This is a genomic window from Klebsiella sp. JN_Kp127, assembly GCF_040062505.1.
GTDB lineage: Bacteria > Pseudomonadota > Gammaproteobacteria > Enterobacterales > Enterobacteriaceae > Klebsiella > Klebsiella quasipneumoniae.
On sequence record NZ_JBEAHS010000035.1, the window covers coordinates 55,384 to 111,334 of the forward strand.

A 55,951-nucleotide genomic window follows, 5' to 3' on the forward strand; every position below is an offset into this window, starting at 1 on the left:
CAACTTCCGCGTGAAGCGCTACATCGCCAAATACACCATCAACCCGGCGCTGACCCACGGCATCGCACACGAAGTCGGCTCCATTGAGGTGGGTAAGCTGGCGGACCTTGTGGTCTGGTCGCCTGCCTTCTTCGGCGTGAAACCGGCCACCGTGATCAAAGGCGGCATGATCGCCATCGCGCCGATGGGCGATATCAATGCCTCAATTCCAACCCCGCAGCCGGTGCACTACCGCCCGATGTTTGGCGCGCTGGGCAGCGCCCGCCATCACTGCCGCCTCACCTTCCTGTCGCAGGCGGCGGCGGACAACGGCGTTGCCGAGCGGCTGAACCTGCGCAGCGCGATCGCCGTGGTGAAAGGCTGCCGTACGGTGCAGAAAGCCGACATGGTGCACAACAGCCTGCAGCCTAACATCACCGTCGACGCGCAGACTTATGAGGTGCGGGTGGATGGCGAACTCATCACCAGCGAGCCGGCAGAGGTTCTGCCGATGGCGCAACGTTATTTTCTGTTTTAAGGAGAGCGGATGCTTTATTTAACTCAACGTCTGGAGACCCCCGCCGCCGCGACCGCCAGCGTTACGCTGCCGATTGATGTTCGCGTCAAAAGCCGGGTAAAAGTCACCCTCAACGATGGCCGGGAAGCCGGCCTGCTGCTGCCCCGCGGGCTGCTGCTGCGCGGCGGCGATGTGCTCAGCAACGAAGACGGCACCGAATTTGTGCAGGTGATTGCCGCTGATGAAGGGGTGTCGGTGGTGCGCTGCGACGATCCGTTTATGCTGGCGAAGGCCTGCTACCACCTCGGCAATCGTCACGTACCGCTGCAGATCATGCCGGGCGAGCTGCGCTACCATCACGATCACGTGCTGGACGATATGCTGCGCCAGTTCGGCCTGACGGTGACCTTTGGCCAGCTGCCGTTCGAGCCGGAAGCCGGCGCTTACGCCAGCGAAAGCCACGGTCATCATCATGCTCATCATGACCACCACGCTCACAGCCACTAGCATGTCGACAGCGGAACAACGTCTGCGGCTGATGCAGCTGGCCAGCAGCAACCTGCCGGTAGGGGGTTACAGCTGGTCCCAGGGGCTGGAGTGGGCTGTGGAAGCCGGCTGGGTGCCGGACGTCGCGGCCTTCGAGCGCTGGCAGCGACGGCAGATGACGGAAGGCTTTTTTACCGTCGACCTGCCGCTGTTCGCCCGCCTGTACCGCGCCTGCGAACAAGGCGATATCGCCGCGGCCCGGCGCTGGACGGCTTATCTGCTGGCCTGCCGGGAGACCCGTGAACTGCGGGAGGAAGAGCGCAACCGCGGCGCGGCGTTTGCCCGCCTGCTTGGCGACTGGCAGCCGGACTGTCCACCGCCGTGGCGCACGCTGTGCCAGCAAAGCCAGCTCGCCGGGATGGCCTGGCTCGGCGTACGCTGGCGCATCGCGCTGCCCGAGATGGCCCTAAGCCTGGGCTACAGCTGGATTGAGAGCGCCGTGATGGCCGGCGTTAAGCTGGTGCCCTTCGGCCAGCAGGCCGCTCAACAGCTGATTTTACGTCTTTGCGACCACTACGCGGCGGCGATGCCCCGCGCGCTGGCCGCGCCGGACGGCGATATCGGTTCGGCCACGCCGCTCGCCGCCATCGCCTCTGCCCGGCATGAAACCCAATACTCCCGATTATTCCGTTCCTAGGAGAAGCCATGAATTCTTATAAACACCCGCTGCGCGTCGGCGTTGGCGGCCCGGTCGGCTCCGGTAAAACCGCCCTGCTGGAAGCGCTGTGCAAAGCGATGCGCGATACCTGGCAGCTGGCGGTGGTCACCAACGACATCTACACCAAAGAAGATCAGCGCATCCTCACTGAAGCGGGCGCGCTGGCGCCTGAACGCATTGTCGGGGTGGAAACCGGCGGCTGCCCGCACACGGCGATCCGTGAAGATGCCTCGATGAACCTCGCCGCGGTGGAAGCACTGAGTGAAAAGTTCGGTAACCTCGACCTTATCTTCGTGGAAAGCGGCGGCGATAACCTGAGCGCCACCTTCAGCCCGGAGCTGGCGGATCTGACCATCTATGTTATCGACGTGGCCGAAGGGGAGAAGATCCCGCGCAAAGGCGGGCCGGGGATCACCAAATCCGATTTTCTGGTGATCAATAAAACCGACCTTGCCCCCTATGTGGGCGCTTCACTGGAGGTGATGGCGAGCGATACCCAGCGTATGCGCGGCGATCGCCCATGGACCTTCACCAACCTGAAGCGTGGCGACGGCCTGAGCACCATTATTGCCTTCCTCGAAGACGAAGGCATGCTCGGCAAATAGGCCTTTTGCACCAGCCGGGCGCAAGCGCGTCCGGATGGTGCAGCCCCTGCCCTCTCTTCTGTCACCCTGCACCACCCTCCCCGCCACGCCTGCCCTGCAATATGGCATAAGGTTTGCTAATTCAAGTCATGCCTAACCATTAAGGAATGACTATGTCATCACTGGATCTCAACCCTGAATTACCCGCGACCGCGCGGACTTCCGGCTCCCGGGAAACCTTAGAAGATTACACCTTACGTTACGCCCCGCTGAGCTTCCGCCGCTGGGGACCGGGCGTCGTCGCGGTCACGGCGCTGGGCGGCATCGCCTATCTGGCGGACTTTTCCATCGGCGCCAGCATCGGTATGGCCTGGGGCACCAGCAACGCCATCTATTCGATCCTGGTGGCGGCGCTGGTGATCTTCCTCACCGGCATTCCGCTGGCGATCACCGCCGCGCGCTACAACATTGACCTTGACCTGATCACCCGCAGCGCCGGCTTCGGCTATTTCGGCTCGGTGATCACCAGCATTATTTTTGCCGGCTTCACCTTTATCTTCTTCGCCCTCGAAGGCTCGATCATGGCCCAGGGGCTGCTGGTGGGCCTCGGGATCCCGCTGTGGATGGGGTATCTGATCGCCACCCTGATGGTGCTCCCGCTGGTGGTCTATGGCATGAAAGCCCTGACCCGCCTGCAGGTGTGGACCACTCCGCTGTGGCTGGTGCTGATGGTGGTGCCGGTGGTGTGGCTGATTGTCAAAGATCCGCAGCTGGTGGACGGCTTCCTGCATTTCGCCGGTAAAAACAGCGCGTCGACGGTGGATATCACCGCCATCATGCTCGGCGCCGGGGTATGCCTGTCGCTGATCATGCAGATTGGCGAGCAAATTGATTACCTGCGCTTTATGCCGCCTAAAACCGCTGAGAACCGTAAAGCCTGGTGGCTGGCGGTCTTTTCCGCCGGCCCGGGCTGGGTGGTGCTAGGCGCGATCAAACAGATTATCGGCGCTTTCCTCGGCTTCTATCTGTTGACCCGTTTCCCGGCGGTACACAATACCGAACCGGTGCAGCAGTTCGTCAGCGTCTTCGATAACCTGGTGCCCGGCTGGCTGGCCCTGACGCTGGCGGTAGTGCTGGTGGTGATCTCGCAGATCAAAATTAACGTCACCAATGCCTATTCCGGCTCGCTGGCGTGGACCAGCGCCTGGACCCGCACCACCAAACGCTATCCGGGGCGGATTATTTTTGTGGTGGTCAACCTGGCGATTGCCCTGGCGCTGATGGAAGGCGATATGTTCAGCGCCCTGTCGTGGATCCTCGGCTTTTACTCCAACTTCGCCATCGCCTGGGTCGTGGTGGTGGCGACCGACATCACCTTTAATAAAGGCTTACTCAAGCTGGCGCCGGCGCAGCCGGAGTATCGTCGCGGCATGATCTACAATGTGAACCCGGTGGGCGTAGTCTCCTTTGGCCTGGCCGCCGGGCTGTCGATCTGCGCCTTCTTCGGCCTGCTGGGGACGACGCTGGCGCCGTTCTCGCCGCTGATTGCGCTGGTCGTCGCCTTTGTCATGACCCCGCTGATGGGGATCCTCACCCGCGGGCGCTACTACATTAAGCAGAGAGATGACGGGATCGCCGAACCGCGCTATGACGCGGCGGGGAACGCCTCGACCACCGTATATCAATGCGTTAGCTGTGAGGAAGAGTACGAGCGCCCGGACGTGATGCACTCGCATAAGCATCAGGGCGCCATCTGCTCGCTGTGTAAAAGTATGGAGTAGTCAGGAAGGCAGGCCGACGTGACGTCGGCCTGTGTCAGGACGCTTTAGGCGGCAGGCAGCTCGGCCAGCGGCCAGCGCGGGCGGACCGTCACGCCAAGCTCGGCTTTGGCGCCGGTTTGCAGACGCACCATGCCGGCGTAGGCGATCATCGCGCCGTTATCGGTACAGAACTCAGGGCGGGCGTAGAACACCTCGCCGCCGCGTTTTTGCATCATCTCCGCCAGCTTCGCCCGCAGGGTGCGGTTGGCGCTCACGCCTCCCGCCATCACCAGACGCTTAAAGCCGGTTTGCTCCAGCGCGCGGCGACATTTAATCATTAGCGTATCGACGACCGCATCCTCAAACGCGCGGGCGATGTCGGCGCGGGTTTGCTCATCGTCGCCGTTGCTGCGAATGGTATTGGCGGCGAAGGTTTTCAGACCGGAGAAGCTGAAGTCCAGCCCCGGACGGTCGGTCATCGGACGCGGGAAGACGAAGCGGCCTTCAGTACCCTGGGACGCCATTTTCGACAGCATCGGCCCGCCGGGATAATCCAGCCCCAGCAGTTTCGCGGTTTTATCAAAGGCTTCGCCCGCCGCATCGTCAATCGACTCGCCCAGCAGCTCGTACTGGCCGATGCCGGTGACGCTGATCAGCTGAGTATGACCGCCGGAGACCAGCAGCGCGACGAACGGGAACGCTGGCGGGTTATCTTCCAGCATCGGCGCCAGCAGGTGCCCTTCCATATGGTGTACCGGAATCGCCGGCACGTTCCAGGCGAAGGCCAGCGACCGGCCCACGGTGGCGCCGACCAGCAGCGCCCCCACCAGGCCAGGACCCGCCGTATAGGCGACGGCATCGATATCTTTCGCCGTCAGACCGGCCTCTTTCAGCGCCGCCTGGATAAGCGGCACCGTTTTGCGCACGTGGTCGCGCGATGCCAGCTCCGGCACCACGCCGCCGTAGTCCGCATGCAGTTTCACCTGACTATACAGTTGGTTGGCTAACAGACCTTGCTGGTCGTCATAAATCGCGATGCCGGTTTCATCGCAGGATGTTTCAATGCCCAGTACACGCATGAGTTGTTTTACCTCGCTTCAATACCGCGCAGTGTAGGTCCAATGACCGGCGATGTAAAACTTTGCTCACCCCTGGTGCTCTCTTCGTGTATACTCCTCACCCTTATAAAAGTCCCTTTCAAAAAAGGCGCCGGTGCTTTACAAAGCAGCAGTAGTTGCAGTAAAATTCCGCACCATTTTGAAATAAGCTGGCATTGCGGCCAGCGGCAAACCGAATTAATCAAAGGTGAGAGGCACATGCCGGTAATTAAAGTACGTGAAAACGAGCCGTTCGACGTAGCTCTGCGTCGCTTCAAGCGTTCCTGCGAAAAAGCAGGTGTTCTGGCGGAAGTTCGTCGTCGTGAGTTCTATGAAAAACCGACTACCGAACGTAAGCGCGCTAAAGCTTCTGCAGTGAAACGTCACGCGAAGAAACTGGCTCGCGAAAACGCACGCCGTACTCGTCTGTACTAATCTGTTGAGAGCGACGCTCTCAATTCAGACCGAGTTGTAGTTGTAAGGCCGTGCTTCCGAAAGGAATGCGCGGCTTATTTTCGTTTATAGTCATCAGAAATAACGGGGCTTATGGCTGGACGAATTCCACGTGTATTTATTAGCGATCTGCTTGCCAGAACCGACATCGTCGATCTGATCGATGCGCGGGTAAAGCTGAAAAAGCAGGGCAAAAATTTTCACGCGTGCTGTCCGTTCCATAACGAAAAAACCCCCTCTTTCACCGTCAACGGTGAAAAACAGTTTTACCACTGCTTCGGCTGCGGGGCGCACGGCAATGCTATCGATTTCCTGATGAACTACGACAAGCTCGAGTTCGTGGAAACGGTCGAAGAGCTGGCCGCCATGCACAACCTCGAAGTGCCTTATGAAGCAGGCAACGGACCCAGCCAGATAGAGCGCCATCAACGGCAGAACCTCTACCAGTTACTGGATGGTCTGAATACGTTTTATCAACAGTCTCTGATGCAACCCGCCGCCGACCCTGCGCGCCAGTACCTGGCAAAACGGGGGTTAAGCAGCGAGGTGATTACGCGCTTTGCCATCGGCTATGCTCCCCCAGGTTGGGATAACGTTTTAAAACGTTTTGGCGGCAATCAGGAAAACCGCCAGTCGCTTATTGATGCCGGCATGCTGGTCACTAACGATCAGGGACGCAGTTACGATCGCTTCCGCGAACGGGTAATGTTTCCCATCCGCGATAAGCGAGGCCGGGTGATTGGGTTTGGCGGACGGGTGCTGGGCGATGCCCTGCCGAAGTATCTCAACTCCCCGGAAACCGACATATTCCATAAAGGCCGTCAGCTGTATGGCCTGTATGAAGCGCAGCAGGACAACCCCGAACCACCGCGGTTGCTGGTTGTCGAAGGCTATATGGACGTCGTGGCGCTGGCGCAGTACGACATCAACTATGCTGTCGCCTCGCTGGGTACCTCGACCACGGCCGACCATATCCAGCTGCTGTTCCGGGTGACCAATAACGTCATCTGCTGCTACGACGGCGACCGGGCCGGCCGCGATGCCGCCTGGCGCGCGCTGGAGACGGCGCTGCCGTACATGACCGATGGTCGCCAGCTGCGCTTTATGTTTCTGCCTGACGGCGAAGACCCGGATACGCTGGTGCGTAAAGAGGGCAAAGCGGCGTTCGAGGCGCGGATGGAGCAGGCTCAGCCGCTCTCCACGTTCTTGTTTAACAGTCTGCTGCCGCAGGTCGACCTCAGCACGCCGGACGGGCGCGCGCAGCTGAGCACGCTGGCGCTGCCGCTGATAACCCAGGTGCCGGGCGAAACCCTGCGCATCTATTTGCGTCAGGAGCTGGGCAACAAGCTGGGCATTTTAGATGACGCCCAGCTTGAACGTTTAATGCCAAAACAGGCGGAAAATGGCGCGCCGCGCCCCGCACCACAGCTAAAACGCACGACCATGCGTATACTGATAGGACTGCTGGTGCAAAACCCGGATCTGGCGCCGTTAGTCCCACCGCTGGAAGGGCTGGACTCGCGCAAAATGCCGGGGCTGAGCCTGTTCGGCGAGCTGGTGAAAAGCTGTCTGGCGCAGCCTGGTCTGACAACCGGGCAACTTTTAGAGCAATATCGCGGCACAAAAGAGGCCGCAACCCTTGAAAAACTGTCGATGTGGGACGATATAGCAGATAAAGATATCGCTGAACAAACCTTCACCGACTCGCTCAACCATATGTTTGATTCACTGCTGGAACTGCGACAGGAAGAGTTGATAGCTCGCGATCGCACACACGGTTTAAGCAGTGAGGAACGCCGGGAGCTCTGGACCATCAGCCAGGAGCTGGCGAAGAAATAAATGACAGACTCAGTCATTCACGTTGCATTGATGCAGCAGCAGAACGCAGAGCAACGTGAAGGACACCGTATTTAACGGCTTAAGTGCCGAGTATCGATCGGGAAGCCCCCGACAGCCGCGCAGAGGCGCAGCGGCAATAATATAAGTACGCCCTCGCTTTAAATGTCGACAGCCCGCCTGCCGACACCAATCAAACGAATTAAGTGTGGATACCGTCTTATGGAGCAAAACCCGCAGTCACAGCTGAAGCTTCTTGTCCAACGTGGTAAGGAGCAAGGCTATCTGACCTATGCCGAGGTCAATGACCATCTGCCGGAAGATATCGTCGATTCCGATCAGATCGAAGACATCATCCAAATGATCAACGACATGGGCATTCAGGTGATGGAAGAAGCACCGGATGCCGATGATCTGATGCTTGCCGAAAACACCGCGGATGAAGATGCTGCCGAAGCCGCCGCGCAGGTGCTCTCCAGCGTGGAATCCGAAATCGGGCGCACGACCGACCCGGTGCGCATGTACATGCGTGAAATGGGTACCGTAGAGCTGCTGACCCGTGAAGGCGAAATCGACATCGCCAAACGCATCGAAGACGGCATCAACCAGGTGCAGTGCTCCGTTGCCGAATATCCGGAAGCGATCACCTACCTGCTTGAGCAGTACGACCGCGTTGAAGCGGAAGAAGCCCGTCTGTCCGATCTGATCACCGGTTTCGTCGATCCGAACGCCGAAGAAGATATGGCGCCGACCGCCACCCACGTTGGCTCCGAGCTGTCTCAGGAAGAGATGGATGACGACGAAGACGAAGACGAAGATGAAGACGCCGACGACAACAGCGATGACGACAACAGCATCGACCCTGAGCTGGCCCGTGAGAAGTTCGCCGAGCTGCGTACCCAGTACGAGCTGACGCGCGACACCATCAAAGCCAAAGGTCGTAGCCATGCCGCCGCCCAGGAAGAGATCCTGAAGCTGTCTGAAGTCTTCAAGCAGTTCCGCCTGGTGCCGAAGCAGTTCGATTACCTGGTCAACAGCATGCGCAGCATGATGGATCGCGTTCGTACTCAGGAACGTATCATCATGAAGCTGTGCGTTGAGCAGTGCAAAATGCCGAAGAAAAACTTCATCACCCTGTTCACCGGCAACGAAACCAGCGAAACCTGGTTCAACGCCGCGGTGGCGATGAACAAGCCGTGGTCCGAGAAGCTGCTGGAAGTGAAAGAAGACGTGCAGCGCGGCCTGCAGAAGCTGCAGCAGATCGAAGAAGAGACCGGCCTGACCATCGAGCAGGTGAAGGATATCAACCGTCGCATGTCCATCGGTGAAGCGAAAGCCCGCCGGGCGAAGAAAGAGATGGTGGAAGCGAACCTGCGTCTGGTTATCTCGATCGCCAAGAAATACACCAACCGCGGTCTGCAGTTCCTCGACCTGATTCAGGAAGGCAACATCGGTCTGATGAAAGCGGTTGATAAGTTCGAATACCGTCGCGGCTATAAGTTCTCGACCTACGCCACCTGGTGGATCCGTCAGGCCATTACCCGCTCCATCGCGGATCAGGCGCGCACCATCCGTATTCCGGTGCATATGATTGAGACCATCAACAAGCTCAACCGTATCTCCCGCCAGATGCTGCAGGAGATGGGCCGTGAACCGACCCCGGAAGAGCTGGCTGAGCGCATGCTGATGCCGGAAGACAAGATCCGTAAAGTGCTGAAGATCGCCAAAGAGCCTATCTCCATGGAAACGCCGATCGGCGACGATGAAGATTCGCATCTGGGGGATTTCATCGAGGATACCACCCTCGAGCTGCCGCTGGATTCCGCGACCACCGAGAGCCTGCGCGCGGCAACGCACGACGTGCTGGCCGGCCTTACCGCTCGTGAAGCGAAAGTCCTGCGTATGCGTTTCGGTATCGACATGAATACCGACCACACGCTGGAAGAAGTGGGTAAACAGTTCGACGTTACTCGCGAACGTATCCGTCAGATCGAAGCGAAGGCGCTGCGTAAACTGCGCCACCCGAGCCGTTCTGAAGTGCTGCGTAGCTTCCTCGACGATTAATCGTCGCCAGCCGGTTAAAAAGCTCCCTGCGGGGAGCTTTTTTTATGGCGTTTCGCTGGTCGCTCGGGGAAAGTCGCCCCTCTCCGCTACTGGCCGCGGGTCGCCAGGGCATCATCCAGTTCACGATAGGCCGCCACCAGCTTATCGAGCGTCGCCCGGTTTAAGCCGCTGGGATTGGGCAGCACCCACACCTGGGTCGTGCCGATGGTCATGGCCTGTTTCCCCCACTTCGCGCCGCGCTGGTTAAAGGCCAGCTCGAAGGCCTGCTTGCCGAGCACCGCCAGCGCCTGCGGCTGATACTCCTCAATCTTCCTCACCAGCTCACGGCCGCCGCTGCGCAGCTCCTGCAGGGCGACCTCGCTGGCCTGCACCGTCGGACGCTCAACCAGCATGGTGATGCCGCAGCGCGTATCCAGCAGCTGCAGCTCCTCTTCCGGCCTGAGCTGTCGGTCGGTAAACCCGGCCTGATGGATGACCTTCCAGAAGCGATTGCCAGGATGGGCAAAATGAAAGCCGGTATGGGCGGAGGACTTCCCCGGGTTGATACCGCAAAAGACAACGCGCAGGCCCGGCGCAAGGATATCGCTAATCATGTTTTCTCCGGCTGTATGGCTAAAACATGATTATAAAGGATTGAAAATGCATTGTTTATAAAAACAGCAGCTGCGCGCTTTACGCTGGATTGCAACCGTCAGTTACTTTATAATCCCTCGCTACGGCCCCTTAGCTCAGTGGTTAGAGCAGGCGACTCATAATCGCTTGGTCGTTGGTTCAAACCCAACAGGGGCCACCAGATATCAAGGGCTTACGTGAAAACGTAGGCCCTTTTCCTTTTCCAGACGCCCCTGAAAAGAGCAGAATCCGGTCAGCCACCGGCCAAACCCGGACCTTCGCTTATGCCGGCAGGCGCCGAAGACGCCCGCCGGGTCTGCCGCAATGTATCAGCCCACCTCTCAGGAGGTCGGTAACGCCATCATGTGGTACTTATTGCCATTGAAGTGAAAGAAACCGACGTCCTCAAACTGGTTGCGGGTATGAAATGCATACGAGCGCGGGTTCAGCACATTGACAAAGGTAACGATGACGGGATAACGCGGTGCAAACACCTTGCGTTGATACTCAAGCAGCATCTCGCCTACGCCCTGGCCACGATACTCTTCTGCGACACAGATGGGGCCATACTGGTATGAGCTAACCGCATCCAGATTTTTTCCCTGGTAGTGATATTCATTGAGAATACTTGCCATGTATTTAAACATGGGCCAGGGGCTGAGAAATTCCCACGATCCACCAAGCAACAGGCCAATGACCTTGTCGCATGTACTATCAACCGCAATCACCACACCACTTTCGGCTGAACGCAGTTCATTTAACTGCTGCTCCGTCATATCGGTGGTGACAAATCCATTCGCCCGTTGCTCTCCCGCAAGATTTTTTGCGTGATAGCGCTCCAGCAGTTGTTTCACCTCTGGAATGTCAGAGTCTTGCGCCAGCCGCACGACGATATTTTCATTGCCCATTGCCATTTCATACTCCTGTAAAATATTTTACTGAAAGCGTCACCATCATCGCACCCACGGTGACAAAGAGAACTTTACGGATAATTTCACCATTGGTTTTAATGGCATGCAGACTGCCAATGTGATTACCAGCCAGGCTGGCAATAATCATCGGAATGCCGATTAAATAAGCCATCTTACCGGCAATCGCAAAGGCAACAAACGCCCCTATATTGGATGCAAAATTAAAGATTTTGCTGGTCGCGGATGCCTGCAGCAGTCCAAACTTATTAATAACCGTTAAGGCAATGATGAAAAGGCTACCGGTCCCAGGGCCAAAAAAACCATCATAAAAACCCACGATAAAACACACTACAAAGATTGCCAGAAAGTTAGTCCTGGCAGAGTCGTCTGCGGACTCTTTAATTTTTCCCTTAATCGTTGCTGCGAGTAAACCAACGGGTAATAGCACCACAATGACGATCGATAAGGTCTCCACAGGCAAAAGTAATATCACCTTCGCGCCCACATAGGCTCCCGCCAGGGCAGAAATTAATCCCGCAGGGATAACGCGCCAGATAACAGACTTATTTTTAACAAAGTTCTTAATGGCAGCGATGGTGCCTATAGTACTGACCAGTTTTTCCTGTCCCAGCGCAAGCTGAGGTGGTAGCCCTGTCAGGATAAAGGCTGGAATTAACACGAGTCCAGCACCGCCCGCAATCGCATCAATATAGCCCGCGATAAATGATGCAATAACCAGTAGGATCACCCCGAGAACAAGGTAATGAGCAATAACGCTTCCCTCAATGAACATTGAGTGATTAACTAAATCTGACATTTTTTGTTCCGTTATAGTGTGCGCAGGTGGTGGAGACAAAGTGAAGAATCGACAAGCTGCGTATCAGTTGGTCTGTGTTTCATAGCAAAAACCCGCAATAACCACCTGTCCGTGCCATCAAAACGAGGTTCAAAAGCATTTCTGGTATGCATTGTTCTTTGGTTTAAAAAAGTCACTGCATACCCTGGCTCCAGCGGAACATTGAACCACAGGTCATGTTCCAGGGTGATAAATCGCATTTTTTCCAGCGCGGCTTCGGCTTCGAGAGTCATACCTTGAGTATTGTGCCAGTCAAATCGTGAATACCAGACACCGTTGTCGCTCACAATAATCGGCACCTTCTCAATACTGGATCCCTCTGTAAAGCTGGCTGGCCGTTTAATCCTGAAGGCGGGGCTGGCAAGAATAGCGATATCCTTATCAGAAAGCCTCTTCAGAATCTGATCCAGTTTTAACAGACTGGTGTGAACGCCTTCCTCTTTCCTGAGACACAACAAACTCAGAGTGTCAGGACAGCCGCCAAGTCGGTTAGACGGCGTCTCGCCGGTAATGTACAGATCGGGATTATCGACATGCGGGTAAAAGTCATACTTAGCCCCCTGAGAACTTATTTTCTCTTCTGCCTGGAGCATCGGGCAGACATGCCTTATAAGATGTCCGTTATTTTCGCCCTGATAGACGACGGGCCATAGGCCGGCCTGAAAATGTGCAGAAAGATAAGCGCCATGTAACGCTGCATTTTTTGACTCGACATAATCAGCATAAGAGGGAACGACGGGGGTTTGAGTGATTTCTTGTGCATCAAAGTGTGGCAATTTCCATATTACATAACAGTCCTCTTCAAGCCTTTTCCTGAATTCGTCTGTTGGTATGGGAAGCGCATCTTTGATGCGGTCGGCGATTGATAGAATAATTCCATTCTTCATAAACATACCCTGTCCTGAAGCTACCAGTATAATAAGATTTATTTCACTATTTCTCTGAATTGTTCATTCAGATATTTCCATTTCATTCTAAATAGTGCGGTTAATTTATAACGCAGATTTATTAATCCCTTCAAGGTAGCGGATAAAATCCAGACGATCTTTCTATCTTTAGCGCTGACTACAAACCTTTAAATTTTAATCACATAATTTTTACAAAATATTATCCTGTGAGCCATTAGCTGAATCAGTTCAGCTAAATACTGTCAATGATTCATTAATAACAAATAGAAATAAGATATATCAATATTAGCAATGCTACTGGATACGACGTTTCTCAAGTCAGGTCAGCGATGCGGGCAACTGCGCATTCCTATCCCTGCTGCCCTCAGGATCGTTCATGTCGAACGGCCCGACTTTACGGTAGCGTTCGATTGGTCGACCATCAGGGCGTGGCGCGATATCGGTATCCCCATAGACCGGTTGTGTTGTCAGGGATAAAAAACAGCGATTGCATAACTACTGTCTCCCTTGCGATGAGCATGGCCGCGATTGCATAAATGGCTAACGCAAGCGAGAAACGGCACTATGCAAATTTTTTAGTTAAGCTCATCCTTTTTCCCGGCGACATCTGGTCAACCCTGGCATGCATGACAAATGTTGGTGAATTGCTTATCCGCAATGAGTGTGGCATAACACCAGTCCAGAATAGAAAGATGTCGTTTTTTATATTGTTGGCGCCACATCGAGGATTTATTGATGCAATTAACGGTTCTGGTTGATAATAATACATTAATTGACAGGTACCTTATCGGTGAACCTGGTGTGTCTTATCTGATTGAGTATGATAGTCAAAAAATCCTTTTCGATACGGGATATTCAGATGTTTTCCTGCAAAATGCGCAAACGTTGAAAATAGATTTGACCAGTATCGATAGTATCGTGTTATCCCATGGCCATAACGATCATACCTGGGGACTCAATCATTTAACCCAATATTATGATCGACTCAACTTCACTCCCGAGAAGAAGATAAACTTAATCTGCCATCCAGATGCATTAAGCCCAAAGTATTTTGATGAAAAATCTATAGGGATAAACTACAGATTCGATAAAAATGATCTCTTCTTCAACAAAGTTTGCAGCCAAAAACCTTATCCACTCACTGAAAACATCATCTTCCTTGGTCAAATACCAAGGGACAATAAATTCGAGATGCTGACACCGGTAGGCCAAACGGTGGATGAGACAGGCGAAATGACTGATGATTACGTTATGGATGATTCTGCGCTGGCAATAAAGACAGAAGATGGACTGGTGGTAGTCACAGGCTGTTCTCACGCGGGAATAGCTAACATTATTGAATATGCGAAACAGGTTACCGGAGAACATCACATTGTTTCGGTCATTGGCGGGTTCCATTTGCAAAATGCTGATGAAGATCGCCTCACACAGACAGGGGATTACCTCAAAGCATTGTCCCCGGGCTCCGTCTATCCATGCCATTGTACCGATCTTGCGGCGAAGGTTAGCCTGGCGCGTTTTATCAAAATTAACGAGGTCGGCGTTGGATTAACGCTGAATTTTTCTGCCGCCGGGAACTAAATGTGAAGCGCGCAGATGACAGCGCCTCTGGATGCCATTTGCGCCGGCGCCAACCCGACGCCAGCGAGCAAGGCCTGCGACGCCCTGTCGCAAAAAGCGGACCGCTGCCGATCCCCGGCGCAGGAATGGGCTGCTAACTGCACATTTAGTCACTTTTTCTGCCGCTTTATCGCGGTCGCTTAATTTAGCGACCGCACCTGCTGGTAGGAATTGAGCCGTTCACGCAGCGAAGTCAGCCAGGCATCTGGCTCCTGACGGCAGATTTCGGTGAGGATCGGCGTCAGCACCAGCTCGGCTTCATGGAAGTCGGTCCACTCCGGCGGCTGCAGGGAAAAAGGATCGTTCATCAGCCAGATCACCATCGGCGTCCAGGTGCGCGGATCCAGCTGCAGATAATCCTGACAGCGCATCATATCGCGCGTCCGCGCCTCAGCGGGCGAGGCGTCCTTTCCCACCGCGGCGCTACTCATTGCCACGAGTATTATTCCTGCCATTAGACGTTTCCAAACCCATTTTTTCCAAAGGGAGAGCTTCACTTTTGCCATTGTTATTATTTTACCTGCCAGTTGTCACCGGACGATATTCCCGGCAACTCACCTTAAAAAGAGCAGATTAATCGTTTGCATTTTTTTTAATACCAGACAGCGCTGAAGTAAGCGAACGCCTGTTCCTACAGCTGTCATCCAGATATGCAAATATATTCAGCGAAGGGTTCGCCCAGAATATCTTCCCCGGGCGAAAACGATTTGTGTTACAATTGCGCCTTATTACGGCATCGATAAAAATAACCCCCGCCGCACCTGCACCAGACATCGCCCTTCTTTTTCATATCAGGATTTACGCCCCCATGAATGCGATAATCATTGACGATCATCCATTGGCACGTATCGCCATTCGCAACCTACTCGATACCAACGGTATTACCGTCGCGGCAGAGCTCGACAGCGGCGCTCATGCGGTGCAGGCCGCCGAAACGATGCAGCCTGACCTGCTGATCGTTGACGTCGATATTCCGGAGCTCAGCGGCATCGACGTTCTTGAGCAGCTGCGCAAACGCCGCTACCAGGGAAAAATTATCGTCATTTCCGCCAAAAATGAACGGTTCTACGGCAAACGCAGCGCCGACTGCGGGGCCAATGGTTTTGTGAGTAAAAAAGAGGGAATGAATAATATCCTCGCCGCGATCGAGGCGGCCAATAATGGCTACAGCTATTTCCCCTTTTCACTGGAGCGCTTCTGCACCCACGGCATCACCGATCAGGACCGGCTGGATACGCTGTCAACGCAGGAGATGAAAGTCTTCCGCTATATCCTCAGCGGCGTCGACTACACCACCATCGGCAGCAAAATGAATATCAGCAATAAGACGGTCAGCACCTATAAGGTCCGTCTGATGGATAAATTAGGCTGCAGCTCCCTGCTTGAGCTTTATGACTTTGCGCAACGCAATAAAATAGGGTGATGCCATGGTCGTTCGTCTTATTTTATCCCTGATTGTCGGACTGGCGCTAAGCCACTCCCCCGCCGCGTTTGCCATGAAGCAACTGGAGCTGAAAAGCCATGCCCACATTGCGGCAATCGACATTCCGCTTAACGATACGGAAAAGGTCTGGCTGGCCGCCCGGCCGACGCTGACCGTCGGCACCTGGCTGCCTGAGATGACGCCTATCGTCTACGACAGCGACGAGGAGAGCTATCAGGGAATTAACGCCGACTATCTGGCGCTAATGGCGCACAGCCTCGGGTTGAAGGTGGTTATCCGCCAATATGACACCGAGCAGCAGGCGCTGGCCGCCCTGGCCGACCGCCAGGTGGATACCCTGCTCACTCAGGTGGCGCACCGGGATGCGCTCGTCCCGGGACTGACGCACACCGCACCGCTGATCAAAACCTGGCCGACGCTGGTCACCTCGCTAAAATCCCCCCTGCCGCCGCTGACCACCGACCGCCGCGTCACGCTGGCCTGCACCCGCGATTGCGCCTTTTTCGATATCATTCAGCAGGCGTTTCCCAACGCCAAAATCACCCTTTACGATAGCGACTATCAGGCTCTCGCCTCGGTGGTCAGCGGCGAGAATCAGTATTTCATCGGCAATAACATCACCACCGGCCACTGCATCTCGAAATATTTCTCGCAATCGCTGGTCATCGCACACTATTTTCGTCAGCAGGAGCAGCACAACCGCTTTGTCACCCGCGAGGATCGACCGGCGCTGCACCAGCTCCTTGACCGTTTTATCCACGCTATCGACAGCGATACCGCGATGCGGATCATGCAAAACTGGCTCAACCGCGGCGATCTGTCATTTCTCAATACGCCGCTATCCTTTAGCGCCGAAGAGCAGCGCTGGCTACAGAAGCATCGTCGCGTCCGCCTGCTGGTCAACCCCTACTTTCCGCCTTTTACTCTGGTGGATGACGAGGACGAGCTGCGCGGCATTATGGCCGATATGCTGAATATTTTCTCGCTACAGACCGGGCTGCAGTTTGACCCCATCCTGGTGCGCAACCGTCAGGATCTGGCAAAGCGGATGGAAAAAGAGGACTGGGCGATCATGCCCGCCGCGACCCTGACACCACAGCCGCAGGCCTACGTCACCCTCAGCGACCCGCTGATTAACGTGGCTTTTGTGCTGGTCGCCCGCGGCAGCGCCCCCGACCCACATCTGCTGGCCCGCCCGGCGCGGATCGCCCTGCCAGTGGGGCCAATCGCCGCCCACGACCTGAAAGCGCGCTTTCCACAGGTTGACTGGGTGGAGACGGATAACGTTGGCGTCGCGATGAAGATGGTGGAGGAAGGCGAGGTGGATGCCGCGGTAGCGTCGGAGCTTTCCGCCCGCTATATGATCGACCACTATTATCCACAGGGTCTGCACTACGCCCGCATCGACGGACTCCCGGTCGCCGCCATTCGGCTGGCGATCCCGCGCGATGAGCCGGTGCTGGCCGCCATCCTCAGCAAAGCGCTGCAGGCCATTCCGCCGCGGGATATTCTGCAGATGACCGAGAAGTGGTCGAAAATTTCCAGCCAGCAAATAGAGAACTGGAGCCAGTACAGCCGCCAGTTTTACCAGCTGATCGCCTTCGCGCTGGTGCTGATCGCCATCAGCCTCGGCTGGGGACTCTCCCTGTGCCGGGAAGTGCGCAAACGTAAAGACTCTCAGCAGCGACTGGAGGAGGAGCTGGCGCAGAAGGAGGCCCTCTCCTGCGCCCTGGAGCGGGAAAAAGACAAAGCGATTCAGGCGACAAAAGCCAAGAGTCGCTTTCTGGCCAGCATGAGCCACGAGCTGCGCACGCCGGTGAGCGCCATCGTCGGCTTTCTGGAACTGCTGGCGAAACCGGAGCTGAACGTCGGTCAGCGTAAAGAGGCGATCGAGCTGGCGGGGTCGACGGCGCAAACCCTGCTGGGGCTGATCGGTAATATTCTCGATATCGACAAGATTGAGTCGGGAAAATACCAGATCACCCCGCAGTGGAGCGAGGTCGCACAGGTCGTGTCGCAGCAGTGTCACACCTTCGGCGCGCTGGCGCAGCAAAAGGGGATCGCGCTCCACGACCATAACGCGCTACAGGAGGGGACCATGCTGTGGATCGACCCGCAGGCGCTGCGGCAAATCCTCAATAATCTCATCGGCAATGCGCTGAAGTTTACCACCGAGGGCGCGATTCAGGTCGACTGCCGGCTGACGCAAGCGGATGAGACGCAGGGGGAGCTGACCCTCATCATTAGCGACAGCGGCTGCGGGATCGGAGAAGAAGAGCAGACCACTCTCTTTCACCGTTATGCCCAGGCGCGCCAGGGGCGCAAACAGACCGGTTCCGGCCTGGGTCTGGTCATTTGCCAGGAGCTGGTCGCACTCATGCAGGGCCGACTGGAGATGGTTAGCCATCCTGGCGTGGGGACCACCTTCACCATCATCCTGCCAGTCAAGGTGAGTCGCTGCGCCGTTCGCGCGCCGAAGGCGTTGCCGGCCAGGCAGCAGGCCTTGCCCGGGCTGTCGATATTGATAGCCGACGACCATCCCACCAACCGGCTGCTGCTCAAGCGCCAGCTCAGCACTATCGGCTATAGCGTCGATGAAGCCTGCGACGGTGAAGAGGCGGAGAATAAGCTCGCTGGCAAACATTACGATCTGCTGATCACGGACCTCAATATGCCGAAGAAAGATGGCCTGACGCTGGCGGCGTCGCTACGTCGGCGCTACCCGGACCTGATGATTTGGGGGGTGACCGCCAGCGCGCTGCCGCAGTCGCGGGAGGCCTGTCTGGCCAGCGGCATGAATATGTGTCTGTTTAAGCCGGTGTCGGTACAGACGCTGAGCCACGAGCTGAGCCGTTTAGCGGTGGGCCACGCATCGCCAAACGTCGCCCGACACCTGCGGCTCAGCGTGCTGACCGAAAATACCGGGGGAGACCAGGCGCTGATGACTGAGATGCTGGAGACGTTCCGCGATGCGTCGGCCGCGGATTTACAGGCTGCCGGACAGGCAATCGCCCGGCATGAGCCGCAGATCTTTCTGCGAGCGCTGCACCGTCTGCACGGTTCAGCGCAAATTCTGGGGATTACTGCGCTGCAAGCGCTGTGCGCCCCTTTTGAGGCGAAGCGGCCTGACTCGCTAACGCCGGCAAGCTGTCTGGAGGTGGTACAGCGCATCACCGGCGTCATACGCGAGATCGACGACGAAATCGACGCCCTGATCGGCCGCTAGCCGTTCCGGTCGGGCAGTCCGCCTGCCCGACCGTTAAGGGGACATCCTTGTCAGTTTCTTCCTCTGCGCTCTCTCAGGGTGGAACAGGTATCAGTTGCCTGCCACCAGCATCTCGCTGTCCACCACGATGCCCTCTTCAGCGCCTTTCAGCACCAGATTCGCTTCGTAATATTTTCCAGCTTTCAGCAGGTCTTGCGCCTGCGCCACCGCCTTACGGGTCTGGTTGAGCGGCATCAGATACTGGTTCTCAATTACGCCAATACCGGCCAGACGGAGGGTATCGATAGCCCCTTTCTGATCGCCTTTCGCCAGTTTTTCGTTAGCGGATTTAATGGCACTCTCTTTTTCCGGCGTGGCTACATAGTCTTCAGACAGAGCGATAGAGGCGTTAATGACCACATAGCGATCGGCGATCATTTTGGCTTTAGCATCGGTTTTCACAAACTTCGCCCAGCTGGCGTCATCGGCGGCCAGCAGCGCGGCGGCGTCGTCAGTCAGTTTTTTTGCGCTATCCGGCTGGCCATGGAACAGCGCCAGACGGGCGAACTGGACATCGCGCATCGCGTTCGCGCCCTGCACTGCCACCTGCAGCACATCGGCGGCTTCTTTCTGCACCTGCGCTGTGGCTGCCGCGGCTGGCGCTGCCGTCGCGCTATCTGCTGCCCACACCGGAGAGGTACCCATCATGGTTGCCAGCAGGCTCGCCAGAATGACTTTTTTCATCGTTAACTCCTGATTAAAATCGGTAAGCATCACCAAACGCAGCCAGCTTAAAAAATATCGTGGGCATTGAGAATCAGAGCCCGGAAGGAATATTGCGGGCCTTGTCTGACAGCTGTCAGACAAGGCGTATAAAGTCACTTCAGCGCTCTTATTTACGCCTGCCGATAGCGCAGCCTACTATTTTCCTCAGACCTTTCTTTTGGCCCGCTGAATAAAGCATGACGCATTTTATTCAGCGTCAGGCCGGCAACCGGGATCTGCGGAGCAATTATGTTTATGTTTAGCCATTACACCTTAAATGCGTTTAACCCACGCGTCTTGATTCGATATAAACGGCATGCCGGCTTGATGGCCGCGCTGCTGTTTATCTGCGGGGCCTGTTGCCTGGCCTGGCCGCTGGTCGCCGGCTGGTATCTCGCCACGGTGACCGGCATGTTGTTGATGATCTGCGGCTTCTACTCACTGTACAGCCTGATCGTCTTCCGCCAGCAGCACTGGAAATCACGCCTGGTGGCGCTGATCTTCGCCATCGCCTGGATCGTGCTCGGCCTGAGCTTTGTCGTTAATCCTCTTAACGGCATGTGCAGCCTGGCCCTCTTATTCGGCTTTTTATTTGTTCTCGGCGGTATTTCCCGCATCGTCAACGGATGTCAAACCCGAAAACAAAGCGGCGCCGGCTGGAATATTTTTATCGGCCTGTTGGATTTACTTATCGCCTGCCTGTGGCTGGCCATGAATCCGCAGCAAAGCTGGATATTTATTACCGCCTTTATCGGCGTTGAAATGATATTTAGCGCCATCGGCTTGCTGGTCCTGCGCAATAAAATGAAGCACGCCCAGGCTTAAGCCCTATTTTGTCACTGGAGAAGAAAATGAATTTGCCTAAAGCACTCGTACTGACCGTAGCGGCCACCACATTCTGTCTGATGACCAGCCCGGCGTTCGCGGTTCTGGAAACCACACCGCAGAATATGACCTGTCAGGAGTTTATGGATATGAACCCAAAAAGCATGACCCCGGTGGCCTTCTGGGTGGTGAACCGCAACACCGACTTCAGCGGCGGGGACTACGTCGACTGGCATGAAGTCGAGACCGTCTCGGTGCCGAAAATGTTGCAGCAGTGCCACAAGAACCCCGCCGCCAAACTCGGCGAGCTCAATGCGATCATCAAGAAGTAACCCTGATCCCCGGCGACTCGCCGGGGGAAGTTAACCTCGTTGCCCGCCGTGATGCGGCGGGCCCCGTCTCACTCATCGCTAGCGCATTCGCACGGCAGATGGTGGCCGATAAGCTTGCGGTATAAAAACGCTCCCATAATCGCCCCCACCACCGGCGCCAGCAGCGGCACCCAAAAGTAGGGTATCGACTGCCCGCCGGTAAAGGCCATCGCGCCCCAGCCGGCCAGACTGGTAAACAGTTTAGGGCCAAAATCACGCGCCGGATTCAGCGCAAAGCCGGTTAGCGGCCCCATCGACGCGCCGATCACGGCGATCAGCAAGCCAATCAGCAACGGCGCCAGCGGCCCGCGCGGGATGCCATTGCCGTCGTCGGTCAGAGCCATGATCATCGCCATCAGGATCGCCGTGATGGTGGTCTCTACGGCAAACGCCTGCCAAAAGGTGATATGCGGATGCGGGTAGGTGGAAAAGACCCCGGCCAGGTTAAGGCTGGCGACGGTACCGCGAACGATATGCTGGCTCTGTTCAAGATCGAGAAACAGCTGACGATAGAGCCCGTACACCAGGGCGGCGGCGCAGAATGCCCCGGCCGTCTGGGCGACAATAAACGGCAGTACTTTACGGCGTTCAAAACAGGCGAACAGCCACAGGGCAATAGTGACGGCCGGATTAAGGTGCGCGCCGGAGACGCCAGCCGTCAGATAGATGGCCATGGCGACGCCGAGGCCCCAGATAATACTGATTTCCCACTGGCCAAAGCTGGCTCCGGCGACCCGCAGCGCAGCGACACAGCCCGCGCCGAAGAAAATGAGCAGTCCGGTGCCAAGAAACTCGGCCACGCACTGCCCGGTTAAGCTAGAAGTCTGGTTCATCATTGGCATCCTGAAATAGCACGTTATAGAGAGAGGCTGGCGCGAGCGCCGGCTTAATCGGCATGACCGGCCAGCACCAGCCCGGTGGCGACCGCATTGCGCGGCCCTTCTGTTCCCCGAATGTTGCCCTGCCCGGCGACCACGCCGTAGTGCGACAGGGCGTCGGTGATCAGCTGCGGGATCTCAAAATCCAGCGATGAGCCGCCCACCAGCACCACAAAGGCGATATCGCGAATGGAACCGCCGGGGGAGACCTGGCGCAGCGCGCGCAGGCAGTTGGTAACAAACACTTTCTCCTTCGCCTGGCGGCGCACAAGACGAATTTTTTCCAGCGGGCTGGCGTTATCGATCGGCACCAGTTCGCCCTCCTTGATGTACACCACTTTGGCGAACACCGCCGGGCTGAGGGCTTCCCGGAAGAACTCCACTGCGCCATTCTCGTGGCGGATACTGAACAGGCTTTCCACTTTGGCCAGCGGGTATTTTTTTATCGCTTCCGCCTGCGAAAGATCCTCGAGACCCAGCTCGGTTTTAATCAGCAGGCTGACCATATTTCCCGCCCCGGCGAGATGCACCGCGGCGATCTGCCCCTCCGCGCTGACGATCGCCGCATCCGTCGAACCGGCGCCGAGGTCGAGGATCGCCAGCGGCGCCGCACAGCCCGGCGTGGTTAACGCCCCGGCGATGGCCATGTTGGCTTCCACGCCGCCCACGACCACCTCAGTCTGGAGTCGGGCGCTCAGCTCACGGGCGATAACCTGCATCTGCAGACGATCCGATTTCACCATCGCCGCTATCCCGACGGCATTCTCCATGGCGCACTCCCCAGCCATCCCGCCCTGCACCTTGCGCGGAACAAATGTATCCACCGCCAGCAGATCCTGGATGTAAATCGCGCTCATCTCATGGCCGGTCAGGGACGCCATCACCTTGCGCACCCGCTCGAGCATGCCGCCGGCGTGGGTGCCCGGTTCGCCGCGGATGTCGCGTAACGGAGCGCAGGCGCTTATCGCCTGCATGATCGCCTCCGCGCCCTCGGCGACATCGGCTTCTCCACGGCGCTTTTCGCCGCTGATGTAGATCTTGCCCGCCGGGATCACCCGCGACTGCACGTCGCCCTGGGGGGTCTTGAGCACCACCGCTGAGCGGTTGCCAATCAGCGCGCGGGCGATGGGGACGATGGCCTGGGTCTCCTCCGGGCTCAGCCCAAAGAAGGTGGCGATGCCGTAGGGATTCGACAGGATCCGCACCACCTGCCCCGGCGCGGCTACCTCCACCGCCGCCATCACCCCCTCGGGCACGTGCTCCAGGAGCGTCACTTCATCCACCACCGGCAGGGTTTTGCGCAGGCGGTTGTTCACCAGCACGCCGTCGTCCTTTTTGAGGATCGCCGCCACCACGTTGATCCCGCGGTCGATCGCCTCATTGAGCCACCACACGGCGTCAAGGAAATCGACAGCGTCGTCAATCAGCGCGATCCACCCCTCGGCATACTGCGCCGCCGGCAGCGTCGCCAGCCGGCCGAGGGCGATGGTCGTCCCCACGCCGACGCCCACCCCGCCCGGGGTCTGCGGGTTATGACCGATCATGGTTGACTCGGTGATAATGGTCTCGGTGATGGTCTCCATCGCCACATCGCCAATGACCGGCGCGGCTTCGTTAAGATAGATGCGAGACACATCGCGCATTGACCATGGCGTTTTCGCCAGAGCCTGCTCCAGCGCGGCGAGGGTCCCGGCGATATTGTCCCGCGTCCCTTTCATGCCCGTCGTCGCGACGATCCCGCTGGCAACAAACGTCCTCGCCTGCGGGTCGTCGGACGCCAGCGCCACCTCGGTGGTGGCGTTGCCGATATCAATCCCGGCTATTAACGGCATACTGACCTCCGCTTAGCTTCCTTTACGCAGCTTATGCCGCTGCTGATACACTTCCGCCGCCTCCCGGACAAAGGCGGCATTCACCGTCGCATGCCAGGTGTGCTCAAGCTCGTCGGCGATCGCCAGCAGCTCCGCCTGCGAGGAGCGGAACGGGCGCAGCGCGTTATAGATAGCCAGAATGCGCTCGTCAGGGATGGCGATAAGCTCCGCCGCGCGGCGAAAATTGCGCGCCACCGCATGGCGCTGCATCTGCTCGGCAATCTGCGCCTGGTACTCAAGGGTTTGCCGGGAGATCCGCACATCCTGCGGGCCCACCTCGCCAGAGAGCACTTTCTCGAGGGTGATGTCGGTCAATGGTTTGCCGGTGGGCGTCAGGATATGCTCCGGGCAGCGGGTAGCTAACGGATAATCCTGCACGCGCATGGTTTTCTCGCTCATGGTCACTCCCTTACTAAGTCGACGTGCAGGGTGACGGGCTCGGCGTCCTGCACCACATGTTTGGTCTCTTTGATATGAAACAGGGCGGCTTTGGCCATAAATTTCGGCCGCACCATCTGGTCGTTCACCACCGGCACCGGCGAAGGTGACTCGTTGCGCGCATAGCGCGCGGCGTTTTTGCCAATCTGCCGGTAGGTCTCCAGCGTCAGCAGCGGCGCCTGGGAGAACAGCTCCAGGTTGCTGAGCGGCAGCAGATCGCGCTGATGGATGACCGTGGTGCCCTTCGACTGGATACCGATGCCGATCCCCGAGCCGCTCAGGTTCGCCGCATCCCAGGCCATAAAGGAGACGTCGGACGTGCGCAAAATGCGCACCACTCGGGCGTGAAGTCCCTCTTCCTCCACCCCGGCAATCAGCTCTTTAAGGATCGCGCCATGGGGCATATCGATCAGGGTGTGATGCTGGTGTTTATCGAAGGCGGGGCCGACGCCGATCACCACTTCATCGGCGCGTTCATCGGCAGAAGCCGCCCCGCCCTCGCGGGTTTTCAGGGTAAAAGAGGGCTGAATTTGGGTTGTCTGTTGCACAGGAATACCGCCTTATTCAATGGTGTCGGGCTGGACCACGCCCGGAATATTTTTGATCTCCGCCCAGCGTTCGGCGGAGATGCGATAGCCGGTGCCCGGCCCCTGATAGTCATTGATGTCGTTGACCGCGCTCACCACCTCGAACTGTCGATCGAGAATGGCCGAGGTCTGCAGGTAATCGCCGGTGACCCGCTGGCGCAGCATATTGAGAATATTGCTGGCGATATCCTCAAAGCCGCTGCGGCTCAGCGCGCCGACAATATCGAGGCCGGTAATATTGCGCTTCATCATCTCTTCCACCGCGTTCAGGTCCTCCACCACGTTACGCGGCGGCATCTCGTTGCTGCCGTGCGCGTAGGTGGCGGCCTCCACCTCCTCGTCGGCGATCGGCGGCAGCCCCAGCTCGCGAAAGACCGCCTGGATCGCCCGCGCCGCTTTCTGGCGAATGGCGATGGTTTCCGCCTCGGTCACTGGACGCAGTCCACCGTCAACCATCAGGTCGCGCTGCAGGATGTTGTAATCATCAAAATCTTCCGCATCGAAGTTCGAGCCGGCGAACATGTTGTCGTAGTTCGGCACCGCGCTGTAGCCGGAGAAAATAAAGTCGGTGCCCGGCAGCATCTGCATCAGGGTGCGCGCGGTGCGGCGGATATCCGAGTGGGAGAAGGTCTGGTCGTTGGCCGAGGCCACTTCGAGGTCGAGCATGGAGGCGATCAGATTTTCCGCCAGCACCGCCCGAATGCCCGAGGGCACGGCGCCGGTCATGCCGATGCAGCTCACCGCCCCGTTCTGTAGACCCTGCACCCCGGCGCCTTTGGTAATGAAGATGCAACGCGATTCGAGGTAGAGCATCGACTTGCTCTCCGAATAGCCCATCAGCGCTTCGGAGCCGGTGCCGGAGGTGTAGCGCATTTTCAGCCCCCGGGAGGCGTAGGCCGAGGCGAGGAACGCCTTTGACCATGGGGTGTCATCGCCGTCGGTAAATACCGCCTCGGTGCCGTAGACTGACACCGTCTCGGCGTAACTGGTTAAGCCACGCATGCCCAGTTCCAGCTCGGTGGCCTCTTCCACCGAGCATTGCGTCAACACGCCGGGGCGGCCGCACTGCGAGCCGACCAGCAGCGCCAGGGCGTTGAACGGGGCATAGCGCGCAATACCGACCGTGGTCTCCTGCTCGGAGAAGCCGCGGATCCCGGCCTCGGCGGCGTCGGCGGCAATCTGCACCGGATTATCCTTCAGGTTGGTGACATGGCACTGGTTGGAGGGCGTTCGGCGGGCGCGCATCTTTTGCAGCGCCATCATCATCTCCACCACGTTCATCTGCGCCATGACTTCAACCGCTTTGGCCGGCGTGATGGCGGTGGTGATGGCGATGATCTCCTCCCGGCTGACGTGGATATCCACCAGCATGCGGGCTATCTCCAGCGCCTCCAGACGCATCGCCTGCTCCGTGCGCTCAATGTTGATCGCGTAGTCGGCGATAAACCGGTCGATCATATCAAACTGGTCCCGGCGCTTGCCGTCCAGCTCGACGATCCGACCGTTTTCCACTTTGACCGACGAGACCGGGTCAAAGGGGCTTTCCATGGCGATCAGTCCCTCTTCAGGCCACTCGCCAATCAGCCCGTCCTGATTGACGGGGCGCTGGGCCAGTACTGCAAATCGTTTTGATCTTTTCATTGTTCATGGGCTCAAAAGGTGAAATCCGCAGACGGTAGCGAACACGCCGGGCCAGCGTCGCTGCCCGCCCGGCCATTACCGGCAATAGCGGAACTTTAAAGGAGCCACTGGTGAAAAAAATAAAATTAATTTTGTTTCAATCTGGCACGTTAAATCGGCAAACAGTTTCACTATGAAACCCCGCCGCAACGGCTAAAATAAAAAATGTGATCGCCAGCATTGATATAAATCAATTAATAAAAAAATCCCGCCATCGCGTTTTTCTGAGACCTTTTTTGACCTGTTGACTAAATCATGGCGGGCGACAAAATAACGCTGAGAAAAATAAATTAAGCCAACCGCGTGGCGATAGTTTTTTTACTTTCGCCCCCTACTGACTATTCGCGTCAGCATTACCCTGGCGCGGGAGATAATCATGAACAAGAGCCAACACATTCAGACTATCACCCTGGCCGCCGCCCAGAAAATGGCGGCAGCAGTGGAGAAAAAAGCTAATGAGATCAACGTAGCGGTGGTATTTTCCGTGGTTGACCGCGGCGGCAACACGCTGCTTGTCCAGCGGATGGACGAAGCCTTTGTCTCCAGCTGTGATATTTCGCTGAATAAAGCCTGGAGCGCCTGCAGCCTGAAACAAGGCACCCATGAAATTACGCCAGCGGTTCAGCCAGGACAATCTCTGTATGGTCTGCAGCTGACCAATCAACAGCGAATCATTATTTTTGGCGGCGGCCTGCCGGTTATTTTAAACCAGCAGGTAATTGGTGCCGTCGGCGTTAGCGGCGGTACGGTCGAGCAGGATCAATTATTAGCCCAGTGCGCCCTGGATTGTTTTTCCGCATTATAACCTGAAGCGAGAAGGTATATTATGAGCTATCGTATGTTTGATTATCTGGTGCCAAATGTTAACTTTTTTGGCCCCAACGCTATTTCCGTGGTCGGTGAACGCTGCAAACTGCTGGGGGGTAAAAAAGCCCTGCTGGTTACCGACAAAGGCCTGCGGGCGATAAAAGATGGCGCGGTGGATAAAACTCTGCATTATCTGCGGGAGGCCGGCATCGAGGTGGCGATCTTTGACGGCGTCGAGCCGAACCCGAAAGACACCAACGTGCGCGACGGTCTCGCCGTGTTTCGCCGCGAGCAGTGCGACCTTATCGTCACCGTGGGCGGCGGCAGCCCGCACGACTGCGGCAAAGGCATCGGCATCGCCGCCACCCATGAGGGCGATCTTTATCAGTATGCCGGGATTGAGACCCTGACCAACCCGCTGCCGCCCATCGTCGCGGTCAACACCACCGCCGGCACCGCCAGCGAGGTCACCCGCCACTGCGTCCTGACCAACACCCAAACCAAAGTGAAGTTTGTGATCGTCAGCTGGCGCAACCTGCCGTCGGTCTCCATCAACGATCCGCTGCTGATGATCGGCAAACCGGCCGCCCTGACCGCGGCGACCGGGATGGATGCCCTGACCCACGCCGTAGAGGCCTATATCTCTAAAGACGCCAACCCGGTGACTGACGCCGCCGCCATGCAGGCGATCCGCCTCATCGCCCGCAACCTGCGCCAGGCCGTCGCCCTCGGCAGCAATCTTCAGGCGCGGGAAAACATGGCCTACGCCTCTCTGCTGGCCGGGATGGCCTTCAATAACGCCAACCTCGGTTATGTGCACGCCATGGCGCATCAGCTGGGCGGGCTGTACGACATGCCGCACGGCGTGGCCAACGCCGTCCTGCTGCCGCACGTGGCTCGCTATAACCTGATCGCCAACCCGGAAAAATTCGCCGATATCGCCGAACTGATGGGCGAAAATATCGCCGGACTGTCGACCCTCGACGCGGCGGAAAAAGCTATCGCCGCCATCGCGCGTCTGTCGATGGATATCGGGATTCCGCAGCATCTGCGCGATCTGGGGGTGAAAGAGGCCGACTTCCCGTACATGGCGGAGATGGCCCTGAAAGACGGCAACGCGTTCTCGAACCCGCGTAAGGGCAACGAGCAGGAGATTGCCGCGATTTTCCGCCAGGCATTCTGAGTGTTAACGAGGGGACCGTCATGTCGCTTTCACCGCCGGGCGTACGCCTGTTTTACGATCCGCGCGGGCACCATGCCTGCGCCATCAATGAGCTGTGCTGGGGGCTGGAGGAGCAGGGGGTCCCCTGCCAGACCGTATCCTGCGACGAAGGCGGTGACGCCGATACGCTGAGCGCCCTGGCGGCCAGAAGCTCGACGCTGCGGGTGGGCATTGGGCTCAGCGCAGCCGGCGAGATCGCGCTAACCCATGCCCAGCTGCCGGCGGACGCGCCGCTGGCGACCGGGCACGTCACCGATAGCCGCGATCATCTGCGTACGCTCGGCGCCAACGCCGGGCAGCTGGTGAAAGTCCTGCCGTTAAGTGAGAGAAGCTGAATGTACCGTATCTATACCCGCACCGGAGATAAAGGCACCACCGCCCTGTACGGCGGCAGCCGCATCGAGAAAGATCATATTCGCGTCGAGGCCTACGGCACCGTCGATGAACTGATATCCCAGCTGGGCGTCTGCTACGCCACCACCCGCGACGCCGGGCTGCGGGCAAGTCTGCATCAGATTCAGGAGACGCTGTTCGCGCTGGGGGCCGAACTGGCCAGCGATGCGCGGGGCCTGGTCCGCCTGAGCCAGACGATCGGCGAGGAGGAGATCACCGCCCTGGAGCGACTTATCGACCGCAATATGGCCGAAAGCGGCCCCCTGAAACAGTTTGTGATCCCGGGGAAGAATCTCGCCTCCGCCCAGCTGCACGTGGCGCGCACCCTGGCCCGTCGGCTGGAACGTCTGCTGACGGCCATGGACCGCTCGCACCCTCTGCGCGACGCGCTCAAACGCTACAGCAATCGTCTGTCGGACGCCCTGTTCTCCATGGCGCGTATCGAGGAGACTAGGCCTGATGCTTGCGCTTGAACTGGCTGGCGTCGATATCGTACTGCTTCATTTTGCGCCACAGGGTGGTGCGGCCGATATTCAGCAGTTGCGACATCTCCTGCACCCGCCCGCTGGTCACCCGGGCGGCGTGGATAATGGCCTCTTTTTCGATGGCGCTAAAGGTCAGGCTGGCCGGCAGCAGCGATGAGCCGCTATCGGCCCCCGGTCGATCGGAAAAGAGATATTCCGGCAGGTTGCTCAGGCGAATGTGGCCGTTATCGCTGCTGATGGCGATGTTCTCTATCACGCTGTTAAGCTCAAAATCATTTCCCGGCCACGAGTAGGCCACCAGCTGGGCCAGCGCGTCATCGTCCACTTTCAGTCGGGAAGAGAAACGCTTCTCCAGGCTTTTCAGGCGGTTATGCACCAGCGACGGGATACTGTTGCGCCGGGCGCGCAGCGGCGGAATGACGATCTCGAAAGAGTGCAGCGCATAGTACAGCTGGCGGCTAAAGCGGTTCTGTTCCACCAGGTTGGCCAGATCGACGGTGGTGGTGGCGATCACCTTCACATCCACCGGGATCAGGCGGCGGGCGTCGAGGCGGGTAAGCACTCCCTGCTTAATCACCTGCAGCAGGGCGGACTGCAGCTCCGGCGCCAGATACTCAATTTTTTCCAGAAACAGGGTGCCGCCGTTGGCCAGCTCAAGGCGGCTCAGGCGGCCATTTTCATCATCGGTGGGGGCGCTCCCCATAAAGTCCTGGCCCAGCACGCTGTCGGCATACAGCTGGCAGTTGACGGCGATGTAGGGGCCGCCCGCCCGCTCGCTTTCATTGTGGATGGCCTGGCTCAGCAGCTCTTTCCCCACCCCCTCTTCACCGCACAGCAGTACCGGAAAGCCGCCGCGCGCCGCCTGGCGGCCAAAGTGGATTAGCCGCCGGGTTTCCGGATCGTCGGCTGACATCTGCTCAAACGTGTGGCTGACTTTGCCCAGCTGGCTGGTCATCAGCTGCCGCATCTGCTCCACCGGGTGCAGCAGCAGAATAAAGCTGTTGCCTTGCGACTCGACAATCGGTTTTAAGGTGATCACCGCGTCGATAAACTGGTGCTGGCTTTCAAAGGTGACTTCAACGTGATTCAGGCCGCGGGCGTGTTTGATGGCGCGGCGCAGCAGCGCCGGCAGGGTCACCAGATCAGCGATATTTTTTCCCTGGCTGGCCTGGGCATCAAGATGCAGCAGTCTCGCCGCCTGAACATTGAGAAATTGCAGTACCCCCTGTTCGTTCCACGCCATCACCCCGTCGTCCATGCTCTCCAGCAGGCCGTACATTTGATTGAGGTGGCGGTTGGATTCCGCCAGCAGGCTGTCGGTGAGCAGGGAATTGCCCACCTCGCGGGCGATGGCCAGCGTCAGGGAGAGGTCGGCGCTGGACTGGTGCTCCACCAGACAGCAAAGCGAGATAGAGCCGAACAGCCGCCCGTGGTTATCGAACACCGGCGTCGAACAAAAGCTCCATGGCTGCAGGGCCTGCTTAAAATGCCGATCGCCGGCGGTGTTGATCGGCTGCCCCTGCATCGCGGCCAGCGACAGCGCGCAGGTGCCGATAATGCTCTCCGCGCAATAGCTGCCGTCGCGAAACCCCAGGTCAGCCAGCTGCGCCAGCGTTTGCGGTTCGCCGCAGCGGCTCAGAATACAGGCGGTCTCATCAAGGATAAACAGCGCGCAGGGGCGACCGTCCATAAACTCCCAGGCGTCCTCCAGCGCCGCCTGACCGATGGTCAGCAGCGCGGTTTTACGCCGACAGATCGAGTCAAAGGTCAGGCCCTGGGCCTGGTGCGGTTTTTGCCAGGTTTCGCGCTGCATAAACTTGCTGCAGCGATGCCATGACTGGGCGATGACGGAAGAGACCGCCTTCCCGGTATCCTGAGTCTGAACAGTCATACTGTTTTCCGCGTTTTACCATAGAGAACCCCTCCGGCAGCCGCTGCCAGAGGGGAGAAAGAAAGACCGCCGACCGGCGCCAGCGGTTTAGCCACCGCGAATTAACGCGCCAGCCACTGCTGGCCTAACAGATCGGCGGTGAGGATAGCGGCGTGCACGCTCTCCGGGGTCACCGCAAACGGCATATTGTGGATGGTTTCCCCTTCCGCGCAGGTGGCTTTCGCCACCGCGGCGATTTTCGCGTCGATCCCCTCTTTGACGCCCATCTGCGCGAGGGTCACCGGCAGGCCGACGCGCTGGCAGAAGCCCAGCACGGTTTCAATCTCGTCCATCGGGCTGTTCTGCAGCACCAGCTGCGCCAGGGTGCCGAAGGCCACTTTCTCGCCGTGATACAGGTGATGGCACTCTTCCAGAATGGTGAAACCGTTGTGGATCGCGTGGGCGGCGGCCAGGCCGCTGCTTTCAAAGCCAATGCCGCTGAGGTAGGTGTTCGCTTCGATGATGCGCTCCAGCGCTTCGGTCACCACCCCGGCCTGCGCCGCCAGACGGGCCTTTTCGCCCTCCGCCAGCAGCGTATCATAGCACAGGCGGGCCAGGCTCAGCGCCGCCTCGGTGGACTGCCCCCCGGCCATGCTGGTGGCGCGCGCATCGTAGCAGGCTTTGGCCTCAAACCAGGTGGAGAGCGCATCGCCCATGCCGGAGACCAGCAGGCGTACCGGCGCTTTGGCGATAATCGCCGTGTCCATCACCACCATATCCGGGTTTTTCGGATAGATCAGATACTCTTCAAACTCGCCCGCTTCGGTGTAGATCACCGACAGCGCGCTGGTCGGCGCATCGGTCGAAGCGATAGTCGGGATCACCACCACCGGCAGCTTCTGGTAGTAACCGATCGCCTTCGCGGTATCGAGGGTTTTACCGCCGCCGATGCCAACCACGCCGCGGCAGCCCTGTTTTTGCAAAATCGCCATCAGGCGGTTAATTTCCGCATGGCTGCATTCGCCGTTAAACCGTTCCGCATGGCAGCGAATATCGTGACTCTGCAGGCCATTCACCACTTTCTCCCCCGCCAGCTTCATCACGAAGTCGTCAGCGATGACGAAGAAGCTCTCCGCCAGGTTTTTGGCATATTGACCGAACAGGACAGCAGCATCAGGACCCTGAAGATATTTGGCTGGAGATTGAATAACTTTTAGCATTCCTTTCACCCTCAAATAAGTGCGCATGTAGACATGATGAGCCCTGGCGTTATCCGCGCCGGCCGGTAAAGCGCGGCCTCAACGGAATGTACCGGAGCAGTGCGATCACTGTAGGGCCGGCACGGAACAAAAAAATCTTTCGCCTTTTTGTTCTGATATGAAACACAGGTTAAATTTTTACGTTCCATATTGGAACAAAAAACCCTAGTCTTCGTCAGGATTGCGATCCCGATCCGCTCCTCTGCCGCATAATTCCCTTACCATCCCCCTTTAGCGGCAGGCTTTTTCCCCACAGCCGGGGGAAATTTAGCAAAAAATTTTTTTCCGCCCGCTGCGCCAGCCGCGATGACCGGCGCTTAAGGCAGAGGAAAAAAAGCGCGCCAGCTCGCATTTTCACCGTTTCCTCAGCAAAAACGTTCCATAAAGAAACAAAATCAGCAGGTGATGTTTCGTAATGAAACCCGATCCCCGGGGCATTCTTTTTTTCGTCCGCTCAGCCAGAATCATCATATCGCCAGGCACGCTGCACCGTCAGACGATACCCCTACGCGATGACCGCCTCCGCCAGCAGAGAGGCCGCATCGAACCTTCTCCAACGGAGCACTGAATAATGAAAAAGCTGATTAACCGTGTTGAAGATGTACTGAATGAACAATTACAGGGGCTGGCTAAAGCCCACCCGCAGCTGACCCTGCACCAGGACCCGCTGTACGTCACCCGCGCCGACGCGCCGGTGGCCGGCAAGGTCGCCCTCCTCTCCGGCGGCGGCAGCGGCCATGAGCCGATGCACTGCGGCTATATCGGCCAGGGGATGCTCTCTGGCGCCTGCCCGGGGGAAATCTTCACCTCGCCGACGCCGGATAAAATGTTCGAATGCGCGATGCAGATTGACGGCGGCGAAGGCGTCCTGCTGATTATCAAAAACTACACCGGCGACATCCTGAACTTCGAAACCGCCACCGAGCTGCTGCATGAGAGCGGCATAAAAGTCACCACCGTGGTGGTCGACGACGACGTGGCGGTGAAAGACAGTCTCTATACCGCAGGCCGCCGCGGCGTCGCCAATACCGTACTGATCGAAAAACTGGTCGGCGCCGCCGCCGAGCGCGGCGATTCGCTGGAGGCCTGCGCTGAACTGGGGCGCCGCCTGAATAATCTCGGCCACTCCATTGGCATCGCCCTCGGCGCCTGCACCGTACCGGCCGCCGGACAACCCTCCTTTACCCTGCAGGACGATGAAATGGAGTTCGGTGTCGGCATTCACGGCGAGCCGGGCATCGACCGCCGTCGCTTCAGCTCGCTGGACCAAACCGTCGATGAGATGTTCGATACCCTGCTGGAGAATGGCGCCTACAGCCGCACGCTGCGCCAGTGGGATACCGTTAAGGGCGCGTGGCAGGAAGTGAAGCAGAGCAAAACCGCGCTACAAAACGGCGACCGGGTCATCGCCATGGTCAATAACCTCGGCGCCACGCCGCTGTCCGAACTGTACGGCGTCTATCACCGGCTCGCCCAGCGCTGTGAAGCGTCCGGCATCATCATCGAACGCAACCTCGTCGGCAGCTACTGCACCTCGCTGGATATGGCGGGCTTCTCCATCACCCTGTTGAAAGCGGATGATGAGACGCTGGCGCTATGGGACGCCCCGGTTCATACCCCGGCGCTGAACTGGGGAAACTAAGGAGCACGACATGTCACTGAACAGAACGCAAATCGTCGACTGGCTGTACCGCTGCGGCGATATCTTCACCAAAGAGAGCGATTTTCTCACCGGCCTCGATAAAGAGATCGGCGATGCCGACCACGGCCTGAATATGCACCGCGGGTTCAGCAAGGTGGTGGAAAAGCTGCCGTCGATTGCCGATAAAGATATTGGCTTTATCCTCAAAAACACCGGCATGACGCTGCTCTCCAACGTCGGCGGCGCCAGCGGCCCGCTGTTCGGCACCTTCTTCATTCGCGCCGCGCAGGTCACTCAGGCCCACCAGAGCCTGACCCTCGACGAACTGTACCTGATGATCCGCGAAGGCGCGGACGGCGTCGTCAACCGCGGTAAAGCGGAGCCAGGGGATAAAACCATGTGCGACGTCTGGCTGCCGGTGGTGGACTCCCTGCGCCAGTCCAGCGAGCAGCATCTGTCGATCGCCGCCGCGCTGGATGCCGCCTGCAAAGCAGCGGAGGCCGGCGCCCACAGCACCATCACCATGCAGGCGCGCAAAGGCCGCGCCAGCTACCTTGGCGAACGCAGCATCGGCCATCAGGATCCGGGCGCCACGTCAGTGATGTTTATGATGCAGATGCTGGCCGCCGCGGCCAAAGAGTAAGGAAATCGCGATGGTAAACCTGGTTATTGTTTCTCATAGCGCCCGGCTGGGCGAAGGTGTCGGAGAACTGGCCCGGCAGATGTTAATCAACGACGGCTGCAAGCTGGCGATCGCCGCCGGGATCGACGATCCAGACAGCCCGATCGGCACCGATCCGATCAAGGTCATGGAAGCGATCGAATCCGTCGCCGATACCGACCACGTGCTGGTGATGATGGATATCGGCAGCGCGTTGCTCAGCGCCGAGACCGCCCTCGACCTGCTCGATCCGGCGATTGCCGCGAAGGTGCGGCTGTGCGCCGCGCCGCTGGTGGAGGGGACGCTGGCGGCCACCGTCAGCGCCGCCTCCGGCGCCGGGATCGACAAAGTGATCGCCGACGCCATGAACGCCCTGGAGGCCAAACGGATCCAGCTGGGTTTACCTTCGCCAACCCCTGACGCCGCCCCGGCGCCGACGCTTGCCGACGATGGCGACAGCAAGTCGCTTGCGGTCGTCATACAGAACCACAACGGCCTGCACGTGCGTCCGGCGTCGAAGCTGGTCGCCGCGCTGGCGGGCTTTAACGCCGATCTGCTGCTGGAGAAAAACGGGAAGTGCGTCAAACCGGACAGCCTCAACCAAATCGCCCTGCTGCAGGTGCGGCGCAACGATAAGCTGCGCCTGCTGGCCCGCGGGCCAGAGGCCGATGCGGCGCTGGCGGCGTTTCAGGCGCTGGCCGCCGATAACTTCGGCGAATCGCCTGCGGCGCAACCGGCAGCGGCCCCGGCCGCCCCCGAGCGCGTCGAAGGCATCGCGCTGCGCTATCCGCTGGCCCTGATCCAGCCGGTCCGCCCGGCCGCCGCCGATGTCGCCCGCGAGCAGCAGCGGCTGCGCCGGGCTATCGACCAGACGCTGGCGGATCTCACAGCCCTGACCGAGCTGGCGGAGAATAAATTTAACGCCGATATCGCGGCGATTTTCGCCGGGCACCACACCCTGCTCGACGATGAGGATCTGTTTGATGCCGCCAACGATCGTCTGCTCACCGAGCCGTGCTCGGTGGAATGGGCGTGGCATCAGGTGCTGATGGAGCTCAGCCAGCAGTATCGCCAGCTGGATGACCCCTATCTCCAGGCGCGCTATATCGATATCGAAGATATTCTGCAGCGCACCCTGCGCCATCTGCAGGACGTGCAGGAAACGCTGCCGACGCCCGGCGAGCCGACCATTATTATCGCTGACAACATGTTCCCGTCGGCCGTCCTGCAACTGGATGCCAGCCGCGTGAAAGGCCTGTGCCTGCGCGACGGCAGCGAACAGGCCCACGGCGCGATTATCGCCCGCGCGGCGGGGATCGCCTGGCTATGTCAGCAGGGCGAGGCGCTGAACAGCGTGCAGCCCGGCGAGCCCATCGCGCTCGATATGCGCCGCCAGCGCCTTATCCGTCACTAAATCCACTTTGTCCGTTACCGCTCCGGAGGCCTGCCTCCGGAGGGTGAGTTTTCGCTTACTCTTCAGGAACCACTATGTCTCAATTCTTTTTTAACCAGCGCGCCAGCCTCGTCAACGATGTGATTGAGGGAACCATCATCGCCAGTCCGTGGAACAACCTCGCCCGGCTGGAGAGCGACCCGGCGATCCGGGTGGTGGTCCGTCGCGACCTGAATAAAAACAACGTGGCGGTGATCGCCGGCGGCGGCGCCGGCCACGAACCGGCGCACGTCGGCTTTATTGGTAAAGGCATGCTGACCGCCGCGGTTTGTGGCGATCTGTTCGCCTCGCCGAGCGTCGACGCGGTGCTTACCGCCATTCAGGCGGTGACCGGCGAGGCGGGCTGCCTGCTGATCGTAAAAAACTATACCGGCGACCGGCTGAACTTCGGCCTCGCGGCGGAGAAAGCGCGCCGTCTCGGCTACAACGTGGAAATGCTGATCGTCGGCGACGACATTTCGCTGCCGGAAAACAAACAGCCGCGCGGCATCGCCGGTACGCTGTTCGTCCATAAGGTGGCGGGCTATTTTGCCGAGCGCGGCTACAATCTCGCCACCGTACTGCGCGAAGCGCAGTACGCCGCCAACCACACCGCCAGCATCGGGGTGGCGCTGGCCAGCTGCCATCTGCCGCAGGAGGCGGACAGCGCGCCGCGCCATCAGGCCGGCCACGCCGAGCTGGGAATGGGCATCCACGGCGAACCTGGCGCCTCCACCATCGCCACGCAAAACAGTGCGGAAATCGTCAACCTGATGGTGGAAAAACTGACCGCCGCCCTGCCGGAAACCGGCCGTCTGGCGGTGATGCTCAATAATCTCGGCGGCGTGTCGGTGGCCGAAATGGCGATCCTGACCCGCGAACTGGCCAACACGCCGCTTCAGGCGCGCGTTGACTGGTTGATTGGCCCGGCCTCGCTGGTGACGGCCCTGGATATGAAGGGTTTCTCGCTGAGCGCCATCGTGTTGGAAGAGAGTATTGAGAAAGCGCTGCTGGCGGATGTGGAAACCGCCGGCTGGCCGCGGCCGGTGCAGCCGCGGACGGTTAACATCATGCCGTCCACTCTCGCCAGCCCGCGCGTCGACTTTACGCCTTCGGCCAACCCGCAGGTGGGTGATTACGTGGCCCAGGTGACCGGCACCCTCGTCGGGCTTGAAGACCATCTCAACGCGCTGGATGCCAAAGTGGGCGATGGCGATACCGGCTCCACCTTCGCCGCCGGGGCGCGTGAGATTGCCGACCTGCTGCAGCGCCAGCAGCTGCCGCTGAACGATCTGCCCACGCTGTTCGCGCTCACGGGCGAACGCCTGACGGTGGTGATGGGCGGCTCCAGCGGGGTATTGATGTCGATCTTCTTCACCGCTGCCGGGCAGAAGCTGGGGCAAGGCGCCAGCGTGGCCGAGGCGCTGAACGCCGGTCTGGAGCAGATGAAATTTTACGGCGGCGCCGAGGAAGGCGACCGGACAATGATCGACGCGCTGCAGCCAGCGCTGGCGGCGCTGCTCGACGAACCGGAGAACCTGCAGGCCGCTTTTGCCGCGGCGCAGGCCGGCGCGGATCGCACTTGCCAGTCGGGCAAAGCCGGCGCCGGACGAGCGTCCTATCTCAATAGCGACAGCCTGCTCGGCAACATGGACCCCGGCGCCCACGCGGTGGCGATGGTGTTTAAAGCGCTGGCGGAACGATAAACTTCCCCCGGTGGCGCGGCGCTTACCGGGGCTACAAATCGGCGCCAACCCTAGCCCGGATAAGGCGCTACGCGCCGCTATCCGGGTTTGACCACGATGGCTTTTTACTTGCTGTGCCAGTACGCCTGCGAGCGCACCAGCTGCTGATCGATGCTCTCATCCTCAAAGCGCGCCAGCAGCGATTTCACCACCGCGCCTTCGCCGGTCAGCCAGATGAAATAATCCTCCGCCGGCACCTTCACCTGCGCCAGACGCTCGGCGACGAACGCCGGATGGTGGCCCACCACCCACTCGATGTTAAAGCCGTCGAGATCCGCCAGATAATCTTTATATGACGCATCGGCGATAGTGACGATGGCCGTCACCTGCGGCGTCACCGCCAGCTGACGCAAACCCAGCAGACGACGACGCAGCGCCGGCATACCGGACTCATCGCAGACATACAGTTGCCAGGCGTAATCCTCCGGCACCACCAGCGAGCCGCGCGGACCGCCGATCACCAGCTTATCGCCCGCTTTTGCCTCCAGCGCCCAGCGGCTGGCGATTCCGCCGTCGTGGATAAAGAAGTCGTACGCCAGCTCATGGCGTTCGGCATCGTACAGCGGCGTATAGTCGCGGGTAGCAGGCCGCACGCCCTCGCCCCAGTCAATCCCCTCCTCGGTCACCTGCGGCGGGGCAAACGCCGCGCCCGGCTCCGGGAAGAAAAGCTTGGTGTGGTCGTCAAAGCCGCGGGAAACGAAACCTTCCAGCGCCTCGCCTCCCAGCACGATGCGCTGGAAAGCCGCGCCTGCGCGCTCCACGCGCAGCACCGTCAGCTCACGGAAACGCAGCTCATTGCGGACACGCTGCGGGTACTTGTCTGCTTTGGTTTTTGTCATCATCGATCGCCTTCGTGAACAGTAAATAGATATATCTAAACTCGATGCAAATGATAATGATTGCCATCTAAAAAGAATGCAAGTCTTTTTTTGATATAGTCAAAACAAACCGCATTAAAATACCACCATCAAAAATAAACAGATAAATATCAACAAATTAAAAAATAAATCACAACCAGCATTGCGAGAATTCATTTTTTAGATATAAATTAGATATATCAAAACATAGCAGGAGGTAACCATGCGACATCATCATGAAGACGGGCGTGGGCCGCGCGGGCGCCACGGTGACCCCAGCGAACACGGCGACCATGGCCGTCGCGGCGGCGGACGTCGCCAGCGTTTCTTTGGCCACGGCGAACTGCGGCTGATTATTCTGGACATCCTCAGCCGCAGCGCCAGCCACGGCTATGAGCTGATCAAAGAGATCGAAACCCTCACCCAGGGGAACTACAGTCCCAGCCCGGGGGTGATCTACCCGACGCTGGATCTGCTCCAGGACCAGGGTCTCATCAGCGTGGAAGACGACAACGGACGCAAAAAAATCGTCATCAGCGAAGAGGGGAAACAGCTGCACGCGGAGAACCAGGAGCATCTGTCCCATATCCAGGAGCGTCTGCAGGCGCGGATGGTCGGCTGCGAGCTGCGCCGCGATCCGCAGATGAAGCGCGCGCTGGAGAATTTCAAAGCGGTCCTCGACCTGAAAGTGAACCAGCAGGCCAGCAGCGCCGCCCAGCTCAAGCAGATCATCGGCATTATCGACCGGGCGGCGATGGAGATCTCCCAGCTCGACTAAGCCTCCTTTCTCACCATCGGCTGCCCCGCGCTGGGGCAGCCCGCACCACGACGGATCGTGCCGCTCAACGCCGCAAGGCAGAAAATCTCGTCAGCTCAGGAATAAAACGTGCCAATAATGGCGCCATGAGATTAAATTTTACACATTTCGTCTTTTACTTTGCATTTATCCCGATTTTCACCGCTTCTGCCGAACTGGCGTAATCCCTGCAATACTTAATCCAGTATCGTGTGATACGTCCGCCCCAGGAGCACATTTTGAACAGGTTACCTTCCAGCGCATCGGCTCTGGCCTGCAGCGCACACGCACTGAATCTCATTGAAAAGCGCACGCTTGACCATGAGGAAATGAAAGCACTTAACCAGGAGGTCAGAGAATACTTTAAAGAGCATGTGAATCCGGGGTTTTTAGAGTATCGAAAATCGGTCACAGCCGGCGGGGATTACGGAGCCGTAGAGTGGCAAGCGGGAGGGTTAAATACGCTTGTCGACACCCAGGGACAGGAGTTTATCGACTGCCTTGGCGGGTTTGGCATCTTCAATGTAGGGCACCGTAATCCAGTTGTGGTATCCGCCGTCGAGAATCAACTCGCGAAACAACCGCTTCACAGTCAGGAACTGCTGGATCCGCTACGCGCGATGCTGGCGAAAACCCTGGCGGCCTTAACGCCCGGCAAACTGAAGTACAGCTTCTTCTGCAACAGCGGTACCGAATCGGTAGAGGCGGCCATCAAGCTGGCGAAAGCCTATCAGTCGCCGCGCGGTAAATTCACCTTCATCGCCACCAGCGGCGCCTTCCACGGCAAATCGCTGGGCGCGCTGTCGGCCACCGCCAAGTCGACTTTCCGCAAACCGTTTATGCCGCTGCTGCCGGGCTTCCGCCATGTGCCGTTCGGCGATATCAACGCCATGCGCACCATGCTGAGCGAGTGCAAGAAAACCGGCGACGACGTCGCGGCGGTGATCCTTGAGCCGATTCAGGGCGAAGGGGGCGTGATCCTGCCGCCGACGGGGTATTTGCCGGCGGTGCGTAAGCTGTGCGACGAGTTTGGCGCCCTGCTGATCCTCGACGAAGTGCAGACCGGCATGGGCCGCACTGGCAAGATGTTCGCCTGCGAGCATGAGAACGTTCAGCCCGACATTCTGTGTCTGGCGAAAGCGCTCGGCGGCGGCGTGATGCCGATCGGCGCGACGGTGGCGACGGAAGAGGTCTTCTCGGTGCTGTTCGACAACCCGTTCCTGCACACCACGACCTTCGGCGGCAACCCGCTGGCCTGTGCGGCGGCGCTGGCGACCATCAACGTGCTGTTGACGCAAAACCTGCCGGCGCAGGCGGCGCAGAAAGGCGATATGCTGCTGGACGGTTTCCGCCTGCTGGCGCAGGAGTATCCGGACCTGGTGAATGAAGTACGCGGGAAAGGCATGCTGATGGCCATCGAGTTTGTCGATAACGAGATTGGCTACGACTTTGCCAGCGAGATGTTCAGACAGCGGGTGCTGGTCGCCGGGACGTTAAATAACGCCAAGACGATCCGCGTTGAACCGCCGCTGACCCTCACCCTTGAGCAGTGCGAGCAGGTGCTGAAGGCGGCGCGTAAGGCGCTGGCGGCCCTGCGCGTCTCGGTTGAAGAGGCGTAATAAACTGCCCCTCCCCCCGGTCCTCTCCCAATGGAAGAGGACCGGGATTATCTTCTGCTCTGGATTTCCCTCACAACTGCGGTAGCAGGCCGATAAAGCTGCGCTTCTGCCGCGGCTGCGACATCATCTCTTCCAGCTTTTCGACGCAGGCTAAATAGTGCGGGGTCTTCTTATGCGCCAGCACCGCCTCATCGTCTTTATAGGCTTCGTAGATAAAAAAGCGGGTCTTTACCTCCGGATCCTGCAGAACATCAAAGCGCAGGTTGCCCGGCTCCCGCAACGCGCCTTCGTGGTTGGCGCGGAACACCTCGAGAAACTCATCCACCCGCTCGGGTTTGATATTGATCTCCACCAGCGTCACATTCATTTCCGCTCTCCCTGTTTCTCTTCCTGCCAGAACTGGTACGCTTCGCGCGCGTTCAGATTCTCATGCACCACCTTTTTCACCGCCTTCAGCATTGCGCGCGGGGCGCTGGACTGGAAGATATTGCGCCCCATATCCACCCCGGACGCCCCCTGGTCGATCGCCCGCCAGCACATCTCCAGCGCCTCATGCTCCGGCAGCTTTTTCCCCCCGGCGATGACGATCGGCACCGGGCAGCTGGCGGTCACTTTTTCAAAGCCTTCCTCAACGAAATAGGTCTTCACAAACTGCGCCCCCATTTCGGCGGCAATCCGGCTGGCCAGCGAGAAGTAGCGCGCATCGCGGGTCATCTCTTTGCCGACGCCGGTCACCGCCAGTACCGGCATACCGTAGCGGTTGCCGGCGTCCACCAGTTTGATGATGTTATTGATCGACTGATGTTCGTATTGGCTGCCGATATAGACCTGCGCCGCCACTGCGCAGACGTTCAGGCGCAGCGCATCTTCCATCGCCACCGCCACGCATTCGTTGGAAAGTTCGCTGAGGATCGAGTTGCCGCCGGAGGCGCGCAGCACCACCGGTTTGTTGGTCGCGGCCGGCACCTGACTGCGCAGTACGCCGCGGGTGCACATCAGCACGTCGGTTTCCTCGAACAGCGGCGCTATCGACAGATCGATGCGCTCCAGCCCGGTGGTGGGTCCCTGGAAGTAACCGTGATCGAAGGCCAGCATGACCGTGCGGTTGCTGTGCGGATTAAAAATGCGCGCCAGCCGCGACTGCATGCCCCAGTCCAGCGAGCCGCAGCCTTTCAGGGTATACAGCGTGTTCTGCTGCGGGCGGTCGAGGCCGAAGTCCTTGCCCTCTTTGATATCGTCTAAATCAGCCATCTCATCCTCCGTCAGAAGTCGTAGTTATTGATGTTCTCTTTGCTGAACACCACGCGCTCCGGCAGCAGCACGATACCGTTGCCCTTCGCCTCATACTGGTAGCCCTGCACGCTGTTCGGTTCGACCTTCAGCGAGCCGATATCTTTCACCTCAACGCTGTCGCCGACGTTAAGATCGCCCTTTTTCAGCAGACGATCGGCGACGTTAACCGCAATTTTGCCCTGCTGAACCACATCCCACAGGCCAAAGGCTTTCACCGTGCCGCGCTCCACGTACGGGCGCATCACGTTGGGGGTACTAAAGCCGACGATCGCCACGCCCTGGCGCTTGAGGTTTTCCGCCGCCTGCGCCGCCGCCGGCAGGGCATTGGCATCCGGCGCGATAATGGCGTCAAGATCCGGATACGCTTTTAAGATCCCCTCGGCGGTTTGCAACGATTTGGTGGCATCGTTATAGCCGAACTGGGTGGTGACGATTTGCCACTGCGGATGTTCTTTTTCGATTTTGGCTTTGGCTTCCTTCACCCACTGGTTCTGGTCGGTCACCGTCGGGCTGGAGTAGAAAAACGCCACTTTGGCAGCGGGCCTGGTCACCTGCTTTTCCGCCATCTCCACCAGCAGGCCGCCGAGCTGCTGCGGGGTGCCCTGATTGATATAGATGCTGCGGCACTCCGGTTTGGTATCGGAATCCCAGGTCAGGACCTTCACCCCGCGCTGCATCGCCCGCTTCAGCGCCGGACACAGGCCGTCCGGCGAGACGGCGGAGACGATAATCGCGTTGTAGCCCTGGTTGACGAAGTTGTTGATCAGCTGCACCTGGCCGGAAACGCTGGGCTCGGTGGGGCCGTCATAGGTGACATCCACGCCCAGCGCTTTCCCCGCCTCTTTCGCGCCGTTGCCGCCGCTGGTAAAGAAGCCCACGCCGACCAGCTTAGGTATAAAGGCGATGCGGTCCGCCGCCTGGGCGGTTGCCACGCTTAACGCCAGCGCCAGGACGCTCGTCTGGAGGATTCGTTTGGTTTTCATCGTATGTTTATGCTCCGATTGTTTTACGCGAGAAAAGACACCGCCAGGTCGCGCGCACCCATTCACGGTGCAGGCTCAGCGAACGCCCCATCACCACCACCACCAACAGCGCCCCTGACAGCGCGCTCGACACCTGGTTGGGGATGCCGACCATCTGTAAACCCTGTTGCAGATACCCCACCAGCAATGCCGCCAGCGCGGTACCCAGTATCGATCCCGAGCCGCCGTAAATATTGGCCCCGCCGAGCACCGCCGCGGTCAGCGCCGGCATCAGCAGGTCACGGCCTAAATCCGAACGCGCCGAGCCAAAATAGGAGACCATCACCAGCGCCGCCACTGCCGACGCCACGCCCACCAGGCCATACAGCACATACGGGATGCCGTTGACCGACAGCGCGGCATAGCGGGCGGCGCGCGGGTTTTGCCCGAGTAAAAAAAGATGGCGGCCAAAGCGCCCGCGATGGGCCAGCAGCCAGAAGAGAAAGGTGATGACCGCGAACAGCACCAGCGGCAGCGGCAGCCCGCCCAGGGTTAAATTGGCGAAGGCGGTGAAGCTGTCGGGAAAGCCGCCGATCCCTTCATAGCCGGTGGCGCCGGCCATGCCGGAAAGCAGCAGCGCGCCGCCGCCGTACAGATACAGCGTCCCGAGGGTGATCACCAGCGGGCTGATGCCGGTGTAGTGGATCAGCGCGGCGTTGATTAACCCGCACAGCAGCCCCAGCAGCAACGTCAGCGACACCGCCAGCCACAGCGGCCAGCCCGCCTGGGTCATCACCCCGAGGGCGATGGCGCACAGGCCGATGGTCGAGCCCAGCGAAATATCGATCCCGCCGCTGATGATCACCAGCGTCAGCGGCAGCGCGACGATGCCGATGCAGATAAAGTCGCTGGTGCTAAAGAGCAGCATATTGAGATCCAGCATGCGCGGATTCAGCGCGCCGAACAGCAGGATTTCCACGACTAACAACGCCAGCAGCGCGCTTTCCCAGTTAAGCTTCAGCTTCATTTACGCCACCTCTTTGCTTTTGCGTTCGGGAAAGCGGGCAACCTGTTTGCCCCCTTTGTTGCCGGGCTGGAAACGGCTGTACTTCAGCGCCCGCTGATGGCGGGTCAGCGCCTGGCGCAAGCGGCCATCAAGGACCAGCACCCCGAGCAGTACCAGGCCGGCGATAAAGTCATTCCACCAGGCGGGAAGGCGGAACAGCACCAGCACGGTGTCGATTTGGGTGAGGAAGAAGGCGCCGAGAAACGCGCCGAGCAGGGTGCCGGTACCGCCGAGCAGCGAAATCCCGCCCAGCACGCAGGCGGCGATGGCTTTCATCTCCAGGCCGCTGCCGGTCTGATTGGGCACAAAGCCAATCTGCGCGGCGAAGACGATCCCGGCGCAGGCCGCCAGCATACCGTTGAGGGTAAAGGCCAGCATCCGCGTGCGGTTGACCGCCACGCCCAGCTGGCGGGCAGCGGCGAGGTTATCGCCAACGGCATAGAAATCACGCCCAGAGGCGGTGCGCGACAGCAGCCATGCTCCCGCCAGCAGCAGCGCCAGCACCAGCCAGCCCAGCGGCGAGACGCCGATAAACAGCGGCTCCGAGAGCGATTTCAGGCTATCGGGCAAGCCTTCGATCCATTTCCCGCCGGTCCACAGCAACATCACCCCGCGATACAACCCCAGCGTGCCGAGGGTGGCGACGATCGCCGGAATGCGCAGCCCCACCACCAGCAGGCCGTTAAAAGCCCCGGCCAGCGCGCCAATCGCCAGCGCGAAGGCGATCGCCGTCGCCAGCCCGTAGCCGTTGTTCAGCGCCACCCCAACGGCGATGGCGCTCAGGCCAACGGTGGAGCCCACCGACACGTCGATATTGCGGGTCAGCATCACCAGCGTTGCCCCCAGCGCCAGCAGGCACAGGATTTGCGAGCTGGCGAAAATCATCGCCAGCGTCTGCAGGCTGAAATAGGCCGGATTGAGCGCCACCAGCACGGCAAACAGCGCCACGATGGCGAAGAAGGCGCTCAGTTCGCGATTCTTGAGTAACGTTTTCATGCCTGCCCTCCAAAGGCCAGGGTCATCATGCGATCGACGGTCACCGCCTGCCGCGCCAGTTCGCCGCTGTAGCGGCCCTGATGCATCACTAACACCCGGTCGACCAGGCCAACGAACTCATCCAGATCGCTGGAGATCATCAGCACCGCCACATTTTGCGCGGCAACGCTTTTCAGCAACTGATAGATATCGGCGCGGGCGGAGACATCCACGCCGCGCGTCGGTTCATCAACAATCAACAGCAGCGGGTTAGCCTCCAGACAGCGCGCCAGCAGCACCTTCTGCTGGTTGCCGCCGGAGAGGGTACGCACCGGCTGATCGCCATCGGCCAGCTTGATCCCCAGCGCCCGGTGATAGCGTTCGACCACCGCCGCCTCCCGTTTCCCCTGCTGCCACCACGACGGCTGATTGAACATCACCGTGTTCCAGCGCACCGGCGCATCGAGAAACAGCCCGGAGACCTGGCGGTCTTCGGGCAGATAGACCAGCCCGCTGGCCAGCCTGGCGCGGGTGCTCTCCTGACTAATCTCGCGGTTCTCCAGCCAGATCCGCCCGGCGCGCGGCGGACGCAGGCCGTATAAGGTTTCGGCAAATTCGGTGCGCCCGGATCCCACCAGCCCGGCGAGGCCGACGATCTCCCCGGCGCGGATCTCCAGACTGAGATCGATAAAACCTTCGCCGGTGAGATCCTCCACCCGCAAAACGGGAAAATCCTGCGCCTGGGTGCGGCGGTTGCCCGGCAGCGCCAGCCACAGCTTTTGCGTGTCGCTCAGCGCATGGTCGCGGCTGGCCGGCGTCATGGCGCTGATAAGCTGTTGGTCGCCGTAGCCCGCCGTTTCGCCGCTGAGCACTACCGCCCCATCGCGCATCACCGACACATGGCTGGCAAGCTGGCGGATTTCCGGCAGTTTGTGCGAGATAAAGACGATCCCCACGCCGAGCCCCTGCAATGCCCGGATCTGCTGAAACAGCCTTTCCGTTTCGCCCGGCGTTAAAGAGGCGGTGGGTTCATCAAGGATCAGGATCCGCGCCTCGCGCATCAGGCCGCGCAGGATCTCGACCATCTGTTGATCGGCTACCTCAAGCGTGCTGGCGCTGGCGTCCAGGTTGATCTGGCAGTTCAGCTGCTGCAGTTTTTCCTGCAGCCGCGCGGCGGTATCCGCCCGCTTCGGCAGACGAAAAAGAATGTTCTCGCGCACGCTGAGGTTGGGAAACAGCATCGGCTCCTGCGGCACCAGATAGATGCCCAGCTGGTGGGCCAGCGCCGGGTTAAGGCGCGCAAACGCGCGTTCGCCGATCGTCAGTTCACCGCTATCCGGGGTTTCGACGCCGGCGATGATCTTCATCAGCGTCGATTTACCCGCGCCGTTGCCCCCCATCAGCGCATGCACCTGGCCCGCGCATAGCGTAAAGTCGATGCCCTTCAGCACGGCAACGCCGGAGAACTGTTTGCGGATCTGGCGAGCTTCAAGCAGTGGCTTCATCGTCGCGCCTCGTTTGAACAAATGATTTTTAAATTTAATAATGTTCAAAAGCGTAGACGGTGAACTATATTTACAACCGTGCGAAGATCACAGTTTGGCGCTTTAGATCGTCCGGAAAAAAGGGGCCAGAGAGGAAAGATCCGTTTTGCCAGTCGGCTCACACTTTCCGGCCGCGCAATAGCGAACATATGATCTAAATTTTTATAAGAGTTCAATTTATGAGCGAAAAACGCATTACGGAAGACCATCGCTACGCCGGGCTGGCGTTAGCCGAGGAAGAGCTGGTGGCGCGGGTGGCGTGGTGTTACTACCACGACGGCCTGACGCAAAACGACATCGGCGAGCGTTTGGGGCTGCCGCGGCTGAAGATTTCCCGCCTGCTGGAGAAGGGTCGCCAGTCCGGGGTGATCCGCGTGCAGATCAACTCGCGCTATGAAGGCTGTCTGGCGCTGGAAAGCGAACTCCAGCAGCGCTTTGGCCTCAAGATTGCTCGCGTGCTGCCGGCGCTCAACACCCCGCCGATGAATACCCGGCTGGGGATCGGCGCGGCGCAGTCGCTGATGGGGATTCTGCAACCGGGACAGCTGCTGGCGGTCGGCTTCGGCGAAGCCACCATGAGCTGCCTGCAGCATCTCAGCGGCTTTATCGGCTCGCAGCAGGTGCGGCTGGTGACCCTCTCCGGCGGCGTCGGCCCCTATATGACCGGCATCGGTCAGCTGGATGCCGCCTGCAGTGTGAGCATTATTCCGGCGCCGCTGCGGGTCTCGTCGGCGGAGGTCGCCGAAATCCTGCGCCGCGAATCCAGCGTGCGCGATGTGATGCTGGCGGCGACGGCGGCGGACGCGGCGGTGGTTGGCATTGGCGCTATCGATCAGCGGCGCGACGCGACCATTCTGCGCTCCGGCTATATCAGCGAGGGCGAACAGCTGATGTACGCCCGCAAAGGGGCGGTCGGCGACATTTTAGGTTATTTCCTGCAGGCCGACGGCCGGCCGGTAGAGGGGCTGGAGATCCATCGGGAACTGCTCGGCGTGACCCTGGATGAGCTGGCGCAGCTGCCGACCATCGTCGGCGTCGCCGGGGGAGAACAAAAAGCGCAGGCGATTCATGCCGCTCTGATTGGCAAGCGGATTAATGGCCTGGTAACGGAAGAGACAACAGCACGCGCGGTGCTCGCGCTGGCCTCCTGAAGGCCCGGCGCCGCGCGACAACAGCGAGGCGCATGTCATGAGTTACCTGTTAGCGTTAGATGCCGGGACCGGCAGCATTCGGGCGGTCATTTTCGATCTCAATGGCCGCCAGCTGGCGGTGGGCCAGGCCGAATGGAAACACCTGAGCGTCGATAACGTCCCCGGCTCGATGGAGTTCGACCTTACCACCAACTGGCAGCTGGCCTGCCAGTGCATTCGCCAGGCGCTCGACGCCGCCCGGCTCTCTCCCGCCGATATTCAGTCCGTCGCCTGCTGTTCGATGCGCGAAGGGATCGTCCTCTATGACCGCAACGGCGAGGCCATCTGGGCCTGCGCCAACGTTGATGCCCGCGCCAGCCGCGAAGTCGCGGAGCTTAAAGAGATCCACGACTATCGTTTTGAATCCGAGGTGTACGAGGTCTCCGGGCAAACGCTGGCGCTCAGCGCGATGCCGCGCCTGCTGTGGCTGGCGCACCATCGACCCGATATCTACCGCAAGGCGGCGACCATCACCATGATCAGCGACTGGCTGGCGGCGAAGCTTTCCGGCGAGCTGGCGGTCGACCCGTCAAACGCGGGCACCACCGGCATGCTCGATCTGTTCAGCCGCGACTGGCGTCCGGCGCTGCTGGATATGGCCGGGCTACGCGCCGATATGCTGTCGCCGGTGAAAGAGACCGGCACGCTGCTGGGCGCCGTCACCGAAGCGGCAGCCCAGCAGAGCGGCCTGCGCGCCGGGACGCCGGTGGTGATGGGCGGCGGCGACGTGCAGCTCGGCTGCCTGGGGCTCGGGGTGGTGCGCGCCGGACAAAGCGCAGTGCTCGGCGGCACCTTCTGGCAGCAGGTGGTGAATCTGCCGCAGGTGCGCACCGACCCGCAGATGAATATTCGCGTTAACCCTCACGTCATTCCCGGCATGGCGCAGGCGGAGTCCATCAGCTTTTTTACCGGCCTGACCATGCGCTGGTTCCGCGACGCCTTCTGCGCTGAAGAAAAGCTGATTGCCGAGCGCCTCGGCGTCGATGCCTATTCGCTGCTGGAGGAGATGGCCAGCCGCGTACCCGCCGGTTCCCACGGCGTGATGCCTATTTTTTCCGACGCCATGCACTTTAAGCAGTGGTACCACGCCGCGCCGTCGTTTATTAACCTCTCCATCGATCCGGAGAAGTGCAATAAAGCCACTCTGTTCCGCGCCCTGGAGGAGAACGCGGCGATTGTCTCCGCCTGCAACCTGGCGCAGATATCGCAGTTTTCCGGGGTGACTTTCGATAGCCTGGTGTTTGCCGGCGGCGGCTCGAAGGGAGCGCTGTGGAGCCAGATCCTCAGCGACGTCACCGGCCTGCCGGTGCGGGTGCCGGTGGTCCGCGAAGCCACCGCCCTCGGCTGCGCCATCGCCGCCGGCGCTGGCGCCGGGCTGTACGGCGACATGGCCAGCGCCGGAGAAAAGTTAGTGAGCTGGCACCGCGAGTTCACCCCTAATCCGCAGCATCGCGAGCTGTATCAGGAGATGATGAGTAAATGGCAGTCGGTCTATGCCGATCAGCTTGGTCTTGTCGATAGCGGGCTGACAACGTCGATGTGGCAGGCGCCGGGCCTCGAACGCCGCCAGCGCGCTGTGTCTTCCCCCTCACCCTAATCCTCTCCCGGCGGGAGAGGGAACCGTTCAGCGCGAAGCCTGATTTTCAGTGCCCGCTTGCCCCTCTCCCTTTGGGAGAGAGGCAACGCTTCGCCGTTCTTTGAATCCCATCACAATCACCGCACTCCCCTTTTCCCTTTTTCTTCACGACGGCTAAATTAGTAACTCATCCGACCACATAACAATAATTTTACATTGGAAGCCATTATGAGCCGCTATCCGTCGCTTTTCGCCCCGCTTGAGCTGGGCTTCACTACCCTCAAAAACCGCGTGTTGATGGGCTCCATGCATACCGGTCTGGAAGAACTGCCCGACGGCGCGCAACGGTTAGCGGCCTTTTACGCCGAGCGCGCGCGGCACGGCGTGGCGCTGATCGTCACCGGCGGCATCGCGCCCGCCCCGTCCGGGGTGACCATGGCCGGCGGCGCGGTACTCAACGATGTCAGCCATCTGGCGCATCATCGCCAGATCACCGACGCGGTACATCAGGAAGGCGGTAAAATCGCCCTGCAGATCCTGCACACCGGGCGCTACAGCTACCAGCCCGCGCTGGTCGCCCCCTCTTCTCTGCAGGCGCCGATTAACCGGTTCACCCCTCATGAGCTGAGCCACGATGAGATCCTCACGCTGATCGATGATTTTGCCCACTGCGCCCAGCTGGCGCGGGAAGCAGGCTATGACGGCGTGGAGGTGATGGGCTCTGAGGGCTATCTGATTAACGAATTCCTCGCCGCGCGCACTAACCAGCGCAACGATCAATGGGGCGGCGATTACGCGCGCCGGATGCGTTTCGCCGTTGAAGTAGTCAAGGCCGTGCGCCAGCGCGCCGGTCACGATTTCATTATCATCTACCGTCTGTCGATGCTCGATCTGGTTAACGACGGCAGCACGCTGGCGGAAGTCACCGCGCTGGCCAAAGCCATCGAGGCGGCGGGGGCGACGATCATCAACACCGGCATCGGCTGGCACGAAGCGCGCATTCCGACCATCGCCACTCCGGTACCGCGCGGCGCCTTTAGCTGGGTCACCCGCAAACTGAAGGGCGCGGTGTCGATCCCGCTGATCACCACCAACCGCATCAACGATCCGCAGGTCGCGGAGGCGATCCTCGCCCGCGGCGATGCCGACATGGTCTCAATGGCCCGCCCGTTCCTTGCCGATGCCGAATTTATGTCGAAAGCGCAGAGCGATCGCGCCGATGAGATCAACACCTGCATCGGCTGCAACCAGGCGTGTCTCGATCGGATCTTCGTCGGCAAAGTCACCTCCTGTCTGGTCAACCCGCGCGCCTGCCATGAAACCTTGATGCCGGTCCTGCCTGCCAACGCCCCTAAGCGGCTGGCGGTGGTCGGCGCCGGGCCTGCCGGTCTGGCCTTCGCGGTTAACGCCGCCGCCCGCGGTCATCACGTCACGTTGTTCGATGCCCTCCCGGAGATCGGCGGCCAGTTTAATATCGCCAAACAGATCCCCGGCAAAGAGGAGTTTCATGAAACCCTGCGCTACTACCGTAGAATGCTCGATCTTAACGGCGTCGATCTACGTCTGAACACCCGCGTCACGGCAGACGATCTGCTGGCGTTCGATGAGACGATCCTCGCCACCGGCATTGCCCCGCGCCTGCCGGCGATCGTCGGGATCGATCATCCCAAGGTGCTCAGCTACCTGGATGTCTTACGCGATAAAGCGCCGGTTGGCACGAAGGTGGCGATTATCGGCTGCGGCGGCATCGGCTTCGACACCGCGATGTATTTAAGCCAGTCGGGGGGGGCCACCAGCCAGGATATCGGCGAGTTCTGTCGCGAATGGGGTATCGATACCAGCCTGCGGACGGCGGGCGGGCTGCGTTCTGAAGGCCCGCAGCTGAGTCAAAGCCCGCGACAGATTGTGATGCTGCAGCGCAAGGCGAGCAAACCGGGCGACGGGCTCGGCAAAACCACCGGCTGGATCCACCGCGCCACGCTGCTGGCGCGCGGCGTGAAAATGATCCCGGCGGTCAGCTATGAGAAGATCGATGATGAGGGATTACACGTGACGATCGGCGGCGAGCGCCAGCTGCTGGCGGTGGATCATGTCGTGATCTGCGCCGGTCAGGAGCCGCGCCGTGAACTGGCGGATCCGCTGCGCGCGGCGGGAAAAACGGTGCATTTGATCGGCGGCTGCGACGTGGCGGCGGAGCTGGATGCGCGCCGGGCGATTGCCCAGGGCACGAAGCTGGCGCTGGCGATTTAGCCGTGTCCCGGGGGGCGGCGCGATGCGCCTTCCCCGGGCTACCACGATAATCCCGAACGGTAGCCCGGCTAAGGCGACAGCCGCAAGCCGGGGAAATAGCCACACGGATCAGCGCTGTTTACGCACCTTCGTTGCTTTCAAAATGACAAACTTATTGTTCGTCGCAATCGTCGTGCAGTTACCAAAAGCGCGCTTCAGCTTACGGAAGTAGTCGAGATGACGGTTGCCGACGACGTACAGCTCGCCGCCGTATTTCAGGCTGCGGCGGGCGTCGTTAAACATCTGCCATGCGATATGGTCGGTAATGGCGTGCTGCTGGTGGAACGGCGGATTGCACAGGATCGCCGTAAAGCGGTCCGGCTCAATGCCGGAGAGCGAGTTGTTGACCATAAATTCACAACGGTCAATATCGTCCGGCAGGTTGTGCTCAACGTTCAACCGGCTGGAAGCCACCGCCATGTGCGACTCATCGGTGAACATCACGCGGGCATGGGGGTTCTGCGCCAGCGCCTGCAGGCCTATCACTCCGTTGCCGCAGCCGAGATCGGCGATCTCGCCTTCTAAATCAGACGGTAAATGCTGCAGGAAGAAGCGCGCGCCGATATCCAGACCGCTGCGGGCAAAGACGTTGGCATGGTTGTGGATGGTCCACGGCGTGCCGTCCAGCTTCCAGTCGGTAGCCCGGCTAAGGCGACAGTCAGTAGCCCGGCTAAGGCGACAGTCGGTAGCCCGGCTAAGGCGACAGTCGGTAGCCCGGCTAAGGCGACAGTCAGTAGTCCGGCTAAAGCGACAGTCGGTAGCCCGGCTAAAGCGACAGTCGGTAGCCCGGCTAAGGCGACAGCCGCAAGCCGGGGAAATAGCCACACGGATCAGCGCTGTTTACGCACCTTCGTCGCTTTCAAAATCACGAACTTATTGTTCGTCGCAATCGTCGTGCAGTTACCAAAAGCGCGCTTCAGCTTACGGAAGTAGTCGAGATGACGGTTGCCGACGACGTACAGCTCGCCGCCGTATTTCAGGCTGCGGCGAGCGTCGTTAAACATCTGCCAGGCGATATGGTCGGTAATGGCGTGCTGCTGGTGGAACGGCGGATTGCACAGGATCGCCGTAAAGCGGTCCGGCTCAATGCCGGAGAGCGAGTTGTTGACCATAAATTCACAACGGTCAATAGCGTCCGGCAGGTTGTGCTCAACGTTCAACCGGCTGGAAGCCACCGCCATGTGCGACTCATCGGTGAACATCACGCGGGCATGGGGGTTCTGCGCCAGCGCCTGCAGGCCAATCACTCCGTTGCCGCAGCCGAGATCGGCGATCTCGCCTTCTAAATCAGAGGGTAAATGCTGCAGGAAGAAGCGCGCGCCGATATCCAGACCGCTGCGGGCAAAGACGTTGGCATGGTTGTGGATGGTCCACGGCGTGCCGTCCAGCTTCCAGCTGTAGGTTTGCGGCGCATCGGCAAGCTCAGGGGCGGTGAAAACGCAGTGGATCAGACGCGCTTTTTTCCACGCCAGCGAGGTGGTGGTGGTGCCGAGGATCTTTTCAAACAGCGCCAGCGTCGAGTTATGCACATCGCGCGCTTTCGCCGCGGCGATAATGCGGGTTTCCGGCGTCACCACTGCGCGCAGGGCGCGCAGCTGCTGTTCCAGCAGCGCCAGCTGCTTTGGCACCTTAATCAGCACCAGCGCCGGCGCGGCCGGCAGCGGGCTCAGGCTATCCTGAAAACGCACACTCTCTTCATCAATGCCGTTCATCCGCAGGTTGTGGCGGGTCGCCAGCTCGGAGATAAAGGAGTCGTTGATGCTCACCGGGTTACGTTCCGCCAGCGCGCAGGCGAGCGCGCCAAAGCCGTCGTTGAAGATGAGCGTCAGGCCGTCGACGTCATTCACCTGTTGCAGCAGATATTCATCCGCCGCTTCCCACGCCTGAAGCGCTTCTTCTTCAGCGTTAGGTGGGAACCGCTCTAATGTGAATAACTCACCATTTAACTCTGCCTGGCTCATCGCCTCTCCGCCTCCGGAATAGTAAAACCCGCGAGTTTATACGCAAATCCTGTCCAGTTGAAGAGAGATCGCTGATCATCGCCGCTCAGCGTAGATCGCCCTCGTCATCGGCTCGCAGCAGCGTTATCGAGGCGCGGGCGCCGGGCATCAGCTGCTGCAGATAGCCTACCAGCCGCTCTCCCGCCTCATGCAGGGCCGACAACGGCATCGCCGGCAGGCTTTCGAGAATAAACCACATCGTCTGCGCGCCGCTGTCCAGCCGGGTGCGTACGCCCTGCCGCCAGTTCCAGCGTCGGCAGGTTACGCCTATATCATCCCGCCAGATGACTTCGCCCGGCTCCGGATATTCCACCACCGGCTCTGCCGATTTTAGCGTATCGAATGGCTCATCGCCGCGGGCAATGGCCAGCCGCGGTTCGCCACGGTAGGCGGCCAGATTTTCCCCACCGACCGGGATGGCATAGCGAATGCTGATCGCGTTGTAGATATCCACCACCGGATCGATGGCCGGCAGGCTCCCCTCTTTCAGCACCCGCTTGCGCAGCGCCTGCGCCGAACAGGGGGTACGTTTCGCCTTCGCGCCGAAGGCGCTGAACGCTTCATCCCATGCCGCCAGGTGCGCTTGCGCCCAGGGCACATCATCCTGCTGCACCGCCAGGCAGGCCTCGGCCAGCGCCTGTTCCGCGACGGCGGGATTGGCCACCGGCGCGCTCTCCACCACAATACTTAATGCCCGAAAGCCCGGCGCCAGGCGGCTGACCGCAGATTCGATTGACGGCGTTACGCTACGCATTCGATAATCCTGTAATGACCAATTTGTTTCATCATAGTGACCAATGAACGTAAAAGTCAATATAACGACCGATTCAGGATCTGATGTCGACCAGGTAAGTCGCGCCGTCGCCACGCGGCTGAAGGCCTACCGTAAAGCGAAAAAAATGTCGCTGGACGAGCTGTCGCGCCGGGCCAGCATCAGCAAAGGCATGCTGGTCGAGATGGAAAAAGAGGCCGCCAACCCCAGCATTGCGATCCTCTGCAAACTCGCCGCCGCGCTGGGCGTCTCGGTGGCGGATATTGTCAATGTGGCTAGCGAACCCGCGTTGCATATTATTCCCGCCGAGCAGATCCCCACCCTCTGGCAAGGCCCGCTGGGGGGCAGCGCCAGGCTCCTCGCCGGCACCGCCGGGCCGAATATGATTGAGCTGTGGCGCTGGGAGATGCAGCCCGGCGAAGCCTTTACCTCGCCCGGCCATCCGGCGACGACCTTCGAGCTGCTGCACGTGGAAGCCGGCACGCTGACGCTGACGCTTGGCGAGACCTGCCGCACGGTGGCGGCCGGGGAATCCGCGGTGGCCCGTACCGAAACAGAGCACGGGTACCGGAATGCGGGGCCCGCGCCGCTGGTCTTTACCATGACCGTGGCTGAACTGCCCTCCTGACAGACATAATGATAAGACGATGACAAAACTCATTTATTTACAGGGCTATCCTGAATCGCTGCTGGCGCAGGTGACCACATTAATCGAGCAAAACCGCCTTGGAGAGGTGCTGCAAAAGCGCTATCCGCATGGGCACGACGTTAACAGCGATAAAGCGCTATATCAGTACACCCAGGATTTGAAAAACCGCTTTTTGCGCGGCGCGGCGCCGATCAACAAAGTGATGTATGACAGTAAGATCCACGTGCTGAACAATGCGCTCGGCCTGCATACCGCCATTTCCCGCGTTCAGGGCGGCAAGCTGAAAGCCAAAGCGGAGATCCGCGTGGCGACGGTATTTCGCGACGCGCCGGAGGACTTTTTGCGGATGATCGTGGTCCATGAACTGGCGCATCTGAAAGAG

52 protein-coding genes, 1 tRNA gene and 2 pseudogenes (2 of these 55 running past the window's edge) are annotated in these 55,951 nt (G+C 59.5%); 31 read left to right on the forward strand and 24 right to left on the reverse strand.

The window, feature by feature from the left end; genetic code table 11:
• The 5 genes from ureC to ABLV04_RS12620 form a co-directional block, all read left to right on the forward strand.
• A protein-coding gene (ureC, locus tag ABLV04_RS12600) for an urease subunit alpha (RefSeq protein ID WP_023291041.1) crosses the window boundary here: on the forward strand, nt 1–517 show its end. The gene continues 1,187 nt to the left of window position 1, outside the view; 517 of the gene's 1,704 nt are visible here — the last part of the coding sequence; its start codon lies off the left edge, out of view; its stop codon occupies nt 515–517.
• Between the two features lie 9 nt (nt 518–526).
• Nucleotides 527–1,003, forward strand: a complete 477-nt coding sequence (ureE, locus tag ABLV04_RS12605; RefSeq protein ID WP_017899736.1) for an urease accessory protein UreE — start codon at nt 527–529, stop codon at nt 1,001–1,003.
• 1 nt (nt 1,004) lies between these two features.
• Nucleotides 1,005–1,679, forward strand: a complete 675-nt coding sequence (locus ABLV04_RS12610) for an urease accessory protein UreF (protein WP_032428994.1) — start codon at nt 1,005–1,007, stop codon at nt 1,677–1,679.
• Between the two features lie 8 nt (nt 1,680–1,687).
• Nucleotides 1,688–2,305: an urease accessory protein UreG gene (ureG, locus tag ABLV04_RS12615; protein ID WP_147733506.1), complete on the forward strand. Its 618-nt coding sequence runs from the start codon at nt 1,688–1,690 to the stop codon at nt 2,303–2,305.
• Nucleotides 2,306–2,457: 152 nt separating this feature from the next.
• Nucleotides 2,458–4,065 carry a cytosine permease gene (locus ABLV04_RS12620; protein WP_032454090.1) on the forward strand — a complete coding sequence of 536 codons (1,608 nt, stop codon included), beginning with the start codon at nt 2,458–2,460 and terminating at the stop codon, nt 4,063–4,065.
• A gap of 44 nt (nt 4,066–4,109) precedes the next feature.
• Here the strand turns inward: ABLV04_RS12620 and tsaD are convergent, their stop codons facing one another.
• Nucleotides 4,110–5,123 carry a tRNA (adenosine(37)-N6)-threonylcarbamoyltransferase complex transferase subunit TsaD gene (tsaD, locus tag ABLV04_RS12625; protein WP_002916879.1) on the reverse strand — a complete coding sequence of 338 codons (1,014 nt, stop codon included), beginning with the start codon at nt 5,121–5,123 and terminating at the stop codon, nt 4,110–4,112.
• A gap of 237 nt (nt 5,124–5,360) precedes the next feature.
• On the opposite strand from tsaD, the gene rpsU reads away from it, so the two are divergent.
• The 3 genes from rpsU (at nt 5,361) to rpoD (ending at nt 9,494) form a co-directional block, all read left to right on the forward strand.
• Nucleotides 5,361–5,576, forward strand: a complete 216-nt coding sequence (gene rpsU / locus ABLV04_RS12630) for a 30S ribosomal protein S21 (protein ID WP_001144069.1) — start codon at nt 5,361–5,363, stop codon at nt 5,574–5,576.
• A gap of 111 nt (nt 5,577–5,687) precedes the next feature.
• Nucleotides 5,688–7,433 (forward strand): DNA primase, encoded by a 1,746-nt coding sequence (dnaG, locus tag ABLV04_RS12635; RefSeq protein ID WP_017899733.1) that lies wholly within the window; start codon nt 5,688–5,690, stop codon nt 7,431–7,433.
• Between the two features lie 219 nt (nt 7,434–7,652).
• Complete coding sequence (gene rpoD, locus ABLV04_RS12640) at nt 7,653–9,494, forward strand: RNA polymerase sigma factor RpoD (RefSeq protein ID WP_004174339.1); 1,842 nt, start codon at nt 7,653–7,655, stop codon at nt 9,492–9,494.
• 86 nt (nt 9,495–9,580) lie between these two features.
• On the opposite strand, the gene mug is transcribed toward rpoD, so the two are convergent.
• Nucleotides 9,581–10,087, reverse strand: coding sequence for a G/U mismatch-specific DNA glycosylase (gene mug, locus ABLV04_RS12645; protein WP_002917636.1), 507 nt, complete (start codon nt 10,085–10,087; stop codon nt 9,581–9,583).
• 124 nt (nt 10,088–10,211) lie between these two features.
• Here mug and ABLV04_RS12650 point away from each other — a divergent pair.
• Nucleotides 10,212–10,287 (forward strand) — tRNA-Ile (locus ABLV04_RS12650).
• A 160-nt stretch (nt 10,288–10,447) separates the two neighbouring features.
• On the opposite strand, the gene ABLV04_RS12655 is transcribed toward ABLV04_RS12650, so the two are convergent.
• Genes ABLV04_RS12655 through ABLV04_RS12665 form a run of 3 tightly spaced genes read right to left on the reverse strand, consistent with a single transcriptional unit; the run spans nt 10,448 to nt 12,766 of the window.
• Nucleotides 10,448–11,020: a GNAT family N-acetyltransferase gene (locus ABLV04_RS12655; RefSeq protein WP_064155335.1), complete on the reverse strand. Its 573-nt coding sequence runs from the start codon at nt 11,018–11,020 to the stop codon at nt 10,448–10,450.
• 1 nt (nt 11,021) lies between these two features.
• Nucleotides 11,022–11,834, reverse strand: a complete 813-nt coding sequence (locus tag ABLV04_RS12660) for a TSUP family transporter (protein ID WP_223825684.1) — start codon at nt 11,832–11,834, stop codon at nt 11,022–11,024.
• An 11-nt stretch (nt 11,835–11,845) separates the two neighbouring features.
• On the reverse strand, nt 11,846–12,766 hold the full coding sequence (locus tag ABLV04_RS12665; protein ID WP_050533727.1) for a TauD/TfdA family dioxygenase: 921 nt from the start codon (nt 12,764–12,766) through the stop codon (nt 11,846–11,848).
• A gap of 750 nt (nt 12,767–13,516) precedes the next feature.
• Between ABLV04_RS12665 and ABLV04_RS12670 the strand changes: the two genes are divergently transcribed.
• Entirely contained in the window at nt 13,517–14,362 is an 846-nt protein-coding gene (locus ABLV04_RS12670) for an MBL fold metallo-hydrolase (RefSeq protein ID WP_117136366.1), read from the forward strand.
• Between the two features lie 30 nt (nt 14,363–14,392).
• Nucleotides 14,393–14,470, forward strand: a pseudogene (locus ABLV04_RS12675) (hypothetical protein); the annotation flags it as partial.
• Nucleotides 14,471–14,541: 71 nt separating this feature from the next.
• Here the strand turns inward: ABLV04_RS12675 and ABLV04_RS12680 are convergent.
• Entirely contained in the window at nt 14,542–14,907 is a 366-nt protein-coding gene (locus ABLV04_RS12680) for an HdeA/HdeB family chaperone (protein ID WP_180266141.1), read from the reverse strand.
• A gap of 302 nt (nt 14,908–15,209) precedes the next feature.
• Between ABLV04_RS12680 and evgA the strand changes: the two genes are divergently transcribed.
• Nucleotides 15,210–15,824 carry an acid-sensing system DNA-binding response regulator EvgA gene (gene evgA, locus ABLV04_RS12685; RefSeq protein WP_023291050.1) on the forward strand — a complete coding sequence of 205 codons (615 nt, stop codon included), beginning with the start codon at nt 15,210–15,212 and terminating at the stop codon, nt 15,822–15,824.
• Nucleotides 15,825–15,828: 4 nt separating this feature from the next.
• Nucleotides 15,829–19,071 (forward strand): transporter substrate-binding domain-containing protein, encoded by a 3,243-nt coding sequence (locus ABLV04_RS12690; RefSeq protein WP_180266142.1) that lies wholly within the window; start codon nt 15,829–15,831, stop codon nt 19,069–19,071.
• A 90-nt stretch (nt 19,072–19,161) separates the two neighbouring features.
• On the opposite strand, the gene ABLV04_RS12695 is transcribed toward ABLV04_RS12690, so the two are convergent.
• Nucleotides 19,162–19,824, reverse strand: coding sequence for a YfdX family protein (locus ABLV04_RS12695; protein ID WP_072096602.1), 663 nt, complete (start codon nt 19,822–19,824; stop codon nt 19,162–19,164).
• 240 nt (nt 19,825–20,064) lie between these two features.
• Here ABLV04_RS12695 and ABLV04_RS12700 point away from each other — a divergent pair, with 240 nt between their 5' ends.
• Entirely contained in the window at nt 20,065–20,640 is a 576-nt protein-coding gene (locus ABLV04_RS12700) for an HdeD family acid-resistance protein (RefSeq protein ID WP_180266143.1), read from the forward strand.
• 26 nt (nt 20,641–20,666) lie between these two features.
• Nucleotides 20,667–20,972 (forward strand): acid-activated periplasmic chaperone HdeB, encoded by a 306-nt coding sequence (gene hdeB / locus ABLV04_RS12705; protein WP_165457458.1) that lies wholly within the window; start codon nt 20,667–20,669, stop codon nt 20,970–20,972.
• A 68-nt stretch (nt 20,973–21,040) separates the two neighbouring features.
• On the opposite strand, the gene ABLV04_RS12710 is transcribed toward hdeB, so the two are convergent.
• Genes ABLV04_RS12710 through ABLV04_RS12730 form a run of 5 tightly spaced genes read right to left on the reverse strand, consistent with a single transcriptional unit; the run spans nt 21,041 to nt 26,426 of the window.
• Complete coding sequence (locus tag ABLV04_RS12710) at nt 21,041–21,844, reverse strand: MIP/aquaporin family protein (RefSeq protein ID WP_044524799.1); 804 nt, start codon at nt 21,842–21,844, stop codon at nt 21,041–21,043.
• Between the two features lie 53 nt (nt 21,845–21,897).
• Nucleotides 21,898–23,721: a diol dehydratase reactivase subunit alpha gene (locus ABLV04_RS12715; RefSeq protein WP_048335365.1), complete on the reverse strand. Its 1,824-nt coding sequence runs from the start codon at nt 23,719–23,721 to the stop codon at nt 21,898–21,900.
• A 12-nt stretch (nt 23,722–23,733) separates the two neighbouring features.
• Nucleotides 23,734–24,159, reverse strand: a complete 426-nt coding sequence (locus ABLV04_RS12720; RefSeq protein WP_023291057.1) for a glycerol dehydratase small subunit DhaB3 — start codon at nt 24,157–24,159, stop codon at nt 23,734–23,736.
• Nucleotides 24,160–24,161: 2 nt separating this feature from the next.
• The gene (locus ABLV04_RS12725) at nt 24,162–24,746 is read right to left on the reverse strand and encodes a propanediol/glycerol family dehydratase medium subunit (RefSeq protein WP_023291058.1); all 585 of its coding nucleotides are present in this window, start codon (nt 24,744–24,746) and stop codon (nt 24,162–24,164) included.
• Nucleotides 24,747–24,758: 12 nt separating this feature from the next.
• Entirely contained in the window at nt 24,759–26,426 is a 1,668-nt protein-coding gene (locus ABLV04_RS12730; protein ID WP_048298367.1) for a propanediol/glycerol family dehydratase large subunit, read from the reverse strand.
• Between the two features lie 415 nt (nt 26,427–26,841).
• Between ABLV04_RS12730 and ABLV04_RS12735 the strand changes: the two genes are divergently transcribed.
• Genes ABLV04_RS12735 through ABLV04_RS12750 form a run of 4 tightly spaced genes read left to right on the forward strand, consistent with a single transcriptional unit; the run spans nt 26,842 to nt 29,360 of the window.
• Nucleotides 26,842–27,270 (forward strand): heme-binding protein, encoded by a 429-nt coding sequence (locus tag ABLV04_RS12735; RefSeq protein WP_023291060.1) that lies wholly within the window; start codon nt 26,842–26,844, stop codon nt 27,268–27,270.
• Nucleotides 27,271–27,291: 21 nt separating this feature from the next.
• The gene (gene dhaT, locus ABLV04_RS12740; protein ID WP_032454132.1) at nt 27,292–28,455 is read left to right on the forward strand and encodes a 1,3-propanediol dehydrogenase; all 1,164 of its coding nucleotides are present in this window, start codon (nt 27,292–27,294) and stop codon (nt 28,453–28,455) included.
• A 20-nt stretch (nt 28,456–28,475) separates the two neighbouring features.
• Complete coding sequence (locus tag ABLV04_RS12745; protein WP_023291062.1) at nt 28,476–28,829, forward strand: glycerol dehydratase reactivase beta/small subunit family protein; 354 nt, start codon at nt 28,476–28,478, stop codon at nt 28,827–28,829.
• On the forward strand, nt 28,830–29,360 hold the full coding sequence (locus ABLV04_RS12750; RefSeq protein WP_044524805.1) for a cob(I)yrinic acid a,c-diamide adenosyltransferase: 531 nt from the start codon (nt 28,830–28,832) through the stop codon (nt 29,358–29,360).
• On the opposite strand, the gene dhaR is transcribed toward ABLV04_RS12750, so the two are convergent.
• Both dhaR and ABLV04_RS12760 read right to left on the reverse strand, forming a co-directional pair.
• The gene (gene dhaR, locus ABLV04_RS12755; RefSeq protein WP_044524806.1) at nt 29,338–31,263 is read right to left on the reverse strand and encodes a dihydroxyacetone kinase operon transcriptional regulator DhaR; all 1,926 of its coding nucleotides are present in this window, start codon (nt 31,261–31,263) and stop codon (nt 29,338–29,340) included. The two genes, ABLV04_RS12750 and dhaR, sit on opposite strands and share 23 nt — an antisense overlap.
• 101 nt (nt 31,264–31,364) lie before the next feature.
• Complete coding sequence (locus ABLV04_RS12760) at nt 31,365–32,462, reverse strand: glycerol dehydrogenase (protein ID WP_008806556.1); 1,098 nt, start codon at nt 32,460–32,462, stop codon at nt 31,365–31,367.
• A gap of 251 nt (nt 32,463–32,713) precedes the next feature.
• On the opposite strand from ABLV04_RS12760, the gene ABLV04_RS12765 reads away from it, so the two are divergent.
• The 5 genes from ABLV04_RS12765 to ABLV04_RS12785 all read left to right on the forward strand — a co-directional run bounded on the left by ABLV04_RS12765 (nt 32,714) and on the right by ABLV04_RS12785 (nt 37,942).
• Nucleotides 32,714–32,917 carry a hypothetical protein gene (locus ABLV04_RS12765; RefSeq protein ID WP_048298715.1) on the forward strand — a complete coding sequence of 68 codons (204 nt, stop codon included), beginning with the start codon at nt 32,714–32,716 and terminating at the stop codon, nt 32,915–32,917.
• Nucleotides 32,918–33,072: 155 nt separating this feature from the next.
• Nucleotides 33,073–34,143 (forward strand): dihydroxyacetone kinase subunit DhaK, encoded by a 1,071-nt coding sequence (gene dhaK, locus ABLV04_RS12770; protein WP_032454135.1) that lies wholly within the window; start codon nt 33,073–33,075, stop codon nt 34,141–34,143.
• 10 nt (nt 34,144–34,153) lie between these two features.
• Nucleotides 34,154–34,786: a dihydroxyacetone kinase subunit DhaL gene (dhaL, locus tag ABLV04_RS12775; protein ID WP_017899726.1), complete on the forward strand. Its 633-nt coding sequence runs from the start codon at nt 34,154–34,156 to the stop codon at nt 34,784–34,786.
• Between the two features lie 10 nt (nt 34,787–34,796).
• Nucleotides 34,797–36,218 carry a dihydroxyacetone kinase phosphoryl donor subunit DhaM gene (gene dhaM, locus ABLV04_RS12780; protein ID WP_147734073.1) on the forward strand — a complete coding sequence of 474 codons (1,422 nt, stop codon included), beginning with the start codon at nt 34,797–34,799 and terminating at the stop codon, nt 36,216–36,218.
• 74 nt (nt 36,219–36,292) lie between these two features.
• Nucleotides 36,293–37,942 (forward strand): glycerone kinase, encoded by a 1,650-nt coding sequence (locus ABLV04_RS12785; protein ID WP_135732979.1) that lies wholly within the window; start codon nt 36,293–36,295, stop codon nt 37,940–37,942.
• A gap of 104 nt (nt 37,943–38,046) precedes the next feature.
• Here the strand turns inward: ABLV04_RS12785 and ABLV04_RS12790 are convergent, their stop codons facing one another.
• A complete protein-coding gene (locus ABLV04_RS12790; RefSeq protein WP_023291069.1) occupies nt 38,047–38,823 on the reverse strand; it encodes a siderophore-interacting protein in 777 nt (258 codons plus the stop codon).
• A 238-nt stretch (nt 38,824–39,061) separates the two neighbouring features.
• Between ABLV04_RS12790 and ABLV04_RS12795 the strand changes: the two genes are divergently transcribed.
• Both ABLV04_RS12795 and ygjG read left to right on the forward strand, forming a co-directional pair.
• Nucleotides 39,062–39,616 (forward strand): PadR family transcriptional regulator, encoded by a 555-nt coding sequence (locus ABLV04_RS12795; RefSeq protein WP_032454146.1) that lies wholly within the window; start codon nt 39,062–39,064, stop codon nt 39,614–39,616.
• 257 nt (nt 39,617–39,873) lie between these two features.
• Nucleotides 39,874–41,253: a putrescine aminotransferase gene (gene ygjG, locus ABLV04_RS12800; RefSeq protein WP_023291071.1), complete on the forward strand. Its 1,380-nt coding sequence runs from the start codon at nt 39,874–39,876 to the stop codon at nt 41,251–41,253.
• A 70-nt stretch (nt 41,254–41,323) separates the two neighbouring features.
• On the opposite strand, the gene lsrG is transcribed toward ygjG, so the two are convergent.
• From lsrG to lsrA, 6 genes are read right to left on the reverse strand one after another with little or no spacing between them, the layout of a single operon-like run.
• A complete protein-coding gene (gene lsrG / locus ABLV04_RS12805) occupies nt 41,324–41,620 on the reverse strand; it encodes a (4S)-4-hydroxy-5-phosphonooxypentane-2,3-dione isomerase (RefSeq protein WP_048334444.1) in 297 nt (98 codons plus the stop codon).
• A complete protein-coding gene (gene lsrF, locus ABLV04_RS12810) occupies nt 41,617–42,504 on the reverse strand; it encodes a 3-hydroxy-5-phosphonooxypentane-2,4-dione thiolase (RefSeq protein ID WP_023291072.1) in 888 nt (295 codons plus the stop codon). Before lsrF ends, lsrG begins: the two co-directional genes overlap by 4 nt.
• An 11-nt stretch (nt 42,505–42,515) precedes the next feature.
• Nucleotides 42,516–43,529, reverse strand: a complete 1,014-nt coding sequence (gene lsrB, locus ABLV04_RS12815) for an autoinducer 2 ABC transporter substrate-binding protein LsrB (protein WP_064155346.1) — start codon at nt 43,527–43,529, stop codon at nt 42,516–42,518.
• Between the two features lie 7 nt (nt 43,530–43,536).
• A complete protein-coding gene (gene lsrD / locus ABLV04_RS12820) occupies nt 43,537–44,535 on the reverse strand; it encodes an autoinducer 2 ABC transporter permease LsrD (protein WP_147734072.1) in 999 nt (332 codons plus the stop codon).
• Complete coding sequence (gene lsrC, locus ABLV04_RS12825) at nt 44,536–45,570, reverse strand: autoinducer 2 ABC transporter permease LsrC (protein WP_023291075.1); 1,035 nt, start codon at nt 45,568–45,570, stop codon at nt 44,536–44,538.
• Nucleotides 45,567–47,054 carry an autoinducer 2 ABC transporter ATP-binding protein LsrA gene (lsrA, locus tag ABLV04_RS12830; protein WP_147734071.1) on the reverse strand — a complete coding sequence of 496 codons (1,488 nt, stop codon included), beginning with the start codon at nt 47,052–47,054 and terminating at the stop codon, nt 45,567–45,569. The genes lsrC and lsrA overlap by 4 nt, the downstream gene beginning before the upstream one ends.
• Nucleotides 47,055–47,272: 218 nt before the next feature.
• Between lsrA and lsrR the strand changes: the two genes are divergently transcribed.
• The 3 genes from lsrR (at nt 47,273) to ABLV04_RS12845 (ending at nt 52,109) form a co-directional block, all read left to right on the forward strand.
• Entirely contained in the window at nt 47,273–48,244 is a 972-nt protein-coding gene (gene lsrR / locus ABLV04_RS12835; protein ID WP_004206105.1) for a transcriptional regulator LsrR, read from the forward strand.
• A gap of 37 nt (nt 48,245–48,281) precedes the next feature.
• Nucleotides 48,282–49,880, forward strand: a complete 1,599-nt coding sequence (gene lsrK / locus ABLV04_RS12840; RefSeq protein WP_023291078.1) for an autoinducer-2 kinase — start codon at nt 48,282–48,284, stop codon at nt 49,878–49,880.
• 207 nt (nt 49,881–50,087) lie between these two features.
• Nucleotides 50,088–52,109 (forward strand): NADPH-dependent 2,4-dienoyl-CoA reductase, encoded by a 2,022-nt coding sequence (locus ABLV04_RS12845; protein WP_147734070.1) that lies wholly within the window; start codon nt 50,088–50,090, stop codon nt 52,107–52,109.
• Between the two features lie 108 nt (nt 52,110–52,217).
• Here ABLV04_RS12845 and ABLV04_RS12850 read toward each other — a convergent pair.
• The 3 genes and pseudogenes from ABLV04_RS12850 to ABLV04_RS12860 form a co-directional block, all read right to left on the reverse strand.
• Nucleotides 52,218–52,781: pseudogene (locus tag ABLV04_RS12850) on the reverse strand (methyltransferase); the annotation flags it as partial.
• Between the two features lie 197 nt (nt 52,782–52,978).
• On the reverse strand, nt 52,979–54,109 hold the full coding sequence (gene rlmG / locus ABLV04_RS12855) for a 23S rRNA (guanine(1835)-N(2))-methyltransferase RlmG (RefSeq protein WP_180266145.1): 1,131 nt from the start codon (nt 54,107–54,109) through the stop codon (nt 52,979–52,981).
• Nucleotides 54,110–54,194: 85 nt separating this feature from the next.
• Nucleotides 54,195–54,902 (reverse strand): B3/4 domain-containing protein, encoded by a 708-nt coding sequence (locus ABLV04_RS12860; protein WP_023291081.1) that lies wholly within the window; start codon nt 54,900–54,902, stop codon nt 54,195–54,197.
• Between the two features lie 43 nt (nt 54,903–54,945).
• Between ABLV04_RS12860 and ABLV04_RS12865 the strand changes: the two genes are divergently transcribed.
• Together ABLV04_RS12865 and ABLV04_RS12870 are read left to right on the forward strand one after the other, a co-directional pair.
• Nucleotides 54,946–55,548, forward strand: a complete 603-nt coding sequence (locus ABLV04_RS12865) for a helix-turn-helix domain-containing protein (protein ID WP_023291082.1) — start codon at nt 54,946–54,948, stop codon at nt 55,546–55,548.
• 19 nt (nt 55,549–55,567) lie between these two features.
• Nucleotides 55,568–55,951, forward strand: the 5' portion of a protein-coding gene (locus ABLV04_RS12870) for a M48 family metallopeptidase (protein WP_032454156.1). Its footprint extends 117 nt past the window's final position; the window shows 384 of its 501 coding nt (coding positions 1–384); its start codon is at nt 55,568–55,570; the stop codon falls past the right edge of the window.

Excerpts from the sequence above, each read along its gene's own strand:
- lsrA (WP_147734071.1), bottom strand. The coding sequence starts at position 47,054 with ATGAAGCCACTGCTTGAAGCTCGCCAGATCCGCAAACAGTTCTCCGGC.
- ABLV04_RS12655 (WP_064155335.1), bottom strand. The coding sequence starts at position 11,020 with ATGGCAATGGGCAATGAAAATATCGTCGTGCGGCTGGCGCAAGACTCT.
- ABLV04_RS12700 (WP_180266143.1), top strand. The coding sequence starts at position 20,065 with ATGTTTATGTTTAGCCATTACACCTTAAATGCGTTTAACCCACGCGTC.
- ureE (WP_017899736.1), top strand. The coding sequence starts at position 527 with ATGCTTTATTTAACTCAACGTCTGGAGACCCCCGCCGCCGCGACCGCC.
- dhaK (WP_032454135.1), top strand. The coding sequence starts at position 33,073 with ATGAAAAAGCTGATTAACCGTGTTGAAGATGTACTGAATGAACAATTA.
- evgA (WP_023291050.1), top strand. The coding sequence starts at position 15,210 with ATGAATGCGATAATCATTGACGATCATCCATTGGCACGTATCGCCATT.
- ABLV04_RS12715 (WP_048335365.1), bottom strand. The coding sequence starts at position 23,721 with ATGCCGTTAATAGCCGGGATTGATATCGGCAACGCCACCACCGAGGTG.
- tsaD (WP_002916879.1), bottom strand. The coding sequence starts at position 5,123 with ATGCGTGTACTGGGCATTGAAACATCCTGCGATGAAACCGGCATCGCG.
- ABLV04_RS12865 (WP_023291082.1), top strand. The coding sequence starts at position 54,946 with ATGAACGTAAAAGTCAATATAACGACCGATTCAGGATCTGATGTCGAC.
- ABLV04_RS12790 (WP_023291069.1), bottom strand. The coding sequence starts at position 38,823 with ATGATGACAAAAACCAAAGCAGACAAGTACCCGCAGCGTGTCCGCAAT.
- ABLV04_RS12660 (WP_223825684.1), bottom strand. The coding sequence starts at position 11,834 with ATGTCAGATTTAGTTAATCACTCAATGTTCATTGAGGGAAGCGTTATT.
- lsrK (WP_023291078.1), top strand. The coding sequence starts at position 48,282 with ATGAGTTACCTGTTAGCGTTAGATGCCGGGACCGGCAGCATTCGGGCG.
- rpsU (WP_001144069.1), top strand. The coding sequence starts at position 5,361 with ATGCCGGTAATTAAAGTACGTGAAAACGAGCCGTTCGACGTAGCTCTG.
- dhaT (WP_032454132.1), top strand. The coding sequence starts at position 27,292 with ATGAGCTATCGTATGTTTGATTATCTGGTGCCAAATGTTAACTTTTTT.
- ABLV04_RS12670 (WP_117136366.1), top strand. The coding sequence starts at position 13,517 with ATGCAATTAACGGTTCTGGTTGATAATAATACATTAATTGACAGGTAC.
- lsrF (WP_023291072.1), bottom strand. The coding sequence starts at position 42,504 with ATGGCTGATTTAGACGATATCAAAGAGGGCAAGGACTTCGGCCTCGAC.
- dhaR (WP_044524806.1), bottom strand. The coding sequence starts at position 31,263 with ATGACTGTTCAGACTCAGGATACCGGGAAGGCGGTCTCTTCCGTCATC.
- ABLV04_RS12860 (WP_023291081.1), bottom strand. The coding sequence starts at position 54,902 with ATGCGTAGCGTAACGCCGTCAATCGAATCTGCGGTCAGCCGCCTGGCG.
- lsrR (WP_004206105.1), top strand. The coding sequence starts at position 47,273 with ATGAGCGAAAAACGCATTACGGAAGACCATCGCTACGCCGGGCTGGCG.
- lsrC (WP_023291075.1), bottom strand. The coding sequence starts at position 45,570 with ATGAAAACGTTACTCAAGAATCGCGAACTGAGCGCCTTCTTCGCCATC.
- dnaG (WP_017899733.1), top strand. The coding sequence starts at position 5,688 with ATGGCTGGACGAATTCCACGTGTATTTATTAGCGATCTGCTTGCCAGA.
- ABLV04_RS12690 (WP_180266142.1), top strand. The coding sequence starts at position 15,829 with ATGGTCGTTCGTCTTATTTTATCCCTGATTGTCGGACTGGCGCTAAGC.
- ABLV04_RS12735 (WP_023291060.1), top strand. The coding sequence starts at position 26,842 with ATGAACAAGAGCCAACACATTCAGACTATCACCCTGGCCGCCGCCCAG.
- lsrB (WP_064155346.1), bottom strand. The coding sequence starts at position 43,529 with ATGAAAACCAAACGAATCCTCCAGACGAGCGTCCTGGCGCTGGCGTTA.
- ABLV04_RS12745 (WP_023291062.1), top strand. The coding sequence starts at position 28,476 with ATGTCGCTTTCACCGCCGGGCGTACGCCTGTTTTACGATCCGCGCGGG.
- rpoD (WP_004174339.1), top strand. The coding sequence starts at position 7,653 with ATGGAGCAAAACCCGCAGTCACAGCTGAAGCTTCTTGTCCAACGTGGT.
- dhaL (WP_017899726.1), top strand. The coding sequence starts at position 34,154 with ATGTCACTGAACAGAACGCAAATCGTCGACTGGCTGTACCGCTGCGGC.
- ABLV04_RS12695 (WP_072096602.1), bottom strand. The coding sequence starts at position 19,824 with ATGCTTACCGATTTTAATCAGGAGTTAACGATGAAAAAAGTCATTCTG.
- dhaM (WP_147734073.1), top strand. The coding sequence starts at position 34,797 with ATGGTAAACCTGGTTATTGTTTCTCATAGCGCCCGGCTGGGCGAAGGT.
- ABLV04_RS12720 (WP_023291057.1), bottom strand. The coding sequence starts at position 24,159 with ATGAGCGAGAAAACCATGCGCGTGCAGGATTATCCGTTAGCTACCCGC.
- lsrD (WP_147734072.1), bottom strand. The coding sequence starts at position 44,535 with ATGAAGCTGAAGCTTAACTGGGAAAGCGCGCTGCTGGCGTTGTTAGTC.
- rlmG (WP_180266145.1), bottom strand. The coding sequence starts at position 54,109 with ATGAGCCAGGCAGAGTTAAATGGTGAGTTATTCACATTAGAGCGGTTC.
- ABLV04_RS12620 (WP_032454090.1), top strand. The coding sequence starts at position 2,458 with ATGTCATCACTGGATCTCAACCCTGAATTACCCGCGACCGCGCGGACT.
- ABLV04_RS12680 (WP_180266141.1), bottom strand. The coding sequence starts at position 14,907 with ATGGCAAAAGTGAAGCTCTCCCTTTGGAAAAAATGGGTTTGGAAACGT.
- ABLV04_RS12750 (WP_044524805.1), top strand. The coding sequence starts at position 28,830 with ATGTACCGTATCTATACCCGCACCGGAGATAAAGGCACCACCGCCCTG.
- ABLV04_RS12845 (WP_147734070.1), top strand. The coding sequence starts at position 50,088 with ATGAGCCGCTATCCGTCGCTTTTCGCCCCGCTTGAGCTGGGCTTCACT.
- ABLV04_RS12760 (WP_008806556.1), bottom strand. The coding sequence starts at position 32,462 with ATGCTAAAAGTTATTCAATCTCCAGCCAAATATCTTCAGGGTCCTGAT.
- ABLV04_RS12665 (WP_050533727.1), bottom strand. The coding sequence starts at position 12,766 with ATGTTTATGAAGAATGGAATTATTCTATCAATCGCCGACCGCATCAAA.
- hdeB (WP_165457458.1), top strand. The coding sequence starts at position 20,667 with ATGAATTTGCCTAAAGCACTCGTACTGACCGTAGCGGCCACCACATTC.
- mug (WP_002917636.1), bottom strand. The coding sequence starts at position 10,087 with ATGATTAGCGATATCCTTGCGCCGGGCCTGCGCGTTGTCTTTTGCGGT.
- ABLV04_RS12710 (WP_044524799.1), bottom strand. The coding sequence starts at position 21,844 with ATGAACCAGACTTCTAGCTTAACCGGGCAGTGCGTGGCCGAGTTTCTT.
- ureG (WP_147733506.1), top strand. The coding sequence starts at position 1,688 with ATGAATTCTTATAAACACCCGCTGCGCGTCGGCGTTGGCGGCCCGGTC.
- ABLV04_RS12785 (WP_135732979.1), top strand. The coding sequence starts at position 36,293 with ATGTCTCAATTCTTTTTTAACCAGCGCGCCAGCCTCGTCAACGATGTG.
- ABLV04_RS12795 (WP_032454146.1), top strand. The coding sequence starts at position 39,062 with ATGCGACATCATCATGAAGACGGGCGTGGGCCGCGCGGGCGCCACGGT.
- ABLV04_RS12610 (WP_032428994.1), top strand. The coding sequence starts at position 1,005 with ATGTCGACAGCGGAACAACGTCTGCGGCTGATGCAGCTGGCCAGCAGC.
- ABLV04_RS12730 (WP_048298367.1), bottom strand. The coding sequence starts at position 26,426 with ATGAAAAGATCAAAACGATTTGCAGTACTGGCCCAGCGCCCCGTCAAT.
- lsrG (WP_048334444.1), bottom strand. The coding sequence starts at position 41,620 with ATGAATGTGACGCTGGTGGAGATCAATATCAAACCCGAGCGGGTGGAT.